Source organism: Pseudomonas sp. GW821-FHT11G12, assembly GCF_058808055.1.
Genome location: NZ_JBXARH010000001.1, coordinates 57,672 through 113,190, shown reverse-complemented (window position 1 = coordinate 113,190; position 55,519 = coordinate 57,672). Strand labels below are relative to the sequence as shown.

Below are 55,519 nucleotides of genomic sequence, written 5' to 3'. Positions count from 1 at the left end.
GCATCATTGGCATCATTGGCATCATTGGCATCATTGGCATCATTGGCATCATTGGCATCATTGGCATCATTGGCATCATTGGCATCAAAAACGATGGTTCAATCTAAAGAAAACTCAAGCCGCCGAGAGAAATAATTATCTAGAAATGCGGACTTGTTTATTTTTAGCGTCCCTTTATCAAGCTGCTGCATCCGCCGGCACGCCACCCAGACGCCCCCCAAGCCCCTCTTCCCCATTCCTGATAAACTCCCCCACCTCCCAGCCACACCGATTCCGTACCCCCAATCACCGCTACACCCGCCCCACTCTCCCGCCGTTTCTCCGTCGCGCCGATGATGGATTGGAACGACTAACGACAAGAGGCTTTAATACAAGGGCTCACAGCAACATCTCATTTGCCTCGTACCATTTCTGTACCACCGCGCCCTCTCGACTGATCACGCGCTGCCTTCGCATCCGACAGGAAACGGCCAAAAGCAGTCGCTCAGAAGAGACCGTTTTTGACCCAAAGCTGACGGTGGTAACAAACAGAAGTCAGCTAATGGATGTCATACGGCGACGTCTACGAGGTTAGGTGATGAGTGATCTGTCCACGGACGAGTGCTGACTGACACAAACTCCAAGAAGGTTGCCGCGGCTAGGAGAAACGAGTGCTGCGCCTGGACATAAACGGCTGAAACCATCCTTCGAGTCAGCCTACGCAAAGCTAGCTTTTTTGTGCCACTCTTGAGCACTACGCTGGTCTCTACATGCCAACAAAATAAGGAAAAGACTATGGAGTCCAGCATCATTTATGTAAAAAGCTACAAGGAAGGATCAGATGTCGTGGACTTTCTGAAAGAGGTGAATAAATATCCAGAGCTCTCACATTTTCTCGTCACGAGATTCGATGCGATCAACGCTCGCGATTATTTTCGCGAATATATTGTTGAGAATGGAATTTCCTCTTTGTTCAACTTTTCGCTGACTTGCGATGCTGTACTGCATGGAGGTATTCATGTGGATGAAATAACAGACATCGCTCTTCAATTCGTTGGAAAATTGAATGGTGTAAGGGATCTTTTCATTATTGATCCCTATTTTTATTCAGATAGTCCTGATTGCGTTGCCCTTTTCGAAAAAATGATGTCTGCACTATCCGGCCAGCTTAAATCCGTGACATTCTTCACGAACGGTCGTCGGGCTAGCAAGAGTTCGAGTATGCATTCGGCCCTGAAGGCAGTCGCGCCAAAGGTTTCGATCAAAGACGTTGTTACCGAAGAATTCCATGATCGTTTTTGGATAGATGCTGAAAATATGACAGGCATTGTTATGGGCACCTCCTTGAACGGAATCGGGAAAAAACTCGCGCTTATTGATCACCTATCGCAACCTGATGTTTGCGAGATCGCCAAACTGGCACACCAACTAATCTAACCCACAATATAGTGGGGTCTCAGTCACGGATAGCAATTAGGCACAATTACACCTATAGGCGGATACGTCTGTACGGCCGTTTTTGGTCGAGAGCTGCCTGCCGTGAAGGGATGCTTCCGGCCAGTGGCGGTCGATTGTGAGCGTCTGTTAATGGCCGGTAGCCGTCGGCTTCCCAATGTCCGCTTCTGGCCGAAAGCGGACATCGGAGTAGCGCAATTCAACGCACGCTCACAGACTACTCATCAATCCATAACGCAGTTAAGGCGGTTTTTTGATGCCCTCACCACTCGACACAACCATTTCCATTCCTCTTTCACCGGACGAAGCGGTAGTGCTGTTTGAGTTTGTCCGTCGTTTCAGTGATACCGATACATTGGCTATTGAAGACCGAGCAGAGCAAAGGGCCCTATGGAACCTATGCTGCGTATTTGAAAAGCACCTAAACCTTCCAATGGAAGGCAACTACGCAGAGATATTGCGGATGGCACAAGATAGGCTCAGGGATGAATGAATGGCAGCAGCGGGTCGATTGCTGCCTGTCACGAAGGGCTGCACTCGACCCATAGCTGCCGGTGATGACGGGCGGCTTTTTTGTTTGCAATGACCAAAATTGGCATTTGAATGGGGACTACAGGAGAAATGGTGGGGCCAGCCCTCCACTCTCTAGCGTTGAAGTGGCTGAAAAAACTGCCCAGGGTGCGCCTTTTTTTGTCAGGGCCAATTGGACTCATGCATCGATCAACACCGCCCGTAATATGGCGCTTGCGTTAGAGCTAATCCGCGTCATTTAGACATGAAGTTACGCATCTCAGCGTCATCGCTCCAAAAACGTAGCTTTCTGTAATGACGTGGTGCCATCCGCCAATACGGTGACCGCTACGTAGTTTGCAAGAATTTCGTCAAGGGGGGGGGAGTTCAAGTCAGGCATGGAAATCGAAGCGAACCAGTTCGTCCAGATGTCGTGTATGCTTTTGCAATAAATCGAACTTATTACTATTTCAAAATTATCTTACAACCCTTAAATTCATCCGCTAGTGTTGGTGATTACCGATTCTTTTATTTAAACAGCGTCTGTTGGTTTCTGTCGCAGACAAGTGAAACAAAAATGAAACTAAACGCATCTGCCTTGATAATCGCTATGCTAGTCGCTAGCGGTTCGTGTATTGCTAACCCTAAATACCCACGAAACCTGTTTGCTGTTTCGGCACTGCATTATGACTCTGTGCGCGAAGCTCATGGTTTAGATTGGTACTTACAAAGCAAAGAGGCTAAGGTAATACTTGGAGCATCAGCTGGGTTGATGGGTATTGATCCAACTTATATTCAGTTAGCAGCGTCGGCAGTACCAACTGCCACCCAAGTAGGAGAGGAAACTCACTATGTTCTTCCCGTCCCATCAGGGTATAGCTATTGCGCCACTCGTATCAGGGTGACCTCAGTAGTACCAGCAGATGGAAGTCAATCAGCAACAATCAATACTGCAATTAATCCAACAGAGTTTCAGATGACTACAGTGACGCCTGTTCTCGGCTTAGGTGGTGGAAGATCCTGGGCTGAAGGAGATGTCCAAGTCTTCGGTGTCTTACCGCAATACCTAGATGAGTTTGAACAGGCTGGGGTATGTAAAAAAATCACTCAGCAGGTCGGTCTTTGGAGCTGTAAAGGCCGTACGGCCTGCAGCACGGGCTTTGTACAAGGGGATCCGGAAAATGCAGGTCCTTCAAAACCCGATTTAACTCATGGCTGGCCATAGCGAGCTTTACTAACGGTATTACTTTTATTTTTGGCTAAAATTTACATAACAATGGCTGCAATGATGAAATCACTTATTTTATTATTTTTTATTGCACTTCCATTTCAAGCATTTTCTGAAAGCTATGAAGATTGCACATCTAGTTGCAATGATCTTGTGCAAGGATGTTACGAGAGCGCTTGTGGGAACGAACAAGGGATGGCGCTTCTCCAATGTCAAGCTTTCTGTGATAGAGAAAGAGTTAAATGCTTTCAAAAAAATTGTGCGGGTAAGACCTCCCTTGACAACCCAAAGCATTGGAAACTAAATCGGGAGGACCCCATATTTGGAAAAAATGGGGACGGAAAAAATGGGGACGGATTTATTTTCCACTTAAAAAATAAATCCGTCCCATTTTTATAGCTTTCATGGGACCGAAAACTACTCACCACTCATAGAAATTTCCGCCCGCAACTTATTTGCCGTCACAAACCCTGCCAACTGTACGCACATCACCACAAGAACGCTAATAAGACAGGCGCCACGAACCGACAATGCTGCCCACATCAAATAGTTCAAAGGCTCTACGCTCTGCATAAAAGGCATTTCACTTACTGCACCAACTACAAATGTAACCATCAAAAAAACAACAACCAAAACAACATTGGTGACAACTTCGTGCTTTAAATCTGTTAAAGCTTCAACAACCATTATAAAAGCCTTTGGCTTTTGCTGTTTCAGCTTTTTAGGTACATCCTTTAAAACACCTTCGACATAGTTAAAAAATGCCAACGAGAGAGCTCCAAATAGCGCACCCAAAACGAATAGCACTGGATTTACATTGCTAAATAATGGGCTCGCCTCCCCCTTCGTCCCCCACAACGACAGGTAACAGAGACTGAACGATGTAATAAAAACGAACAGTAGGCGAACCATGTTAACGCCTCAACAAATCACCTATAGCAGAATACACGTCAGCCACCATTCGAGCATCGTGAACAGAGCGACCCGGCGCAGGCTGTCCAGTCTCAAGTTCTAGTTGACCCTCTTGCATTACCACATCATCAGAAGGAACATTCAGATCAATTTTCACAATGGCAGATGTGCTCTTATGGATTTTCCTGCCATTATGATCACCCTCAGTTGTGACACTCCATTTACCTTCCCCCTCCTCAATATAGTCTATGTAGTCCTCTACAGGGGAAGCCGGAACCTTGAGATCTCCAAACTCGTTGCTCAGCGAGATCTTCACTTCATCCTGACCAAAAAGATCCTTCATCGCTTTGAGTGCATCACGGGCTTTTATATTAGTCTCTAATATATTTGGAGAAATGAGCTCAAGTTCAATTTCAAAAATCTTTCTATGAGATCCAATTACGTTCCAAAATTCACCCCGAACGGTTTTAGGCTCAATAAATATTGAATAATTAAATTCATTCAAAACGGGGTCTTTAAGCCCCGCTTGAATGGCGTTTGCAATTTGCTCATCCGTACCAAATCGCCAATCATGCTGGACAAAAATGTACTGATCCACAGTATCAACCACGGTAATAACTGGAACCCAATCATCAGCGTCGTGCGCGACTATATCACCAGGAACTTTATCGCCAACCTTAGTTAATTTATGCTTGGCCGTCTTTCCTACTAGAAATCTATTTTCAGGAAACTCGTCAGCGATGGGCTTAGCATATGCAAAACCCACAAAACTATAACGGACTTTGTTTTTTACGAACTCACGACCATCGTCCTGTAGGGCTGCCACCACAACAGCTCCCTTGGGTTTAGGTAAAGGCGACGGAACAAGAGCACCTTGCTTATTTTCGATCAGCGAGTATCTCAACACCAGAAATGGCTTAATTCCTTTCACAACACAATCCTTCAACGACGTTAAGAAATTTAAAAAAATGAGACGGATTTATTTATCTTCCACCTTCACAAAAATTAATCCGTTCTTTCTCATCACCTCAGCATATTTCGAAAAAATCAACAAAAAATTTAAAACGCCTCAACTGGCTTCTTAGCCTCAGCCAAAATCTTATTCGCCTCTAACCGCGGAAACGTAAACCGAATAATCATCCCCGAATCAGCACCCTGCCCCGCCATCACCAATTCAGCGGACCGAATATTTTCCGGCGCAGCAGCCAACGCACTCACAGCATTGGTTTGCCCTTTAGCGTTCAACCCTTCAAGAAACGTATAAGTCAAATTCCCCGACGCCAGACCAACCTGCTCAAAATTGGAAATTTTCGTCGTCAGCTCTTCAGTGCTTCTCGACTTTCTCGCGGTATCAAACATATCCAGGATGGATTTCTCATCGCTCATGGAAACCAGCGTGAAGGATTTGGAAAGCCCCGCGATGGCTTTGACATACAGGTTCTGATCAAACGGGCTGATCAACGAAACCATCATCAGCTTGTCACCCGAGAAGATCAGCGCGACGGTGAATTTCTCTTCCAAGAAATCCACATCGTCGATGCACCTCGCGGTCCCGCCGACGTCTTCGGAGCAGTCGTAGTAACCAGCGGCTTCGGTGAATTTTGCGAGTGGGGTTTGGTAGACGTAGTTTTTGAACAGCTTTTCTTCGGCGAAAGCCCCTTGGGCGGAGGCAAGCAGGGCGCCGGCGACGAGAATGGATGACGCGATTTTTTTCAGCATGGGATCCCTTCCTCACTCTTATTGATAGCCTGATGCTATCAGTCCATTTCATGGCTGTCTTGCTTAATCCCACACTTGATGAGGTTGTATTTCCGCCGGATATCACTGAGCCCAACCGGTCATTCCTGATAAACTCCCCCACCTCCCAGCCACACCGATTCCGTACCCCCAATGCCCCCAATCACCGCTACACCCGCCCCACTCTCCCGCCGTTTCTCCGTCGCGCCGATGATGGATTGGACTGACCGTCACTGCCGGTACTTCCTACGCCTGCTGTCGAAAAACGCCCTGCTCTACACCGAAATGGTCACCACCGGCGCGCTGCTGAACGGTGATCACGAGCGCTTCCTGCGTCACAACGAAGCCGAGCATCCGTTGGCTCTGCAACTGGGCGGCAGTGTCCCGCTGGACCTGGCCGCGTGCGCCCGTATGGCGCAGGAGCACGGTTACGACGAGGTGAATCTGAACGTTGGCTGCCCGAGTGATCGGGTGCAGAACAATATGATTGGTGCGTGCCTGATGGGGCATCCGCAGTTGGTGGCGGATAGTGTGAAGGCGATGCGTGATGCGGTGTCGATTCCGGTGACGGTGAAGCATCGGATCGGGATCAACGGGCGGGACAGTTATGAGGAGCTGTGTGATTTCGTCGGCACGGTGCGGGATGCCGGGTGCACCAGTTTTACGGTGCATGCGCGGATTGCGATTCTGGAGGGGCTGTCGCCGAAGGAGAACCGGGACATTCCACCGCTGCGTTATGACGTGGCGGCGCGGTTGAAGGCGGATTTTCCGGAGCTGGAGTTCATTTTGAACGGCGGGATCAAGACGATGGAGGCCTGCCATGAGCATTTGCAGACCTTTGACGGTGTGATGCTGGGCCGTGAGGCTTATCACAATCCGTATCTGCTGGCCGAGGTGGATCAGCAGTTGTTCGGCAGTTCAGCGCCGGTGATCACTCGCGCCGAGGCGTTGGCGCAGTTGCGGCCTTATATTGCCGAGCATTTGGCGACTGGTGGGGCGATGCATCACATCACGCGCCATGTGCTGGGCCTGGGCACCGGTTTCCCGGGGGCGCGCAAGTTTCGGCAGTTGTTGTCGGTGGATATTCACAAGGCCAAGGATCCGTTGGCGTTGCTGGATCAGGCGGCGGAGTTGCTGGCGGGTCGTTGATCGAGGCGTTGAATGTGCGGGCAACGAATGACCGTTGCCCGCGGCTGTAATTCTTTTGATGTACTGACAGGATGTCTTTTGTTTATGCCCACGTTGAATTTCCCTGGCTTCAAGCGCTGCACCCTCCTTGCCTTGTTTTGCGTCACGTCCAATGTTCAGGCCCACTGCGACGGGCTGTGTCTGGGTAACACCGATACGCCATGGGAGGTGACCAAGCTGTCTGGTTTCACGCTTGTCTCTTTGCTGCTCACGCCCTTTACGGCCTCGCAAGAAACCACCGAAAGCCATAAACGCGTTTACTCCGCCGAGGAGCTGGAAGACGCGCGACTCTACCTCGCCAGCGACGGCATGCTGAAGGCTGCGTATTTCACGTCAGCCTTGCAGCGTTTTCGTCAGGAATCGCCTGATACGGAGTTGAGCGACCTCGCCGTCGCGGCGCTGATCAGCAGTCAGTGATCAGGCCGCCGCTTCCGTCCAGTTCACCCAGCCAAACACCCACGTCGCCAGGATCAGCAAGCCGAAGGCGATCCGGTACCAGGCAAACGCGGCGTAGCTGTGGTTCGCAATGAACTTGAGCAAGCCGCGTACGGCGATCATCGCGAACACGAACGCGGTGACGAAGCCCAGGGCGAACACAGGCAAGTCGCCCGCCTGGAACAGTTCCCGGTACTTGTAGCCTGAGTACACCGCAGCACCGACCATGGTCGGCATCGCCAGGAAGAACGAGAACTCCGTGGCGGCCTTGCGCGACAGGCCGAACAGCAAGCCGCCAATGATGGTCGAGCCGGAGCGCGAAGTACCCGGAATCATCGCCAGGCACTGTACGAAACCGATCTTCAACGCGTCGGACCAGGCCATGTCGTCGACGTGCTCGACGCTCACCACATGATCCCGACGTTCGGCCCACAACATCACGATACCGCCCACCACCAGTGCGACAGCGACGGTGATCGGATTAAACAAGTAATGATGAATGGCATCGGCGAATAGCACGCCCAGGACGACCGCCGGGAAGAATGCGATCATCAAATTAAGCGTGAATCGTTGCGCATTGCGCTGGGTCGGCAGGCCTTTGACGATTTCGAAGATCTTCGGGCGAAACTCCCAGACCACGGCAAGAATGGCACCCAGTTGAATAATGATGTTGAACGCCATGGCGCGTTCGCCACCAAAATCGAGCAAGTCGGCAACGATAATCTGGTGGCCCGTACTGGAGATGGGCAAGAACTCGGTGAGACCTTCTACCGCACCTAAAATCAACACCTTGAACAAGGTCAGTAAATCCATTAAGCCTCCGTCAGAACGCTCGTAAAGAGCGCCCGATCAACTGTATTCAGGCATTGGGTATCTGAAGTTAAACAATTGGTAGATCCAGACCCATTGCCCGACTCGGTGACGGAGAATATGTCTTATCAAAAGACACACTCAAGCCATGTTAATAATCGTCCGTCTGTGAACTTGTTCTCTTAGTAGCAAAAAAAGCCCTCACACCCTAAAATGTGACCCACCTCACATTCTCCAGTTTCAAGCCACGACCAATAGTGGCCATAGGACATAAAACAGGTCGCCATAATTACAAAATAGTGGCACCATTGCACATCGCCACCATCTAACGGCCTTCGTTTCGTTAGTTCACAGCCCCGAGAAAATCAACTAAAAGCTTTAAATGCTTAATTATTGTTAGAAAACTCGGGAGCCACGTCTAAAAACCGCGTAAATGTTACCAATTGTCAGTCACAGATGAGAACCGGTGCTTTAACATCCCGATGTCAGCACTTTTTCGAGTCAACGCATCATGCTTACAGGGAACTTGGCGACTAGCAGCCCACACCGGACAAACAACGAGCCAGGCGTTCTCACTCTGGCCCGTACCCGTGCTGTGGCTGAACATTTTAGAGCGTTGATCGCGCAGCATGTGCAGACCGATCTGGCTCTAGAGGCCAACTCCTTCACTAGTTCATATCAGCAAAATGAATATCACGGCTCATATCGAGCCATCTTCATCATCATCGACACTCCCCAGGCACTCGAAGACAATCTGGCGCGGGTGGAAAACCTGCGTGCCGACAACTTGAAGCCGATCATTTGCGCGGTCATTACAGGGCGCGGCGCCTACAGCAAGATCAAATACCATCTTGCGGGGGCCGACTTCTGTATCAAGCTCAATACGCTTGCCGACGAAGGCGCCGAGTTGTTCGGTGAGTTCTTCAGCAGTGAAGAATGGCTCAGGGATATAGACCTGGTGCTGGACCCCACCCGTATTTGCCTGTCGGACACCAGCAAGAAACTGGACATTTCCTTTGCCGAAATGAAGATTCTGGAAGCGTTTGCGCAGACCAGTAATCACATACTCAGCCATGATGAAATCGCCAGCATCATGGGGCTCAACAGCAATTTCTACGATCCCCGGGCACTGGAAAAATCCATCAGCCGCTTGCGTGGGAAAATCAAGGACGTGTACGGTACGAACGCCATACAGAGCATTCGCGGGTATGGCTACCGCCTGATGAGGGGGTTGATCTCGACCGCCTGAGTCAGGAAATCATCATTTGCAGCATACGAGGGAACGTCTGATGCAACGCTATGAAAATCCAACGTCTCACCGCTTTATCCGCAATATCTATCCAATAAAAAGCTGTCAATTGAATGAGCGCTGCAACACTTAAACATAACAATAAATCATTACTCTAAAAGCAGACCAAGTGGAACTTATCGCGGCCATAATTGGGCCCAGACCCTGCCTGTCGATTATTTCCGAGCGCGTTATTACTCGTCTGCCGAATACCTTTTAGCCATATTTGGTGCGTTATTTCAGGAGAGAGACATGGAAACCAGTACAACCCTCCCAAGAAAATATTTTGTTGTCGTGACGAACAATTCCGCGTCGCAGCGCGAACTCGAGAGCATTCTCTCCAGTGAGCGTTTCAATTCGTTTGGTACGTCTCAGGCACAGATGTTTGTTGAAGGTGTTGCTTCGCCCTCTTCCACTCCCACGCTGATGGAGTTCACTTACCCACGCGGCACAAGGAAAAGCGTCGCTCGCAGTATTGAACATGATACCCAGCGAATATTGGCCACCCTCGAGTCCGAATGGCTGGCTGCACAATCTACTCATTCATTCCAGAACACCCAGGCCATAACGTCGGACGTCAACGACACTTCCCGGCCGGTCACAGAAGCCTGGCACCTCGACAATGATCAAGGCGTACTTGTCCGGGAGGATATCGAGATCAGTCTCACCGGCCTCGAAACCGCACTCGTCAGGAAAATGCTGCACCATGAGGAACGCGTTGTCAGTCGCGACGATCTGATCCTCAGCATCGGTCGGGAACCGGAACAATATCGCGGTCTGGAGATGTGCCTGAGCCGTCTTCAAGACAAATTCAAAAGTGCCAGTAACGGTGAGCGACTGTTTCGCGCTGTCCGTAATCGCGGTTATTGCCTGATCCAGGAAGTTGTTGCCTAAGCACAGCCTTCCCATCAATGAACAGAAGCAAGTGCAATTACAAAAATAAAAAAGCACTTTGCTTGGTTTAACCCTCCTTTGTCAGTAATGCCTCCCTCCTCACCCTTCCTACGATAGCAAACACAACAGGGATTATTAACCCTCCGCCCTTCGACCTTTTCTAACGTTTGATATTCTTCAATTCAAATGATTGGCACATTGCCATCTTGTTAGAACTCGTCAGACAGCTTCTTCCCCAATAACTTAGTCTATTGATTGACGACAGTTCGGCATACCGATGTTGTTACCTCAGAACATGGGCACCTAAAACAAAAACAAATCTGCTTAACAACTCGGATTTCAACTGTCGAAACCTGAATGGAAGTCTTTTGGGGATATCGCATATGGATCTCACTCTACGTATCAACCGAAACACGGGCCTCAAGGGACTTACCTTCTGGGGCCAATGGGCACTGGCACAGTGCTTTATTGTTTCACTGTTATTTATATTGGCTGAGCAGCACACGGGAACGGTCGAGTTCTATTACCGGATGTGCACCATGCTGGCCGTGTTGGCTTCGGTTCCGGCCTATACGTTCAGTGGCGCCTACCGAAAGCGAGACAACTACCTGACCGGTCTGGGACGGCTGTTCATGGGCTGGTCGATGACCATGGCCGGGCTGACGTTCATCGCGTTCATCTGCAAGGCCGATGAGCTGTTTTCGCGCCAGGTGATCCTTGACTGGGCGGTGTACGGCTTCCTCGGACAAGCGTTGCTGTATGCACCGCTGCATGCGTTCTCCAAGTACTACCAGCGCTCGCGCAAAAGCGAGCACAAGACCCTGATCGTCGGCACTGGCGAACTGGCCCTGGGCCTGGCGAAGAAGCTCAGCGAACACGAAAACCTGCCGTTGGTGGGTCTGGTCAGCAACGGCACCCTGCCCGCTCTGGACGCAAATGCACCACGCGTCGTCGGCGATCAGGAAAACCTGCTGGAACTGATCAAACGCCACGACATCCGTCGCCTGTACATCACGCTGTCGCTGTCCGAAGCGGCGAAGATCGAAGCGATGTATGTCGATCTGCTGGATGCCAACGTGGACGTGGTCTGGGTGCCGGATCTGAACAGCCTGACGCTGCTCAATCACTCGGTAAAAGTCGTGGACGGCCTGCCGGCGATCTACCTCAACGAAAGCCCGCTGACCAGCCGCCCCACCGCCGCCCTGAGCAAGAGCCTGATGGAGAAAAGCGTCGCGCTGCTGGCCATCGTGCTGTTGAGCCCGGTGCTGTTGCTCATCTCCCTGGCGGTTAAGCTCAGCTCCCCCGGCCCGGTGTTCTTCAAGCAGGATCGCCATGGCTGGAACGGCAAGGTGATTCAGGTCTGGAAGTTCCGCTCGATGCGCGTGCACGATGACCGCGACGTCAAACAGGCCAGCCGCAACGATTCGCGCATCACCGCCGTCGGACGCTTCATCCGCCGCACTTCGCTGGACGAACTGCCGCAACTGTTCAACGTGCTGCAAGGCCACATGGCACTGGTTGGCCCTCGCCCGCACGCCGTGGCGCACAACAACTACTACTCGGGGAAAATCCTCGCCTACATGGCGCGCCACCGAATCAAACCGGGCATCACTGGCCTGGCACAGATCAGCGGTTGCCGGGGTGAGACCGATACCCTCGACAAGATGGAGAAGCGTGTCGAGATCGACCTCAAGTACATCAACAACTGGTCGCTGTGGCTGGACGTGAAGATCCTGGTGAAGACGCCGTTTACCCTGTTGTCGAAGGATATTTACTGAGACGCAGAGCTGCAGAAAGCAACACCGCAAGGGGACGAAAGTCCCCTTTTTTGTGGGCGGGATTTGGGGGTTGGCAGGCAGCTTGCGAGCACGCAGGGTCAGTTGAATTGATACCGACCGGACTGACGCCAATCGCGAGCAGGCTCGCTCCCACGAGATTCCGGGCAATGCTGAAGATCAGGCATTACCCAATAACCTGTGGAAACGGTGGAAGGATCAACAAAGGCATCCACCACAAACAAAAACGGGAGCCGAAGGGCTCCCATTTTGGCTTCCCGGTCTCCCGGACTTACTCGGTAATCTTCCCGAAGTTGCGATAGAACATGTCGTCTTCGCGGCTATCGGTCATCGAGTGCAGCTGGAAGCTGCGATTAAGCCTCGCACCACCGTCACGGGTCAGCGGCGCCCAGACCAGGTTGGCCCGGCGCATGGTCGACATACTCATCATCTCGTCGAACGGAATGGACAGGTAAATGCCCTTGTCGAAACTACCTTCGCCGTATTCCGTACTGCCGGCGGTGGTGATGGTCGCCCACGCACCGAAGCGTACACCGTTGGAAAACTCTCGCGAGATATCCAGCGTGCCGCCAAAGTCGCCCGCCAGATAGCGCCCGACGCTGACCGCCGCGAGCGTTTCGTAAGGCAAGTCGGTGTAACCGGTGATATGGCCGGTCAGCACCGAATAATCACGCAGGTCGAAACCCTGGTCGAATTCGCGCTGACGCACGTAGTTCAGGTCCGCACCGATCGCCCAGCGCTCCCCGGTCGGACGGAACAGCACCTCGCCGCCTACACCCGCGAACATCGACTCCAGATAACCGCCGTAGACCATGCCATACAGATCTTTGTCCAGTTGCTCGGCGTGGCTGACCTGAAATAACGGCATGGTGGTTTCGGAGGTCGTCAGGTACTGGCGCAAGTCCGTACGCACACGCGGCAGACCGCTGGGCGCGTCGTATTTGAACTTGTCGAAGTTGTTCGCCAGGTTCTGGCTGAGCATGCCGCTCCACCAGGTGTTGCGGTTGAAGCGGAACTCGGCGTCGAGGTCGGCACTGAACTGATAGAGCAAGCCATCCGGGCCGCCGACGTTCTGCTTGAAGCCCAGACCGGCGCCATAACTGAAGTGCTGCGGCGCCTGGGTGTAGAGCGTCTTCTCGTTGTGCGGCATCGCCGGGTTGACCTCGGTGGTGCGGTGCAACGTTTGCAGCGGCTCCTCGTTGTTGATCACTTCGCGGAAGGTCTGGCGCGGCACACTGGTTTCTTCCAGCGGCAGGTCGTAGCGCTTGTTGACCACGGTGAACCAGTTGATGTCGTCGTTGACGCTGTTGTCCAGAATCCGGCTCGCACGGCCGACAGCCTTGGCCGAATGAAAATAACGCTGCTGCTCGCCGTACACGATCAACTCGGAATCACGCTGGGCGATGCGCTCGACCTGATAGCCCGCGTTCTGCTGCAAGCGTTGCGAGACGTTGGCCCAGTCGACCTGGTCCGGCGCCGTGGTCGGTGCCTTGGCCGGCAACGGTTCCGGCGGCGGATCGAAGGTCTTCGCCGGGGCTTTGCGGCTGACGAAATTGGTGTGGAACGTGACGCCGAACATGGCCGTATTACCGCGTTCCCACGCCGCGCTCACGTCGAGGGAGTCGGTCACCTTGAACACCGCGCCGAGGTTGATCGGCGAGTCCTGCTTGATCACGTTGTCCTTCGGTTCGTGCTTGTAGTCGTTGCCTTCGTATTCGAGTTTCAGGCTCAGGCGATCCCATGGCGTCTGGTAACTCACACCGCCGAAGAACGATGGCTGGCCGCGAAAATACGAGCCGGCATTGACGTCACCGGTGCCTTCCATCGCCGGCCGGGTCTTGAAGCGATCGTCGAGATAGCCCAACGGGTTGTCGACATCTCCGCGATTGCCGATGTAACCCCAGGCAATGCCGGCGCTGAAATCCAGGTTGTCGAAGCGCTTGTTGGCCACCAGGAATTCACTGGCGAACAAACCCGTACCGCCGACGTCTCGGAAGCCCAATGCGATATCGGGCGCCCAATGGGTTTCTTCCCAGAGCCGGACTTTGACGTCGACCGCCTTGTCCTTATAGCTCTGGTTGCCGCTCATCGACTCCGGGCCGTACGGACGGTTGGTGATGGCGGTGTAGCGAAACGAGCCTTCGAGCCAGTCCAGCGGCTGCAACGAAACGCTGTAGCGGCTGTAAGGCTCGGTGCGGTTGGCGTTGACGCTCAACTCGCCGGCCGGGGCCATGCGCGCGGTGGGCGTCTGCAACAGACCGGTGCCACCAAAATCGCCCTGGGTAATGCGCGGCTCGGCATGGGCCAGGCCGCACGGCAATAACAACACAGCTGCAAAACGCAAATTCAACGAACCACCTCAGCCAACTGCGTGGCAATAAATTCGGCCAACTGCTGATTCAGTTCAGGGATAGGCGGATCAAGATCATCATTTTTCAAGGGCACCAGAATCTTGCTGCCGGCTACGGGAAACTGCCCGCTCTCACGATTCCAATGGGCAATGCCGACGCGCCGCGAAACGCCGTTGGGCTGGATCAGCCACAGGTAATCGGCGTCGGCATCGTCCTCCAGCAGCACGCAACTGCTGAGATATTCACGGGCCTCGAGCAACGGTTGATAAGGCAGTCGGCAGGTCCCGGCAACGGCGCCGAGCACTTGCACTTCATCGACCCGCTGCGGGTAGATCAGGCGATCGCCATCGTCCAGACGGATGTTGCGGGCGAACCCGACTTCCAGCGCCACCGGGTCCAGATCCGCGATCTGACGCCCGGTGACCGGCATCTGCCGCACGTCCTCGGCCATGCGCACCGCCAGAGCTTTGCGGCTCGGTCGATCGAACAAATCGGCCATGCGTTGCAACACGTCCAGGTCGAACAGCACGCCGACCTTGAGCCGGGTCTGCTGCTCCAGCAGGGACTGGCGCAGCAACTCGCCCGCCAGCCAATAACCTTCGGCATTCGGTACGGCGACGCTGATCACATCGGTCAATCGCCCACCTGCCGGCAACTCGACCGGCCCCGGGTTGGCAACGTCGCCGGTGACGGTCACCGCTGCCTGGCCTGCGCCGGCGAGCAACATCAAACTCGCCGACAGAACCCTCAAGCGCTTCATGGCACGTGCCTGCGATCAGGGGTCAGCTGCACGATCTTCACTCGCAGTTGCGAGGTCAGTTGCTGCTCACTCTGCACAATGAAACCGTCAACCGGATCGACCCAGTAACGGTTGGTCGCCCGCAGGCCGATGGCCGGGACGTCGATACGCTCATCGACACGCAGCACAGCGTATTCCTTGTTGAGAATCTTCAGGGTTTCCGTGGATTTTCGGGTGAAGCGGCTGTTGACGATCAGCCCGACTTCCTGGCCCTTGTAAAGATCGATCCAGCGCTGACTGGTGTCGCCATCGGCAACGTTGTGCAGACCACGCTTGAACGGCGACGCATCGGACAGCCGCGTGCCGTCCAGATCGCCTTCCGCACCGAGGCCGATGGTGCGCACGGCGAGACCGTCGCGCAGCAGCAGAACCTGTTTGCCGGAGGCGACCCAGAACTGCAGATCCTCGCGCTCACGCACCAGCGCCAACACGCCGGAGCCGGACGGCGTGGTCAGTTTGAGTTGCGGATAGTTGACCTCGGCCACCTGGGCCGGCGTCACGTCGATATCATCCGGGCCGACTACCGCCGACTTGAGGTTGGTCACCGACGCGACCATCAACGGGTTGCAGCCACACAGCAACAAGGCCGCCATCAGGCAGACGCCAACTTTCAACGTATTCACAGTCGGCCGGCCTTATTTGCTGTTGTTGGTGAATTCGCTCCAGTTCTTCGCAGCGGAAGCACCCGTTCCGACAATCGATGCCGACGGCACCAACTGGCTGATCAGACGGTTCCAGCGAGTCACGTTGGCAGGCCCTACATAAACGACGTCCTGCGGGCGCACTTCGAAGTGCGTGGCGAGGACCATGGCGGTGGGAGATTCGGCTTCCAGTTGATAAATTTTTGCGGGTTCGACATCAAGGTTTTCCACGCCGCGAATGACGTACACGGCGTTGCCGTTGGCGGTGGTCTGGCTCAGGCCACCGACCGAGCCGAGCACGTCGGACAGGTTCATGGTCGCGGTCTTGAAGCTCAGGGCGCGCGGCTGGTTGACCTCACCCATCACGTAGATGCGCTTGTTGTCGTTGTACGGCAGATACAGTTTGTCGCCACCCTGGAGGTAGACGTTCTGCAACTCGGAATCCTGCTGGTTGAGGTTATCCAGATTCAGCGGATAGACCCGTCCGTTGCGCGTCAGCAACAGCCCGGACAAGTCGGCATTGTTGGTGTCGATACCCGCCGAACCGAGGGCTTCGACCACGCTCAGCGGGTTGGTGGAAATCGCTTGCGGGCCGGCCTTGGCGACGGCGCCGGTGACCACGACCTTCTGACTGGCGAAGCGCAGCACGGCAACATCCACTTGCGGCTCGGCGATGAAGGCCGACAGCCGTTGTTCGATGTCGTCGCGCAGTTGCTGGATGGTCCGGCCGGCGGCCTGGACTTCCTTGATATACGGGTAATACAGCGTACCGTCGGAGCGCACCAGGCGACCGTTGGCGTCGATCTGCTGCTGCGCGCCCGACGGCGCGGTCAGCTCGGGATGATCCCAGACCGTGATGTACAGCACGTCGTTGTTGCCGATGCGGTATTCGGCAGGCGTCGCCAGCAACTCCGTGGGCACTGACTCACGCTTCTGCGTGGCCCGGTTCATGGAGATCAGCTTGGGCGTGATCGGAATCAACTCGACCCGGCTGCTTTCACTGGCGCCCTGGCGGGTGATGCCAAAGGTGCTCAAGTGTTGACCGGGGGAAAACATGCAACCTTGCAGAGCGAGACTTGCCAGCATTAAAAGAGAAAAACTACGAGTCATAATGGCACTACGCTATTCAAGGGCGAATCCAAAACAAAGTCACCCGACTTTCGTCGGGCGACCTTGTACTGCACCAACAGTTACTTCAGTTAGTTGTGCGTGCCGGTTGTACCCGTGGTACCGGTGGTACCCGTTGTACCGCCGTTGGCACTTCCACCACTGTTGGACGCCGCTACGGCACTGGCGACCATTGCAGTACTGGCAGCAGGCGCTGTAGAAGCCGCGACACTGCCCGATACATTGGTCACCGCAGTAAGCGGCGCTTCAGCTGCGGATGCCCAGTTGCTCAACATCGTCAACAAGGCAATCGCCATCACTTTTTTCATATCAACTCCTTTCTAACATTGCACCGTTACATCGAGTGTTTCGTTAGAGGTGGTAGAGTTCAAGTCGCAAAAAGCGCGAACAAGATCCGCTGTTCTTTCACAGTCAGACTCAACTGATAAAGTCGAACGGCAGGTTATATCTACGGACTTGCAAAAGGCATTGCCAGTGTAATTTCCCGACGATATCTAACAACCTGACCGAAAATAACATTGGACTAAATGGCCATCATTCCAGGTAACCCCTGGGATGATTCGACTGCCAGCGCCAAGTATCGGTAACCATGTCCTGCAAGTTGCGCGTGGCTTTCCAGCCCAGTTCCTTTTCCGCTTTGGAAGCGTCGGCCCAACTCTCGGCAATATCGCCAGAACGCCGTGGCATCACCCGAAAGGGCACCGGTTTCCCGCACGCCTGTTCGAAGGCTCGCAGCACTTGCATCACGCTGTAACCATCGCCGGTGCCGAGGTTCCAGGTATGAATGCCGGTGCGCCCGTCGATGGCCTGCAAGGCCTTCAGGTGACCGTCCGCCAGATCGACGACATGGATGTAATCGCGCACGCCGGTGCCGTCTGCCGTGGGGTAATCGTCACCGAAGACCGACAACTCCTGGAGGCTGCCGACCGCGACCTGACTGATGTAAGGCAGCAGGTTATTGGGGATGCCGCTCGGGTCTTCGCCCATGTGGCCACTGTCGTGGGCGCCGATCGGGTTGAAGTAACGCAGCAGCGCGATACTCCAGCGCGGCTCGGCCAGGCTCAGGTCGCGCAGCACATTTTCGACAATCAGCTTGGATTGGCCGTAGGGATTGGTCGGGATGCCCGTAGGGAAATCCTCGCGGATCGGCATCTGCTCAGGCTCGCCGTACACCGTGGCCGAGGAGCTGAACACCAGCCGGAACACCCCCGCCGCTGCCATCGCCTGGCACAGCGTAATGCTGCCGCTGACGTTGGTTTCGTAATACTCGAGCGGCTTGCGCACGCTCTCGCCGACCGCCTTGAGGCCGGCGAAATGCAGGACGGCGTCGATCGAATGCTGCTGGAATATCCGGTCCAGCAACGCCCGGTCGCACACATCGCCGCGGACCATCACTGCACTTTTGCCGCAAATGCCTTCCACTGCATGCAGTGCCGCATCGCTGCTGTTGCAAAGATTATCCAGAACAACAACTTCATAACCTGCTTCAAGCAATGCAAGTGTGGTGTGCGAGCCGATATACCCGGCGCCACCCGTTACCAGAATCTTCATAGCGCGGTCCATAGTGGGGAAAGTGCCAACTAGCGTGTCAAGCCCCATTTGTTTAATGTGTGTCTTGCTTCACACAAACAAGGCGACAACAATCCAAAACAAAAACAGTTCCATCGCTGGCCAAAAATATTCTTAAAGGCCAAACTGTATTGCCCGGTACTTATTAGCACTCTCGCACTTTCACCACTATCGACAGATACCGACTAAAAATAACTGTTATTTATCAAGCCGACATCTAATAACATTATCCCGCTTTACACTAAGCTAACATTGCCACTTACAACCTGACTCAGGTATTAAAGTACAGCTTCATCAACTTGCAACTTTTCTTTATTGCAATGTAACCGATGGCTGTATGCCATGAATGTCCAGGAAACTTCTATGATTCGTAAATGTTTGTTCCCCGCTGCCGGCTATGGCACGCGTTTCTTGCCGGCCACCAAAGCCATGCCCAAAGAGATGCTGCCGATCGTCAACAAGCCGTTGATCGAATACGCCGTTGAAGAAGCACGGGACGCCGGCCTGCAGCACATGGCAATCGTCACCGGACGGGGCAAGCGCGCGCTGGAAGACCACTTCGACATCAGCTACGAACTCGAACACCAGATTCGCGGCACCGAGAAAGAGAAGTTTCTGGCCGGCACTCGCGAGTTGATCGACACCTGCACCTTCTCCTACACCCGCCAGGTGGAAATGAAAGGTCTGGGCCACGCGATTCTCAGCGGCCGCCCGCTGATCGGTGACGAACCCTTCGCCGTGGTCCTGGCCGACGACCTGTGCCTGAACCTCGAAGGTGACGGCGTGCTCACGCAGATGATCCAGCTCTACAAGAAGTTCCGCTGCTCGATCGTGGCCATCCAGGAAGTCCCGCGCGACCAGACTCACAAGTACGGCGTGATCGCCGGCGAGGCGATTTCCGACGGTATCTACCGGGTCAATCACATGGTGGAAAAACCCGCGCCACAGGACGCCCCCTCGAACCTGGCGATCATCGGCCGCTACATCCTGACGCCCGACATCTTCGACCTGATCGCCGACACCGAGCCGGGCAAGGGCGGCGAAATCCAGATCACCGACGCCCTGATGAAACAGGCGCAGAACGGTTGCGTGCTGGCCTACAAATTCAAGGGCCTGCGCTTTGACTGCGGCGACGCCGAGGGTTACCTGCAAGCGACCAATTTCTGCTACGAGAACGTCTACCTCAAGGGCCGTTAAACCGCCCCCGCGCACATCCGACGAGGCAACCATGAACATCGCACAACATTCGACAGACATTGAACGGGAGGTGGACAACCTCGGGGTGATGAGCTGGTTGTCTCGTCATCAGCCGTTGCCCAGCGCCAACGAATCCTGGCTCGGGACCATCCTGCTGGTGGAGCGGATCGGCATGTTTCCTTCATCCGGGGACATTCGCCGGCCGCTGCGCGATCCCTATCCCCTGCTCGCCCATCTGAAACGGATCTACGGTGAACAGGCGCTGGAGGTCGATGACCGCGACGGCCTGAAAGTGATTTTCAGCGACTGGCGATTCCGGGTGCGCATCTGCTGCAACGACCCGGCGATCATCATCACTGTGGAAACCCGCTGCGTGACGCAATTGATGCCGCAAAAGACCGCAGAGCTTCTGGGTCACGTGGACAACTTCGACAAGGGCTGAACCCTTATTCCGAGGCGGCGCCGCAGGAAGCCCCGTGGTTGCCGCCGACGATCATCCGATAGAAGTAATCGGCAATCACCTTCCCGCCCGTGGCCGGCACCGGATGTATCTTGTCCGGGCCGATCATCGCCGCAGCGTAACGTTTGACGTCCGTACCGAACGCGCATTGCAGATTGGCGTAGCCCAGATGCTGCTCACGAGCCCAGGGCTCCAACACCTGCGCATACGCCGACATCGGATAGGCACTGGAGCGCGTGGTGTCCTGGCGCATGATCAGGTTGACGCTCGCTGTTGGCTGAATCTCGCGGACCATCCCGACCAGGCCCTGAACGTTCTTCAGGTACTGCTCCGGTTTCACCCCGAAACCCTGATCGTTGCCACCGAGCATGATCAAGTAGATGTCAGCGGGGATCTTCGAGACCACCGCTTTCCACTGCGCCTGCCACTGACCGTCGCCATGATAAAAGTCGGCAGAGGCCGCACCCGACGCCGCCAGTTTCGACACCCGCAAACCGGCCTGATCGTTGCTCATCCACAGACCGAACAGCGTTGGCGCGCCCTTCACCACTTCCAGCCTGAACGCCCAGTCCGTCGCGGAGGATGTACCTGACAACGGGACCTCCTGGACACCGGCACCGCTCAGTTTCAACGGCTGCCAGGATTGCGAGGGCGCCCAACGATAGCGGATTTCATTGGGTTCGCCGTTGCCGAGATAGAGCAGTTTTGCCTGGGTGACGGCGGTGTTTGTCGTTTCGCTCGGATGAGCATCGACTTGCAGCCATGCACCGGGCCTTCCGGTTACGGTGCGGCTGTCGGGGCTGGCCTGGCCGAGGCTCGACACCTGCCAGTCGCCACCGAAGTATTTCTCGCTGCTGCGGGTGTACTTGAAATGGCTGCCGCCCAGCGCCGCGCCATGGTTGAAACCGACATAACCGGGGCCGGCAAAACCAACCTCACCGACCAACCGCTGCACCAGTTTGTTCAGATAGAAATCCTGCCCGGCGCTGTAGCTGTCACCGATCACCGAGACCGACAGAACCTTCCCGGCCTTGCCTTCGCGCCACTGGGCAAACCGCTGGCGAGCGTCGCCGACTTCGACCACCGATGCCGCGACCGGCGCGGCATCATCCACTGCAACCATCAAACACTTCCTTTAGCCGAGACTTGCGCCGGGGAGACGTTCCCCGCCGGTTTTTTCGCCGCCGCACGCTCGCCCAGAAACAGCACCGAAGTGAAGTTGAACCGACTGAAGATCGTCGACAGCAACACCGGCCCGAGCAAACCGCAAGCCACGCCGCAGAACACCAGAACGCTTTCGTCCTTGATGCCCAGGCGTCCGAGCACCGAACGCGATGTCGCGGCGAACAGCACATGAAACAGGAAAATCGCGTAAGAGTAACCACCGAGCCAGGACAGCGCCTTCGAGCGCATGTCACTCGACAGCAACGCGAAGCAGGACACGCAACCCACCGTCAGGCCGATCAGGCTGCGACGATCGATGATCAGCTCGCGATCCAGCGCCGCGATGTACAACAGCGTCAGGGAAATCAGCACGAACACCAACGGGCCGAGCACTTTGAATCGCTGCTTCAACGCGCTGACATTCTCCTGGCCAATCATCCCGGCCACAAAGAACGGCAACAGATAGGTCGCCCCATTGATGCCGAACGCATCGAACTTGAACGGCGGCAGCAGAAACACCGCGGCGGAGAATGCGAACAACAGGTACAAACGCGTCGCCGAACGCAGCCAACCACGCCATTCCAGCAGGCCGACAAACATGAAGATGATGAACACCGCCTGCAGGAACCAGAAGTGGTTGATCGGCACAAAGAACGACAACAACGCATCGATCACGCCGACGTCCTTGTTCACGCCAGGCCCCACCGCCTGCAATACCGAGAACGGCACACCCACGCAAAACAGCGGCACGATCAGCCGCCGCACCTTGCCGCTGAAGAACGCCGAAAAGTCATTGCCGCGAATCTTGTAGATGGAATAGATGTAACCCGAGATAAAGGTGAACAGCGGCATGCGCACGTACACCATCGAATCGGCGATCACCCGGAACGGCGAGCCGATGTCGATCTTCAAACCGCCGCCCAACGGGCCGATCACGTGGTAGAGCACCAGCAACAGGCACGCAAGGCCGCGCAGGGTTTCGATCTCCAGCGACTTTTTCTTGCTCGACATAAAACACCCGCCTCAATTCAGAATTCTTGACTCGACCTGCACCGGTTTGTTCGCCCGCAACATCAACCCCAGGCCCACGAACAGCACCGGCACCACCATCGAAAAGTGCCGGGCGAACGAGCCGAAGTCCGGTTCGAACAGACCTTGAACCAACAGAAACGCCAAGGGAATCGCGATCAGCTCCTTGGGTTTGGTCTGGATCGGCGCGCCTTTGTAATCGGTCGAGGTGATGACTTTGAACAGCAGCAACGCGGTCATGATCATCAACGCCACGAAGATCACCTGACCCGGCCCGGACAGCAGGATCAGCTCCACGGGGAACGACAACCGGAAGAAGATGATCATCGAATCCAGGGCCTGCGAAACGAAGTCGCTACCGCTGAGCCACGAAACGATCAGCGACTTGGAACCCTCCTCGCCCGCCGTGCGCAGTTCGTTGTTGCTGGCACGAATCGACGACACCGGAAAGCCCAGCGCCAACTGGATCGCCATCGCCACCGCCAGATAGAACAGGAACAGCATCAGGAAGAAGGTCATGCGCGACACGTACTTCTTCATCATGCAGACGCCGACCCAGGACAGCGAAAACAGAATCCAGTAAGGCCGGATCAGCACGCCGTAGATCACCGCCGACAGGAAAAATCCGCCGCGGTATTTGCGCGTCAGCGAGCTGAACAGAATGCTCAGCACCGCCACCGACACGATGATTTCCTTGGTCAGGTTTTCCAGGAAAAACGAACGGACGATGCCCCACAGACACAGCGTGCCGAAGATCGCCAGCGGCATGCGCCGGAACACCACCACGGGAATCGCCGTGAGGAAGAAATTGCAGAACATCCCGTAGGCCCAGGCATTGGTCAGGTTGATCCCGGTGGGCCGCAACAGGAACGCCGAACACTCGTAGGACGAGCGATCCGGCGAGAACGGGTTCCAGAAATTGCAGTTGTCGGCCCGGGCATAAGACGACCATAACGTCATCGCATCCGGGCCCGGATCGCGGGGGATCAGCAGCGGCATGGCCACCGACAGAAACAGGCCGGTGAACAGGATCAGGAACGACAGCGACGAGTCGAGTTTCCTGCCGCGAAACTCGATGCACGGCAGTTTCAGGCCCATGACACGACAGCCTTTTTCGCGCGCGTGGCACGGGTCAGCAGCGCAATCACGCCGAGCTGCACGATGATCCCGAAGACGTTGCCCCAGGCCGCGCCGTAGATCGAATAGTGCTTGATCAGCAGGTAGCTGACCGGCACCGAAATCAGCAGGCAAATGGCCGAACTGGCGAGGGATACCCGGCTGTTTTTCGACGCGATCAAGCCACCCCAGACGATGTCGCCAATGGCGCGCAGGGCGAAGGAAAAGATCAGTACGCCGAGGATCCCGTTGTCCGGACGCGGCACCGCCGTTGCGACGTAATCGAGCACGATGTTGAAGAACAGGTAAATCAGCACCGCGACACCGGCCGACACCACCAGCGAACGCATCACCCACTTGTTCACGAACAACTGGGTGACCGTGAACGGTTGTTGATCCGCCTGATAACGCTTGGCGAGCACCGGAATGCCAACCACCGCCACCACCGCGTAGGACAGCGCCTGCAAGGTGTTGGCCGCCGACCAGGCGTACACGTATTTACCGAGGCTGGCGTAGGGTTCCAGGTCGATGATCAGAAAGCGCTCGGCGTACTGACTCAACGCGATCAGACCGGTGCCCAGGTAAAACGGCAACCCGGCTTTCCAAACGGTCGCTGTCGCCAGCGTCCCCTCTTCGCGCCCGCGATGAACGTTCACCACAATCAGATAACCGGAGACGATCACCAGCACGTTGGCGATGACCCACAGCCACAACACGCTGGCGATCCCGGACACCCAGCCGAGCATCATCCCGCCCACGGCCAGCAGCGCCCAAAGACCAGTCTTGATGAAGAACAGCAACGCGCCCGCCGTGGCTTTCTGCGCGGAAAACACGAACGAGTTGATCTCGAACGACAGGTGCTCGGTCAGCAGCACCAGCGTCACACAGGCGATCAATGCCGTCGTCGCCTCAACCTGCTGGAACAGTGAATAAATCAGCACTGTCACCACCGACAACAGCAACCCCACGGCCAGGTACAGCAGCAGAACCTTGTCGACGACCCGCTTCGAACTGCCGCCGACGCTGATCAGCCGATTGATCTCGGAGCTGAAACCGACGCTGTAGAACTTCGACGCGATCAACGACGCCGCGACCACCACCCCGTAGAAACCCAGCGCCTCGTAACCGAGGTAATGGGTGATGGCGAGCACCAGCAAGAACTTCGCGCCCAGTGCTCCGCCGCGCAGCAACAAGCGGAATATCATCGAATGACGCCCTTGATGATGTCGTCCATGGCCACGGTTTTCGCCTCGATTTCACGGCAGGTGTCGGTCAGGCGTTTGCCGAAGTTCGACAGCGCGTTCGGCGCAAAAACCGTGTCGATGATGGTGTCGACATTGATGTCGCCGCCGTTGATCACCCAGTCCTCGACGCCCATGTCCTGATAGGCGCCGAAGCCTTTGCGCTCGTAGCTGATGTGGTACGCCGGCACCCCGGACAGCAGCGATTCGATCGCCCCGTGCAGACGCACGGAAATCACCAGGTCCGGTTGGTATTTGGCCAGCGTCGCCTTCAATGGCAGCAGGTCTTCGGTAATACCCAGTTCGCGATAGAACGCACCGTCGTCGTTGCCCCGCACAGCGCTCTGCACAGCGCAGACCACTTTGCTTTTGTTCTTCAAACGCTGCAGCAACACTTTCAGATTGGCCACGTAGGCGAGCTTCTTTTCCTTGCTCCACGCTGGCGGTTTGCGCAGCACCACGCACACCGTGGCTGGCGTCGAGGCGCAGCGGGTGAACTTGGGTTGCTGAAGGATTTTGCCGGCCAGGGCCTGCACCGCCAGGTCCGGTGCGCGGTAGACGTTTTCGCAGGCATCGAACAACGCCGAGGAGCGGTTATCGCGCACGAACACCGCATCGGCGCTGGCGTAGTGGCCGACGATCTTGTCGCTCTCACCGTGGAACGGCCCGATGCTTTGCGGCAGGTACACCGACGGCACTTTGCTGAGGATCGCCGTTTCCAGTTGCTTGGCGTGGCCCAGTTTCAGCTTGATGTGTTCGAAGGCGCTTTTGGAACGCATGTAGCCGCCACCGACGCCGACGATCAGATCGGTTTTCTTCAACAGATCCGCGAGCCCGGCATAGGACTGATTGAGGAAAACCGCTTGCTTGACCCGACCCAGGCCCTTGGCTGCCATGACCGGCGCGTCGAAACGCGGGTGCGGCAGGTACTTGAAAGAGTCCGGATCGGAGGCCACGACACTGATCGCGGTGTCCTCGCCAAAGTTGCGCTGCACCAGCGCGATGGCCAGATCGACCAGCAGACCATCGCCGGAATTGGAGGCACTGTAGCCATGCAAAATCGTTACGTTCATGAGCGGAGTTCTACTTAATAAGAGGGAGCGGAATACACGTCGTAGGTCTGGCGGATCATCAACGCGGCGCTGAAGCGCTCGCGGACGATGCGCCGACCTTCGAGGCCAAGGACCGACAACGCGGGTTTCTGGATCTGCTTCAGGCGATCGGCCAACGCGTGGTGATCACCGGTGGGGAACACGTAGCCGGATACCCCGTGAGTGACCAGTTCCGGCAGCGAGGTGCAGTCGCTGGCGATCACCGGCAGGCCCAGCGCCATGCCTTCCAGCGGCACCATGGCAAAGCCTTCCCAGCGACTAGGAACGATCAGCGCATCGGCCTGTTGGTACAGCGCGTTGACTTCGGCCGGCGTGACCCACGGCAGGTATTGAACGCCGTCCATTGGCGGGCACTCGACCGTTGCCTCGTTGACCGCACTGCCGACCACCGTCAGTTTCAGATCGTTGCGCCCGGCCTTGGCATAGGCCTTGAGCAGCACGTCGAAGCCTTTCTGATAATCGAGTCGACCGACGAAGAGCAGATGAATCGGCTTCGGATCATTGGCTTTACGTTCGTCATCCTTTGGATGAATGCCGTTGTAGATCAGCCGCATACGCTTGCGCTCGATGCCGAACGCTGCGGCTTTGTCCATCTCGTACTGGCTGACGCAGATGATCGTGTCCGTGACCTTCTGCAACACCCGCTCGATCCACGCATAGACTTTCTGCTTGATCGGCGAGCTTTCCATCAGGAACGAAAAGGCATGCGGGCAATAGACGATTTTCGGTTTGCGCCACGGCCGCAGAAGCACGCACACGCAACGGCCGATCACCCCGGAAAACGTGCTGTGCAGGTGCACGACATCGGGTTTTTCCTTGAGCATCAATTGCATCAGGCGCCAGGCAAAACGCAGCAGCGACGGCACATTGCGCCCGGTTCGATCGAAAGTACGGATCTGTTGCGGCGCGATGCCGTGCAGTTCCTTTTCCTGATCCTGCGGCACCAGATACACCAGCTCGTAGTTGGCGCGGTCATCTTCCGGGGACGCGGAAATCGTGCGGATCACCGTCGCGACGCCACCTTTTATCGTTTCAGCCACGTGCAGTATTTTTTTCACAACCCACCCACTTTCTTGCCGGTAAGGACAATCACTGATTTTCAGGACTTGTCGGACGCGTATTCGTAGTTGTAATAGCCGTAGCTGCCGTTGCCGTAGTAACTGGCCGCACGCTTCTCGACGCCGTTGAACACCGCGCCTTTCAACTCGATGCCGTTCTGGGCGAAGCGGCGAATCGTCAGTTCGATCTCTTTGGCCGGGTTCACCCCGAAGCGCGCGACGATCAGGCTGATGCCCGCTTCGCGACCGACAATCGCCGCATCCGTCACCGCCAGCAGCGGCGGTGTGTCGATGATCACCACGTCATAACGCTCGCTGAGTTGCGCCAGCAGTTCGCGGAAATTGGCGTGCATCAACAGCTCGGATGGATTGGGCGGCACCTGGCCACGGCTGATGAAGTGCAGATTGTCGACTTCGACCTTGTTGATCGCCTGTTCGAGGGTGCAGCGCTTGACCAGCAGGTCCGACAAGCCGTTGGTGATCGGTGTGTTCAGCGATTTGTGCAGATGCCCCTTGCGCATGTCGGCATCGATCAGCACCACGCGCTGCCCGCTCTGCGCCATGACCGCCGCGAGGTTGGACGACACGAAGGTCTTGCCGACCTGCGGGCTCGGGCCGGAAATCATGATGCGGTTGTTGGTCGAATCCAGCGCCGCGAAATGCAGGCAGGTGCGCAGGCTGCGGATCGACTCAATGGACAGGTCCGTCGGATTGCGCAGGGCCAGCAGATACGCGGGGGTGTCCACCGTGACTTTGGCGCGGACTTTCTTGGTGTCCTCTTCCTGTTGCAGGGCGCTGTAAGGGATCGACGCGTAGACCGGCAAGCCGAGCTGCTCGATGGCTTCCGGCCCTTCCAGGCCCTTGCTCAACGACTTGCGCAACAGCACCAGGGCCACGCCGACAAAGGCGCCGAGGAAAGTCGCGATCAGCACGATCAGGGCTTTCTTCGGTTTGACCGGGCTGGTCAGGTCGACATCCGCCGTATCCACCAGACGCACGTTGCCCACGGCGCCGGCGCGAATGATGTCCAGCTCCTGGGATTTGTTCAGCAACTGGGTGTAGATCTGCGAAGCGACTTCGACATCGCGGGTCAGGTTGAGCAGTTCCTGTTGCGTGGCCGGCAGGTCCTGGACCTTGCCTTCCAGCGACCGCTGTTGCTGGGTCAACTCACCAATCTGGGTCATCAACGCACGATAGGCCGGGTGCTGTTTGGTGAACTTGCGATCCATCTCCGCCTGTTGCAGTTTCAGCTCGGAAATCCGCGTTTCGAGGGCGACGGACTGGCCGAGCACCGATTGGGTTTCCAGGGAGATATTCACGGTCTTGCCGCGAGTCTGGTAGGCGTTAAGCGCATCGCTGGCCTTGGCCAGATCGCGTTTGACCTGCGGCAACTGGCTTTGCAGGAAGGCCAGGCTCTGCGCCGCTTCGGCCGAGGTGCGTCGTACGTTCTGATCGACGTACAGCGACGCGATCTTGTTGAGGATCTTCACCGCTTCAGCGGCGTCGCTGCTGGCCAGGGCCAGACGGATGATCCCCGACTCCTTGCCCTGCTCGGAAATATCCAGCGCGTCCTGATAACCCTGGATGGTCACGATTCGTGGGTAGCGCACCACTTCGAAACGGGTACCGGGGTTGGCCAACAGCTGGGTGATCTGCCCTTCTACGCCGTCCTGCGCGAAGGCTTCGCCGGCAACGCCTTCTGCCAGCAGGTTGTCGTTGTCATCGAATAGCTGGAAGCGATGCTGCTCGCCGGCGATCAGGCTGAGTTTCTTGCCCAGCAGCTCCTTGGGCAGATCGAGCCGGGAAAACTCCAGGCGCTCACCGCCCCAGGCGTAGCTGTTCAGGCCGAAACGCGGCGGTGCGACGCTGAATTCGGTTTCACCGCGATAGCGACGGGAGAGAAAGCCGCCGATCACCGGAAAAGTATTCGGGGTGACATCGATGTCCAGGCGCAGATCGTCGACCGTCTTGCCGATCACTGCACGGGATTTGATGATCCCGATCTCGGTCACGGACGGCGATTGCCCGCCCAGCATGCTGTTGAGATCGGAAAAACCGAGCATGTCGTTCTTCTTCGGTTCGACCTGTACCAGCGCGTTGGCCAGATATACCGGCGTGGCCAGAATCGCGTAGGCAACGCCGGTCATCATGAACGCGCCGGTGAAGGCGCCGATCAACCATTTCTGATCGATCAAACTGCCAAATATGCCGAGAAGATCAATACTGTCTTGATCGTTGTCACGGGTGCCGACTACTGACGGTAACTGCATAAGTCTTTCTTACCATTCACTGTTCTGAAGAATATTCATCAATGCCCGAGGCGTTGTGCCCATGAGCCAACAGCATCTTCAATCAATGCATGGGCATGAATAAAAGCGGCCTGCCCTTGACGATACGGATCCTGTATTTCTCGCTCGTTCTGCCACTTGCCGAGAAGAAACACTTTGCCTCTGGCGTGAGAGGCAATCTTCAGTACTTGTTTTACATGTTCTTTTTCCATGACCAGAATCAGGTCTGATTCATTGACGATGTCTGCTGTCAGTTGCCGCGCCTTGAACCCTTCGGCGCTCTGTCCACGGTCTTCCAGCACCTGGCGGGCCGTTCTCTCCATGGACTCGCCAACCCGTGCAGACAGGCCTGCGGAGGTGACCGTGATCGTCGAGGGCGCCAGCGCGTTACGCAGCAACAGTTCAGCTGTCGGACTTCGGCAAATATTGCCCACGCAGACGACAAGGATCTTTCTGAACAAGGTTTACATTCCCGTGTAATGTCAATCGGCCAACATGCCGTGTGGATTGAAATGAACCCACCGGACTTTCCTGCATTCGGAAATAGATTCGCCTGTTAGTACCGGTGCATTAAGTACCACGGGGTCTAAAAGTCACCCAACCAGAATTACCGGACTAAAAATAACTGTGATTTTCAGGGTATTTTCCCGACCGAAGTTTTCCGACAAAAAATAACATCGGTGCACTTTGTACCGTTGCGACGCTCTAAAAACGTGCGATGTGATAACCAATGGCCAGTGTCATTTCTAACAAGGAACACAGAAATGAAATCAACACACCTCAAACGGCTTGCCGCCCTGACCCTGTCGGTGCTCGGTGTCACCAGCCAGGTTCACGCCACTGAATTGTTCCCTGAACTGCCCGCCAACAAGACCATTGGTGTGCAGGTCAAGATCCAGACCTTTTCCCCCACCGACGCTGCAAAGATCAAAGCGGCCGGCCTGGGTTTCGTGCGTTTTGGTGTCTGGACGGACAGCCTGGGTGACCCCAGCTATCAAAAACAGGTCAACGATGCCTTTGCGACCGCCCGGGCAGCCGGCCTGCCGGTGCTGCTGACCGTACGTTCGACCCAGGCGCTGACCTCGGCACCCGGCAACAACCGCGATTTCACCTCGGCCGGTGAGACGTTCGCCCACGCGGTGACGACCCTGGAGAAAGCGTACGGCCCACAACTGGTCGCCATCGAGATATGGAATGAACCGGATCTGGACACCTACTGGCCGACCGGTAATTTCAGCACGACGTTCGCACCTTTCATGAGCGCCGTGTGTAAAACGCTGCAGGGTAATCCACCGTCGACACCCCTGATCGGCTTCGGCTTCGCCCGGCCACCGAGTGACAGCTCTGCATCAACGGCGGCACTGAACAGCATCGTCAGTGCCTACCCCAAATGCCTGAGTGCGATTTCCTATCACCCGTACGGCATGACCACGACGCAGATCAGCAACGCGCAGACGTTCATCCAGCAGAAATTCCACCTGCCAGGCGTCATCAGTGAATGGGGCGTGTCGTCACTCGCCTCCAATGGCGGGAATGCGGGACAGGCCAGCAAAATCGGCGCGTTCGTCACCGATATGAAAAAGCTCAATATCCCGCTGACGTCGATTTACGAATGGAAAGACACCACGTCGGGCAGTAATGACCGGGAAAGGAACTTCGGCATGCTGAACGCCGACGGCCAGCCGAAACCTGCGGAAGTCACGGTTAAAGCCGAGCTCAATCCTATGTAATCATCTGGCCCACAGAGTACTGACGGTCAGATGCCTTGAACCTGTGGCCGGTTTTGGCATCGTATTTATCGACATCGCGCCCCGATCATTCAAACAGCCGTTTTCAGGTTGTTGCCCGCGGGGCAATCGATACATCCACATGCCCTTGAGTGGCCGTCAGCGCTCGGGTAATGTCGTCAGACCCATAGGACAGAGCACGCTCATGACTTCCAAGCTGGAACAACTCAAACAATTCACCACCGTGGTTGCCGACACCGGCGACTTCGAAGCGATTGCCCGGGTCAAACCGGTCGACGCCACCACCAACCCTTCCCTGCTCCTCAAGGCGGCGGCCATTCCGGCCTATGCCGATCTGCTGAACGCCGCTGTTCGCGACTGCAAGGGCGATGTCGGTCTGGCCAGCGACCGCTTTGGCGTCGCGGTGGGGCAGGAAATCCTCAAAGTGATTCCGGGCCGCATTTCCACTGAAGTGGATGCACGCCTGTCCTTCGACAAGGACGCGATGCTCAAGCGTGCGCACCGTCTGATCGAGCTGTACGACAAGGCCGGCATCGGCCGTGACCGCGTGCTGATCAAGATCGCCTCGACCTGGGAAGGCATCCGCGCCGCCGAAGTGCTGGAGAAGGAAGGCATCCAGACCAACCTGACCCTGCTGTTCTCCTTCGCTCAGGCCGCTGCGTGCGCCGATGCCGGCGTGTTCCTGATTTCGCCGTTCGTGGGCCGTATCTACGACTGGTACAAGAAGGCCAACGGCAACGACTACACCGGCGCCGATGATCCGGGCGTGCAGTCCGTCACGCGCATCTACAACTACTACAAGGCCAATGACTACAAGACCGTGGTCATGGGTGCGAGCTTCCGCAACCTCAATCAGATCGAGCAACTGGCCGGCTGCGACCGCCTGACCATCAGCCCGGACCTGATCGACAAGCTGGCGGCAGACACTGGCAAACTGGAGCGCAAACTGGCTCCAGGTCACGCTGGCGAAGCACGCCTGAGCCTCAATGAATCGCAATTCCGCTGGTTGTCCAACGAAGACGCGATGGCCACCGAGAAACTGGCCGAAGGCATTCGTCAGTTTGCCCGCGACCAGGAAAAACTCGAGGCGCTGCTGCAAGCCAAGCTGTAATCGGCTGACGGCAAACGCAAAAAGGGCGAACCCTCACAGGTTCGCCCTTTTTTGTGCCTGATAGCGGGTGAATCAATGCCTTTCGAGGGCATTCACCAGATCATGGAAGGCTTCGCGATTGGAGTCGTTCAGGCCCATGAGGATCTTGTGCGCTTCCAGCACCTTGATCCGCACGACTTCCTCCGACTGATCCTGATCCGGCAGGTCATCGAGACATTCCGGGCAAGGCACGGGATGGTTGACGATATTGAACACCTGCTCGAAACCCATCGATTGCAGCAGACGGGTGATGTCGTCGTGGGTGGTGACCACGGTCGGCAGCAGGCCGACCTTCTGCCGCGACAGGATCGACAGCTTGGCCAGCAGGCCCAGCGTGGTGCTGTCGATGCTGCGGGTTTCGGTCAGATCGATCACGATCGCGTTGAAATTCAGCGCGGTGAAGATCTTCTCAATAGTCGCATCCAACGCCGAACACAGGGTCAGGCGAACTTCACCGACGAACTTCAGGACGAAGGTGCCGTCCTGTTCGGCGAACTGGATTCTACCGGTACTCATTAAAGATTCCTGCTCAACACCAACAAGGCGATATCATCCGGCATCTCCCCTAGCGTGGCCAATCCAAAAACCTGCCGCAGGCCATCCAGGCTGCCGCCCGCCGACTTGACCCGTTGGGGCAAGGCAGCTTCTTTCTCTTTGAGTGTGGGTTCTGGCAAAAGATCCAGAATGCCATCAGACATCAGCGTCAGGCTGAACGTCGGTGGCAGCTCGAGCACGTGATCTTCGTAGGTGGCTTCATTGAAAAGCCCCACGGGCAGACCGCGCCCCTCGAGGTAGCGAACACTGTCAGGCGTGTACAACACAGGCAACGGCAGATGGCCGCCGATGCTATAGGTCAACAAACCGGTCTCCTCGTCGATGACTCCACCGACCATTGTGACGTGTTTACCCAGCTTACAACTGATCAGCCCCCGGTTGATATGACCAAGGACTTCCGAAGGTTTGAATTCCGGCAAGGTGCCGTTGCGCTTGGACTCGAACAGCAGGCGCGTGGTCATGAACTTCAGCAGGACGGTGACGAAGGCCGAAGAGGCGCCATGGCCCGAGACGTCCGCCAGGTAGAACGCGACCCGACGCTCGTCCACCCGGAAATAGTCGACAAAATCACCCGACAGGTACAGCGACGGAATGATCTGGTGGGCGAACTTGAATTCGTCGATGGTCCACGGGCTGACCGGCAGCATGTTCATCTGCACCTGGCGACCGGCGTTCTGGTCTTCCTGGAGCAGGTTCAGGCTGGCTTCGAGCTCACGGTTGGCCTTTTCCAGCTTCTCGCGGTAGCGCTGGTTTTCCAGCAGCAGGCGCGCACGATCCAGGGCCCGGCGCACGGAGTGCTCGAGCACGGCCAGATCTTCGAGAGGTTTGATCAGGTAATCCGCCGCGCCCAGGCGCAGGGCCTCGACCGCATCGTTCATCACGCCGGCACCCGAAACCACGATCACAGGAGTCTGTGGTGACCGCTCGGTGACCTGACGGATGAGTTCGAGACCGCCCATCTGCGGCATGCGCAGATCGCAGATGACCAAGTCGGGCTTGTCTTGCTCGAATACCTGAAGACCCTGCTGACCATTACTGGCCTGCAAGACGCTGAAACCACTGTCTTCCAAATAGGCCGCGAGGCTCGCGCGCACTACTTCGTCATCATCGATTATCAGCAGCGTGGCACTGGTTTTTGGCATGTGGGCAAACGGCGCCAGAATTAGGTTGGCGTAGCAGGCGGGGCAACGGCCCGGCGCAGACTACTGGATTCGCTTTCTAGCCTCTCTGCTGCACCGTTTCAGAGCGCTTGCCCTGTACACGGTTGCACCAGAGGTGCCCTTCTAAGGCGCAGACGGTACTCCCATCCGAGAGGCGTTTCAAGCATGCGCCGATGGTCGCTTGGAGACTTTGTTTGTCAAATCACTCGCAGTTATAAGAACGGCTTCAACCGTAACCCAATCATTGGACGCGCCCACAAAAAAGGCGACCTTGCGGTCGCCCCTTCATGTCGATCAATCGAGATCAAAAATCGTCTTCGACGTGACCGTCCTTGACCTTGAACTCGCGGTTCTGCAGGTAGGCATTGCGGATGAAGGTGTACTTGTCGCCGCTGATCAGCTTCTCGCTGGACAGCAGACTGGCGCGGGTGTCGACGATGTTCAGGCCGTAGATGGTGTTACGCGCCGGGATGTCGTTCATGTAGCGGTACGGTGCGGTGTAGGTGTCGACGTACTTGGACGGCGCGTCACGCAGAGTGCTCGGGCCCAGCAACGGCAGCATCACGTACGGACCGCTGCTGACGCCCCAGTAGCCGAGAGTCTGGCCGAAGTCTTCGTCGCTGCGATGCAGGCCCATCTTGGTGCCGACGTCGAAGAAGCCGAGCAGGCCGAAGGTGGTGTTGAAGATCAGGCGCGCGGTGTCGACACCGGCAGCGGCTGGTTTGGCCTGCAGAATGTTGTTCGCCAGGTTGGTGATGTCACCCACGTTGCGGAACATGTTGTGGATGCCGTCTTCCAGGAATTGCGGCGTTACATATTCATAGCCCTGCGCCAGAGGTTTCAGCGCGTAGGTGTCGACGAAATCGTTGAACTGGAAGATCGGACGGTTGACGCTTTCCCAAGGGTCTTCTTCCGTTGCAGCGTTAGCGGCGAACGGCACCAGCATCACGCTGGCACATACACAAAGCTGAGCGAGAGGGTTGCTCCAGCGCATAGAAAACTCCTTGGATTGTACATACGCGGCAAGCGGGCCACGGTTATAAGAGGTGCAGTATAAGACGGAAACAAGGTTTTAGGCATTCCAGCATGAACACCTCTGTAGGACGGTGCGTCATGCGCTTGTCATCCAACTGTCACCGGCGATGCTTAGCCTGACTTCTATTTCAGGGACGTTTTCCATGCCTCAAGCCGAAGCCTTGCCCCTGTCCGCCCCCAACCTGACGGCCGTGCTGTTCGGGCTCAGCGGTTGCCTGGTGGACTTCGGCGCCCGCGCCCGTCATCACGCCAGCCCCGGCACAGAGCATGCCGACGCCACGCCAGGCGCGCTCGACAGCCTGCGCAGCCTGCAGCGCCAACTGATCCCCTGCGCCTGGCTCGATGACTTGCCCCCTGCCCTCACCCAGGTGCTGGCATCCGGATTGCCGGGCTGGATCAAACCCTCGCAACATCCCGCAACAAACAATCCATGGCCGGCGCCGAATGCCTGCTGGCAAGCCTTGATGGCGTTGAATGTCGATCGCCTGGACGGCTGCGTGCTGGTCAGCGGTGAACCGCGCTTGCTGCAATCGGGCTTGAATGCCGGGCTGTGGACCATTGGCCTGGCCTCCTGTGGCTCACTCTGCGGCCTGGCCCCGAGCGAATGGCAAGCCCTTAGTCAAAAAGAACGCGAACAACTGCGCGGCAAGGCCACTGTGCAACTGTTCGGTCTGGGCGTGCACTCGGTGATCGATCACCTGGGCGATCTCGATACCTGCCTGGCAGACATCAGCCTGCGCCGCCTCAAAGGCGAAAAGCCCTGACCGGGATCATGCAGGTTCATCGAGAGTGGATTAGTCTTAAGGAGAGCCATAGACCTTTGGCGCACGGCTGCGGTCTATGCCAGTGCCTCTCGATAAAAGGAAAACACCATGCCCGCCCGCGAACTGCAAGAACAGCTCAACACCCTGCGCGAGCAACTGGATCAGAATCCGCCGCTTACAGAAGAAGAGCGCGAACATCTTCGTGAGCTTATGGCGCAGATCGAATCCCAAATCAAACTGGAGAGCGCGACGCAGGACGCCAGCATCGCCGATGGCGTGAATCTGGCAGTTGATCGCTTCGAGCTCGAACACCCTGCTATTGCGGGCACCCTGCGCAATATCGTCAATGCGCTGGGCAGTATGGGCATCTGATCGCCCTCCCCTGAAATGCAAAAAGCCCTGCCAGCAATGGCAGGGCTTTTTCATGTCCGCGTTACGGGTTACTGGCGAACCAGACGATGGTTCGGCAACTGCACGCTTTCAGTGCTGCGGTACGGATTGATATCCAGCCCGCCCCGGCGCACATAGCGTGCAAACACCGTGAGCTTTTCCGGTTTCAGCAAACGCTGCAGGTCGAGGAAAATCCGCTCAACGCATTGCTCGTGGAAGTCCGAATGCTGGCGGAAGCTGACGATGTATTCCAGCAGGCTGGCGTGATCCAGCGCCGCCCCCCGGTACTCCACGACTACACTGCCCCAGTCCGGCTGGCTGGTCACCGGGCAATTGGACTTGAGCAGATGGCTGTGCACGCTCTCCTCCACCACCCGCGAATCATCGCAACGCAGCAGTTCAGGACGCGGATGTTCGTAGTTGCTGACACTGATATCCAGATCGTCGATGCACACGCCCGGCAGCGCGACGACGCCTTCGGCTTCAACGTCTTTCAGGCTGCGAACCCGCACGCCCACGGGCTTGCCGGCAGCGGCGGACAAGTCCTTGACCAGCGTCGCTTCCAGGCTCGCGACGTCGGCGAACGGCGTCTGGTTCAACGAGTTCAGGTACAGCTTGAACGACTTGGATTCGATGATGTTCGGCGAGTCCGCCGGAATGCTGAATTCGCCGATCGCCACCACCGGTTTGCCCGACGGCAGCAACCACGACAGTTCAAAGCAGTTCCAGAAATCCACGCCTTTATACGGCAGGGTCTCGGCGGTCAGGCCCAGCTCGGCCCACTTCGCGGTGCGCGGGATCGGGAACAGCAGGGACGGTGTGTAAGTGGCGATGTATTCGCTGGATTTGCCCAGCGGCGAATGTTCGGCTGCGGGATGCATGGCGGAAACCTGACTGAAGAATCAGCGGATTCTATCAGCCTTTGCTCCCGCCTTTGAGTGCTTACTGACTGACAGTCAGTTTGCCGACCATTCCGGCCTGGTAATGCCCGGGAATGTTGCAGGCAAACTCCAGGTTTACGGCTTTGCTGAAGGTCCAGGTCAGCTCGGCGGTCTTACCCGGTTCGACCAGTACGCTGTTAGGGTCGTCATGCTTCATGACGTGCCCCATCGAGGCATGATCCATGCCCGCCATGTCGTGGGACATTTCTTTCATGCCGGTCGGCGTCAGCATGCCGCTTTGCTGCATCTGCAGCATTTCCTGCTGGTGCTTGGCATGCATCGCCGCGTCGCCGAGGTTGAATTCATGCAGTAACTGGCCTTTATTCACCAAGACAAAGCGAATGGTCTCACCGGCCTTGATCTCGATGGCCTTCGGATCGAACGTCATGTCGCCCATCACCACTTCAATGCTGCGGCTGGCCTTGGCGGCCGGGGCGGGTTGGCCGAAGTCATAGGTGTGCGCAGGGTCGGCCCAGACGGATGAGCTCAACGCCAGCAGACAGGCGGCGACGGCCAGAGGGTTGCGCAAAAACATAGTCATACTCCAACTAGATAAGGTTCAGCCTGTGGGAAACTTTAGCCCGCCCGCGCTGGCAGTTACCTGACAGCCAGATTACAACTTTGTCAGGTTGGTCTGCATAACCACCGCCCACGGTATAACGCCCTTGTTCTGTCTATTTGAGCTCCACACCCCATGAAACTGCTGATCGTCGAAGACCAACCGAAAACCGGCCACTACCTGCGCCAGGGCCTGACCGAGGCCGGCTTCAACACCGAGTTGGTGGCCGACGGCACCACCGGACAGCAACTGGCCTTGAGCGGTGACTATGCCTTGTTGATCCTCGACGTGATGCTGCCCGGTCGCAACGGCTGGCAGATTCTGCAAGCAGTGCGCAGTGCCGGGCTCGAAACCCCGATCCTGTTTCTGACCGCCAAAGACACCGTGGAAGACCGGGTTCATGGCCTGGAACTCGGCGCCGACGATTATCTGGTCAAGCCGTTCGCCTTCTCCGAACTGCTGGCCCGGGTGCGCAGCCTGTTGCGACGCGGCAGCGCCACTCCGCAGGAAACCTGCCTGCAACTGGCCGACCTGCGTCTTGACCTGATTCGCCGCCGCGTCGAGCGCAGCGGTCAGCGCATCGATCTCACCGCAAAAGAGTTCGCGCTGCTGGAAATGCTTCTGCGCCGCCAGGGTGAAGTGCTGCCTAAATCCCTGATCGCCTCCCAGGTCTGGGACATGAATTTCGACAGCGACACCAACGTGATCGAAGTGGCGATTCGTCGGCTGCGCCTGAAGATCGATGACGACTTCCCCGACAAGCTGATTCACACCGTGCGTGGCATGGGTTATGTCCTTGAAGAGCGTGCCGACTGATGCGCCGCCTGTCACTCGGCAGTCGGCTGGCGTTGCTCTTCGCCGCCTGTACCGCGACGGTGTCGCTGGTGGCGGGCGTGGTTTTCAATCGGGCCAGTGAGGCGCATTTCATCGAGCTCGATCAGCAACTGCTCGAAGGCAAGCTGATCAATGTGCGTCAGACACTGCTGGGTGATGGTGACGCCGCGCATATCACCGCTGAATTGAGCCAACAGGGCGATGTTACCCTGCGCATCAGCAGCCCTGAGGGGCAACGCTGGTTCGGCCGCTCCCTGCAAATGCCGGCGAACCTGCCGCAGCAGCCCGGCCTGGCCACCATCAACGACAACGGCACGGATTATCGCCTGCTCAACGCTCCGCTCTACCCGGAACAAACCGACTCGCCACAGTTGACCCTGCTGCTGGACATCACCCACCACCAGCACTTCCTGCAACGCATGCAGCATCTGATCTGGCTGACCGTCGGTCTTTCGGCACTGGCGACCGCACTGCTCGGCGCCTGGGCAGCGCGCAGCGGATTGCGCCCGCTGCGACGCATGAGTGCCGTCGCGCGCGGGATTTCGGCGCAATCGCTCAATGCCCGACTGCCTGAAGCGCAGATGCCTGCGGAACTCACGGAATTGGCCCACAGCTTCAACGCCATGCTCGGACGCCTCGACGACTCCTTTCAGCGTCTCTCGGCGTTCTCCGCCGACATCGCCCATGAACTGCGCACCCCATTGTCGAACCTGCTGACCCACACGCAGGTCACCCTCACCCGCCCTCGCCCACTCGAGGATTATCGCGAGGCCCTGCACAGCAACCTCGAAGAGCTGCAATGGATGGCGCAACTGGTCAACGACATGCTTTATCTGGCCAAGGCTGACCACGGATTGCTGGTTCCCAAGCGCGAACCGCTGGAACTGGCGGAAGAAGCCGATGCGTTACTGGAGTTTTTTGCACCGTTGGCCGAGGACGCTCAGGTCAACCTGAGTCGTGACGGTCAGGGGCGGTTCGAGGGTGATCGCGCGATGTTGCGCCGAGCGCTATCGAATCTGCTGGATAACGCGTTGCGCTTCACACCGGCGGCCGGCGAAGTACGCGTGCGGGTGGCCGAGCAGGCGAAGTCCTTGAGGGTGACTGTGGAAAACAGTGGCGAAGGCATTTCTTCGGATTTGTTGCCGCGCTTGTTTGACCGTTTCTACCGGGCGGACCCGGCGCGCCAGGAAGGCAGCTCGGAGCATGCGGGGCTGGGGCTGGCGATTACTCAGTCGATCATCCGGGCCCATGGCGGGCAGATTCATTGCGAATCAGCTCTGGGGTGGACGCTGTTTGTGATTGAGTTGCCGAAAAACGATTGAGGCCGGCAATGCCGGCCTCAACGGGGGAACTTACGAATAGCGCAACGCGTGCGCCGGCTCGATCTTCGCCGCTCGCCAGGCCGGGTAAACCGTGGCCAGGAAGCTGAGGATGAAGCCCGCCGAGCAGATCAGCAGCACGTCGCCACCCTGCAATTCCGATGGCAGGTTGCTGACGAAGTACACATCGGAACTGAAGATGTGCTGACCGGAGACTCGCTCGATCCAGCCCACCAATTCAGAGACGTTCAGCGCCGCAATCACGCCGAGCACACCACCAATGATGGTGCCGACAATCCCGATCACCGTGCCCTGCACCATGAAGATCGCCATGATCTGCCGTGGCGTGGCGCCGATGGTGCGCAGGATCGCGATGTCCGCGCCCTTGTCGTTCACCACCATGATCAGGGTCGCGATGATATTGAACGCCGCCACCGCGACGATCATCAGCAGCAACAGGCCGATCATGGTTTTTTCCATCTTCATCGCACTGAACAGGCTGCCCTGGGTGTGGGTCCAGTCGTCAGCCTTGAAGTCAGTGCCGAGACCGGTGGCGATGTCCGACGAGACCTTCGGCGCGGCGTACAGGTCTTTCACCGCCAGGCGCACGCTCTGCACCTGATTCGGTTCCCAGTGCTGCATCTGCGCGGCATCGGCGACGTGGATCAGGCCCATGGAACCGTCCAGCTCGGCGCCAACCTTGAACACACCGACCACGTTCAAACGCTGCATGCGCGGGGTAATGCCGCCCGGCGCGGTACTGACTTCCGGCACGATCAGGGTGATCTTGTCGCCGACGTTCAGGCGGAAGCGGCGGGCGGTGATCTCACCCAGCACTACGCCGAATTCGCCCGGTTTCAAGGCGTCGAGACGGCCCTGCACGATGTGCTGCGCAACGATCGACACCTTGCCTTCCTGGGCCGGGTCGACACCGCTGATCTGGATCGGCTGCATCATGCCCTTGTAGGACAGCATGCCTTCCATCTCGGTGAACGGCACGGCGGCGGTCACTTCGGGATTTTTCAGGGCAGCGGCAGCCACCGGTTGCCAGTCATCGATCGGCTTGACGCCAACGATGGTCGCGTGGGGCACCATGCCGAGGATGCGCGAGCTCATTTCGCGCTGGAAGCCGTTCATCACCGACAACACCACGATCATCGCCAGCACGCCGAGGGCGAGGCCGATCATCGAGGTCATCGAAATGAACGAAACAAAGCGATTGCGGCGCTTGGCGCGGGTATAGCGCGTGCCGATAAAGATCGATAACGGTCTGAACATTCGCTGGGGCACCGTATAAAAATAAAAGACCCGAGGCCTTTTCAGGCATCGGGTTTCAAGCCGTCAGATAGGGGTCAGGCAACCTTCCTGCAGATGCAGGACGCGGTCCATCTGGCGAGCCAGGTTCATGTCGTGAGTCACCACCAGGAACGCCGTGCGCATCGACGTGCTGAGTTCCAGCATCAAGTCCTGAATGCCCTGAGCGGTGTGGGAGTCGAGGTTGCCGGTTGGCTCGTCGAGCATCACCAGGCCAGGCTTGTTGACCAGTGCACGCGCAATCGCCACACGCTGACGCTCACCGCCGGACAGTTCGGCCGGTTTGTGCTCCAGACGATGGCCCAGACCGACTCGCTCCAGCAACGCGGTGGCGCGCTGACGCGCTTCCGGGATCGGCGTCTTGCCGATCAGCAGCGGCATGCAGACGTTTTCCAGTGCGGTGAATTCCGGCAGCAAGTGGTGAAACTGATAAACGAAGCCCAGCGAGCGGTTACGCAGCAGGCCGCGCTTCTTCTCGCTGAGGGCGGAGAGTTCTTCGCCGTCGAGCCAGACGCTGCCCTTGGTCGGCGTGTCGAGGCCACCCAGCAGGTTGAGCAAGGTACTTTTGCCCGAACCCGAGGTACCGACAATCGCTACACGCTCGCCCGGATGCAACTCCAGTTGCAGACCGGCCAGTACTTCTACCGATTCCGGGCCTTCCTCGTAGGATTTGCCCAGGTTGCGGCAGCTCAAGATTGCTTTTTCACTCATGCCCGACTCACTCATAACGTAGCGCCTCCGCCGGCTGGGTGCGCGCGGCACGCCAGGCTGGATACAGGGTGGCGAGGAAACTCAGGACCAACGCAGCCGCGCAGACCATGATCACATCCTGGCTCTGCACCTGCGACGGCAGGTAATCGATGAAATACACGTCGGCGTTGAGGAATTTATGCCCGATCACGCCTTCGAGGGCCGAAATCGCTGCGCTGACGTTGAGCGCGGCAAAGATCCCGACCACGGCGCCGATGGCCGTACCGACCACACCGATCACCGTGCCTTGCACCATGAACGTGCGCATGATCGTGCCCGGCGTGGCGCCCAGTGTGCGCAGAATGGCGATGTCGCCCTTCTTGTCGTTCACCACCATCACCAGCGTGGAAATGATGTTGAACGCGGCAACCGCGACGATCAGCAGCAACAGCAGGCCGATCATGGCCTTTTCCATGCGGATCGCCTGATACAGATTGCCGTGGGTGCGGGTCCAGTCGCGGGCGTAGTAATGGTCTTCGCCGAGGCGTTGGGCGATGTTCCACGCTTCACGCGGTGCCTGGAACAGGTCGTCGAACTTCAGACGCAGGCCCTGCACCTGATCAGGCTTCCAGCGGTGCATCTTCGCCAGATCCTGCAGGTTGGTCACGCCCAGGTAACCGTCCAGTTCACCGGCGCCGACATGGAAGATGCCGACCACGGTGAAGCGCTTCATGCGCGGGAACATCCCGGCCGGCGTCACGCTGACCTCCGGTGCGACGAAGGTGATCTTGTCACCGATGCCCACGCCGAGCTTGGTCGCGGCCTTGTCGCCGATCACGATGCCGAAGCTGCCCGGCGTCAGGTCGTCGAGTTTGCCCTGCTTCATGAAGTTGTCGATGATCGAGACGTTGCGCTCCAGCGCCGGATCGATGGCATTGAGCAACACCTTGGACACCTGGCCGTTGTTGGTCAGCAGCCCCTGCATCTGGGTGAACGGCGCGACGGCCGCCACCTGCGGGTTCTGCTTGACCTTGGCGGCCAGGCTCGGCCAGTCGCTGATGGCTTCACCGGACTCGATGGTCGCGTGGGGCACCATGCCCAGAACGCGGGTGCGCATCTCATGATCGAAGCCGTTCATCACCGACAACACCACGATCATCACGACCACGCCAAGGGCGAGCCCGATCATCGAAGTCAGGGAAATGAATGACACAAAATGATTGCGACGCTTTGCACGGGTATAACGCGTGCCGATAAATACGAAGAGAGGTCTGAACATGTCGGGGCTTGTTCGGAGGGAAAAGGAACGTCCTTGTGGCGGGGGTCGATAACCAGCTTTACACTCAGACCACCGCCGCTACCATGGGTTCGCCATGTCGACATTAGATGAAGAAGATCGCCGCGAATACTACCGTATCGAGGACACGATCGCACTGGAAATTAGGCCCCTGTCCGCTCCCGAAGCCGCAGGCCAGGAAGTGTTGCAGGATGCTTCCCCGCTGTTCAATCTGCTCAGCGAACTGCACCTGAGCGAATTCGAGTCGCAGCACCTGCTGCGCCAGATCAGTGAACGTGACCGCGCCATCGCCGCGTTCCTGAAATCCCAGAACAAACGCATTGACCTGCTCAGCCAGGTGGTCGCCCTGACCGTGCTCGGCCACATCGGCGAGCCGCAGCCAGTGATCATCTCCGAGGGCGGCATCGACTTTCAGTACCCGACCCCGATCGCCACCGGCGCCCACCTGTCGGTCAAACTGGTGCTGATGCCCCAGGCGCTAGGCCTGTTGCTGCGCGCCCGGGTGACCCATTGCGACCGCAAGGGCGACGGCTACGACATCGGCACCGAGTTCGAACACTTGACCGATGCCCAGCGCCAGTTGCTCGCCCGCTATATCTTGCAAAAGCAGGCACAGGAACGACGTCTGGCCCGCGAACAGAACGAATCAGGCATTTAATTAAGGAAGAACCGTGACCCTTATCTACGGCCACCGCGGCGCCAAGGGCGAAGCACCGGAAAACACCCTGACCAGTTTTCAGGAATGTCTCAAGCACGGCGTACGCCGTTGCGAACTGGACCTGCACCTGTCCAAGGACGGTGAGCTGATGGTCATCCACGACCCGACCCTCAAGCGCACCACCGAGCGCCGTGGCAAGGTGGTCGAGCACTCCGCCGCCGACCTGGTGACCTACGACGCCCGCAAGGGTGGCCCGGGCTGGATCAAGCCGTGTCCGATTCCGACGCTGGAAGAACTGTTCGAAAAATGTGATTTCGATCACTGGCAGCTCGAAGTCAAAAGCGCTTCGCGCACCCGCGCCGCGACCACCGTGCTGGCCATCCGCGAAATGGCGGTCAGGCACGGGCTGCTCGACAAGGTGACGATCACCTCGAGTTCAAGGGAAGTATTGAAGGCTGCGCTGGATCTGGTGCCCGACGTATCGCGCGGCCTGGTGGCCGAATACGCCTGGCTCGACCCGTTGAAGGTCGCTCAGAGTTATGGCTGCGAGATTCTCGCGTTGAACTGGACGCTGTGTACGCCGGAACGCCTTCAGAAGGCGCAGCGCCAGGGTCTGCACGTGTCGGTGTGGACCGTCAACGAGCCTGCGCTGATGCGCAGACTCGCCGACTTCGGCGTTGACAGCCTGATTACAGACTTTCCCGGTTTGGCCACTGCCACCCTTGGGAATAGCTGAAATCGGTCTCCCCGGCCGGCTCAGGCCACCGGCCGGAGCCCGTCAAAAAAGCCGGTTGAGGCCGTCGTACGCCGCTACCCGATAGGCTTCGGCCATGGTCGGGTAGTTGAACGTGGTGTTGACGAAGTACTTCAGGGTATTCAGCTCACCCGGCTGGTTCATGATCGCCTGACCGATGTGCACGATCTCCGATGCCTGATAACCGAAGCAGTGAACGCCCAGCACTTCCAGGGTTTCACGGTGGAACAGGATCTTCAGCATGCCTTGCGGCTCGCCGGCGATCTGCGCACGCGCCATGCTCTTGAAGAACGCCTTGCCCACTTCATACGGCACTTTGGCCTGGGTCAGTTCCTGCTCGTTCTTGCCGATCGAGCTGATCTCCGGAATGGTGTAGATGCCGGTCGGCACGTCATTCACGAAGCGCCAGCTGCCATTGTCGACGATGCTGCCGGCCGCCGAGCGACCCTGGTCGTGGGCGGCACTGGCCAGGCTCGGCCAGCCGATCACGTCACCGGCACCGTAGATGTTCGGCACGCAGGTGCGGTAGGCCTCATCGACTTCGATCTGGCCACGGCTGTTGACCTTGACGCCGATGTTTTCCAGACCCAACTGATCGGTGTTGCCGGTCCGGCCGTTGCACCAGAGCAAGGCGTCGGCCTTGATCTTCTTGCCGGACTTCAGGTGCAGGATCACGCCGTTGTCCACGCCTTCGACGCGGTCGTAGTCTTCGTTGTGGCGCACGGTGATGTTGTTGTTGCTGAAGTGGTAGCTCAACGCCTGGGAAATTTCCGAGTCGAGGAAGCTCAGCAACTGACCGCGGTTGTCCACCAGCTCGACCAGTACACCCAGACCGCTGAAGATCGACGCGTATTCGCAACCGATCACGCCGGCGCCGTAAACGATCAGTTTGCGCGGGGTGTGGCCGAGGCTGAGGATGGTGTCGCTATCGTAGATACGCGGGTGGTGGAAATCGATGTCCGCCGGGCGATAAGGGCGCGAACCGGTGGCGATGATGATGTGCTTGGCCACCAGTTTCTCGACCACGCCGTTGGCGCAGACCACTTCGATGGTCTGCTCATCGGCGAAGCTGCCGGTGCCGAAGAACACGTCGACGCGGTTACGGGCATAGTAGCCGGTACGCGAAGCGACTTGTTTGGAGATGACTTTCTCGGCGCTTTTCAACACGTCCGGGAAGGAGAACCAACGCGGCTCACCGATCGCGCGGAACATCGGGTTGGTGTTGAACTGCATGATCTGCCGCACCGAGTGACGCAAGGCCTTGGACGGGATGGTGCCCAGGTGGGTGCAGTTACCGCCGACCTGACGACGGCTGTCGACCATCGCCACCTTGCGCCCTGCTTTGGCGGCGTTCATTGCCGCGCCTTCTCCCGCCGGGCCGGAACCCAATACCACCACGTCGTAGTTGTAGACAGCCATGCGTACTCCTCAGAACAGGCCGCGGTGCCAGCAGCACCGGCGGCTAAATCACGCCGAACGGCGGCGCGAAGGAACAATTGGGGGCCAGTAGAAAACCCGGACACAGTCTATAGAAGCGTCAACGCCGCGCACATTAACCCTTGGTCGCGTCGTAGGCTACTTTTGCCTGCACTACAACGCCAGTTTTCGTACTGTCTTCAGTCAACTTTTGCGCCACTGAGCCGCTCGAAAGCCTGACTGGTGCGGGTGACGAAACCTGTATCGGCACGAATCACAAAGAATGCACCAATGTCGTGTTTTTCGGCATAGTCCCAGGCCCTTTCCGGCCCGAGAATCAACAACAGCGTCGATAGTCCATCGGCCATCAACGCTGAAGGATGAATTACCGTGACCGACGCCAGACCGTGTAGGACCGGCGCCCCGGTGCGGGCATCGAAGGTGTGGGAATAGCGCTGGCCATCCTGCTGAAAATAGTTGCGGTAGTCGCCGGACGTGGAAAGGCCATAGCCATCGACGCTGAGAACCCGCTCCGCCACCTGCTGATCGTCACGGGGTTCTTCCAGCGCGATGCGCCATGGCGAGCCATCGAGTTTCTTGCCGGACGCCTTGAGCTCGCCCGTGGCCTCGGCGAGGTAATCATGAATGCCCATGGCGTCGAGTCGCGCGGCAATGGTGTCGACCGCATACCCAGCAGCGATGCTGTTGAAATCGACTTCGACCGCTGCGTCTTTGCACAACTGGTCGCCATCGACACGCAGATGCCGGTAGCCCACCCGTTTCTGCACCTCAGCCAGCGCCGCCGCGCTGGGCACCTTTTCTTCACGCCCCTGCGGACCGAACCCCCAGAGATTGAGCAGTGGCTCCACGGTCAGGTCGTAGGAACCTTCGCTTTGTTGCGACAGCTGCTCGCCAACCCGGACCAATTCGAGGATCGGCGCCGGCATGGTCTGACAGCGATCGGCGGGTAACGCGTTGAAGCGCGAAATATCGGAGTCCGCACGGTAGGTGGACATCTGCTGGTCGACGTCGGCGAGGATCTTCTCGACTTCGACGCGGACATCCTGAGGGGCAGGCAGATTGGCGCGGCGCACGTACTTGATCGAATAAGTGCTGCCCATGGTCGGGCCGCCGAAGCTCTCCATCGAGTCGCCGGAGCCGCAGCCAGACAAAACACCGAGAAGAATCACGAAAACTACCCATCGTCCAGTTAACAATTCTTCATCTCCGAGCAAAACCGAGCCCGCCATTATGACCACAGAGCCCGCTAGCTCCCAAACGGATGCAACGCTTTCATACAAAATCAAAAAAGTGAGTACCTGAACATGTCCTCCACCACGGGCAAAGGCAAAGCGATTTTTCGCGTTGTCAGCGGCAATTTTCTCGAAATGTTCGACTTCATGGTCTATGGCTTCTACGCCGTAGCCATCTCCAAGACCTTCTTCCCCACCGACAGCGCCTTCGCCTCCCTGATGCTCGCACTGGCGACGTTCGGCGCAGGCTTCCTGATGCGTCCATTGGGGGCGATTTTCCTCGGTGCCTACATTGACCGTCACGGCCGTCGCAAAGGCCTGATCATCACCCTCGCACTGATGGCGGCCGGTACGGTGCTGATCGCCTGCGTGCCGGGGTACGCCACCCTTGGTGTTGCCGCGCCGCTGATCGTGCTGTTCGGCCGATTGCTCCAGGGCTTCTCGGCCGGCGTGGAACTGGGCGGCGTGTCGGTGTACCTGTCAGAGATCGCCACGCCTGGCCGCAAGGGTTTCTTCGTCAGTTGGCAGTCCGCCAGCCAGCAAGCGGCGGTGGTATTCGCCGGTCTGCTCGGCGTCGGCCTCAACCACTGGCTGAGCCCGGAACAGATGGGCGACTGGGGCTGGCGTGTGCCGTTCCTGATCGGCTGCATGATTGTTCCGGTGATCTTCGTCATTCGTCGTTCCCTGGAGGAAACGCCGGAATTCCAGGCACGTAAACATCGCCCTACCCTGCAGGAAATCGTTCGTTCGATCGGTCAGAACTTCGGCATTGTCATCGCCGGCATGGCGCTGGTGGTGATGACCACCGTGTCGTTCTACCTGATCACCGCCTACACCCCGACCTTCGGCAAGGCGGAACTGCACCTGTCGGACTTCGATGCGTTACTGGTGACGGTATGCATCGGACTGTCGAACTTCTTCTGGCTGCCGGTGATGGGCGCGCTTTCTGACAAGATCGGTCGCAAACCCCTGCTGCTGGCGGCGACGATTCTGGCAATCCTGACCGCTTACCCGGCGCTGTCGTGGCTGGTGGCGAACCCGAGCTTCAGCCATCTGCTGATCGTCGAGCTGTGGTTGTCGTTCCTGTATGGCTCGTACAACGGCGCGATGGTGGTGGCGCTGACCGAAATCATGCCGGTAGAAGTTCGTACGACCGGCTTCTCACTGGCCTACAGCCTGGCGACCGCGACCTTCGGTGGATTCACGCCAGCCGCCTGCACTTACCTGATTCATGTGCTGGACAACAAGGCGGCGCCGGGGATCTGGCTGAGCGGCGCAGCGGTGCTGGGGTTGATCGCGACATTGGTGCTGTTCCATGGCAACAAGCACGAACTGCGCACGGCACAAGCGGCTATCCCCAACTGACCTGAATCGCGCACAAACAAAAACGCCCCGACCAAAGTCGGGGCGTTTTCATTTGCAGCTAAGGCTTAGCGCGGGAAGGCTGGCGGGTTTACACCGGCCATGTCTTCCATCACGCGGATCACCTGGCAGCTGTAACCGAACTCGTTGTCGTACCAGACGTACAGAACAACGCGGTTATCCTGGGTGATGGTCGCTTCAGCGTCGACAACACCGGCGTGGCGCGAACCAACGAAGTCGGTCGAAACCACTTCCTGGGAATTGACGAAGTCGATTTGCTTGTGCAGATCGGAGTGCAGCGCCATGTAGCGCAGGTACTCGTTCATCTCTTCACGGGTAGCGGCTTTCTCAAGGTTCAGGTTGAGAATGGCCATCGACACGTTCGGCGTTGGAACACGGATCGCGTTGCCGGTCAGCTTGCCGGCCAGCTCAGGCAGAGCCTTGGCAGCAGCGGTGGCAGCACCGGTCTCGGTGATTACCATGTTCAGCGCGGCGCTACGACCACGGCGATCGCCCTTGTGGAAGTTGTCGATCAGGTTCTGGTCGTTGGTGTACGAGTGAACGGTTTCGACGTGGCCGTTGACGATGCCGAACTTGTCATTCACGGCTTTCAGCACCGGCACGATGGCGTTGGTGGTGCAGGAAGCAGCGGACACGATCTTGTCGTCAGCAGTGATTTCGCTGTGATTGATACCGTGAACGATGTTCTTCAGCTTGCCTTTGCCAGGCGCGGTCAGAACAACGCGGTCGATACCCGGGCACTGCAAGTGCTGACCCAGGCCATCGGCATCACGCCATACACCGGTGTTGTCCACCAGCAGCGCATCTTTGATGCCGTACTGGGTGTAGTCCACTTCGGTAGGGTTTTTCGCGTAGATAACCTGGATCAGGTTGCCGTTGGCGGTGATGGTGTTGTTTTCTTCGTCGATGGTGATGGTGCCGTTGAACGAACCGTGTACCGAATCGCGACGCAGCAGGCTGGCGCGTTTGGTCAGGTCGTTTTCGGCGCCTTTGCGCACCACGATGGCACGCAGACGCAGGCCGTCGCCGCCACCGGTTTTTTCGATCAGGATGCGCGCCAGCAGACGGCCGATACGACCGAAGCCGTAAAGCACAACGTCAGTGCCTTTGCGGGCCGAAGCGTTCTGCTGGCCAACCACGTCAGCCATTTCTTCACGAACGAATTGCTCGGCGGTACGGCCGTTGCCTTCGTTGCGGAATTTGAACGCCAACTTGCCCAGGTCTACCGAAGCCGCGCCGAGCTTGAGCTCGCTCATGGCCTTCAGCAGAGGGAATGTTTCGTGGACGGAGAGTTCGCTATCGTCGGAAGAACGATGGCGAGCAAAGCGGTGAGCTTTGAGAATCGCGATGACAGACTGGTTGATCAGGCTGCGGCCATAGATCGAGCTCACCACGTTGTTATTGCGGTAGAGCTGACCGATAAGCGGAATCATCGCTTCTGCGAGTGCTTCACGGTCGATCCATTCACCAAGACACTGGTCGGGCTTCTGAGTCACGGGAACCTTCCACATGTAGGGGCAGAAAAAAGGGGCTACATTATGCCGCCGAGAAGCTCTCGTAGCAATGCGCGCTTGTCGCGCAAACGGTAACAAAATTCCGTCCAAAAAAATAACGCTCTCCGCCAGCCCAGTAAAACCGGGCCTTTCAGCGCAGTCAGTTTTTCGACGACTGTTAGACGATGTCTGTAACCCTCCGTAACACCGCCCACTTTCGGCACTACATAATCGTCAAAAAAGTGCTCGTTTTTATGGTTACCACTACATTTCGCTGAAACAGCGCAGATAGACGCAGTCTGCAACTGACAGGCGGCACCGGACGCCGCTACAATTACCGACTTTGTCGCAACGCCTGGAGCTCAACCTTCCGTGCCTGTTCTGCGTCTACCGCTTCTCCCTGCCGCGGCAGGTAAACAGCACTGGGGCAACCTCCCCGGTGCCGCCCTGAGCCTGGCCATTGCCGAGGCTGCCAGCGCTGCCAAGCGCTTCACGTTGCTACTGACCGCCGACAGCCAGAGTGCCGAACGGCTGGAGCAGGAGCTGAGCTTCTTCGCCCCGGATTTGCCCGTTCTGCATTTTCCCGACTGGGAAACCCTGCCCTACGACCTGTTCTCGCCGCACCAGGACATCATCTCCCAGCGCATCGCCAGCCTTTATAGACTGCCGGAACTGGAACATGGCGTGCTGGTGGTGCCGATCACCACCGCCCTGCATCGTCTGGCACCGACCAAGTTCCTGCTTGGCAGCAGCCTGGTGCTGGATGTCGGACAGAAGCTCGACGTCGAGCAAATGCGCTCGCGGCTCGAAGCCAGCGGCTATCGCTACGTCGACACGGTTTACGAACACGGCGAATTCACCGTACGCGGTGCACTGATCGACCTGTTCCCGATGGGCAGCAAACTGCCGTATCGCATCGATCTGTTCGACGACGAAATCGAAACCCTGCGCACCTTCGACCCGGAAAACCAGCGCTCCATCGACAAGGTCGATTCGGTCAAGCTGCTGCCGGCCAAGGAATTCCCGCTGCAGAAGGACGCGGTCACCCGCTTCAAGGCGCGCTTTCGCGAGCGTTTCGACGTCGACTTCCGACGCTGCCCGATCTTCCAGGATCTGAGCAGCGGTATCACGCCGGCCGGTATCGAGTACTACCTGCCGTTGTTCTTCGAAGAGACCTCGACCCTGTTCGACTACCTGCCCCAGGACACCCAGGTGTTCTCGCTGCCGGGCATCGAGCAAGCGGCGGAAAACTTCTGGAACGACGTGCGCAATCGGTATGAAGAACGCCGCGTCGATCCATCGCGTCCTTTATTGCCGCCAGCCGAACTGTTCCTGCCGGTAGAAGACTGTTTCGCCCGCCTGAAGAACTGGCCGCGAGTGGTCGCCAGTCAGCAGGACGTGGAAACCGGTGCCGGCCGTGAGCGCTTCCCGGCGCAGGCCTTGCCGAATCTGGCGATCGAAGCCAAGGCTACGCAACCATTGGCCGCGCTTTCCGCCTTCCTCGACGAATTCCCGGGGCGCGTGCTGTTCACCGCCGAATCCGCCGGCCGTCGCGAAGTGCTGCTGGAATTGCTGGACCGTCTGAAGCTGCGACCGAAAACCGTCGACAGCTGGCCGGACTTTGTCGCGAGCAAGGATCGCCTGGCGATCACCATTGCCCCGCTCGACGAAGGCCTGATGCTGGACGACCCGGCGCTGGCACTGGTCGCGGAAAGTCCGCTGTTCGGCCAACGCGTGATGCAGCGTCGCCGCCGCGAAAAACGCGCCGACGCCAACAACGACGCGGTGATCAAGAACCTCACCGAGCTGCGCGAAGGTGCGCCGGTGGTGCACATCGACCACGGTGTCGGTCGCTATCTCGGCCTGACGATTCTGGAAATCGACAATCAGGCCGCAGAATTCCTGACCCTCGAATACGCCGAGAACGCCAAGCTCTACGTGCCGGTGGCCAACCTGCACCTGATCGCCCGCTACACCGGCAGCGATGATGCACTGGCCCCGCTGCACCGCCTCGGCTCCGAGACCTGGCAGAAAGCCAAGCGCAAGGCTGCCGAACAGGTGCGCGACGTGGCTGCCGAGCTGCTCGACATCTATGCCCGTCGCGCCGCCCGCGAGGGTTACGCGTTTGCCGATCCGAAAGCCGACTACGCAACCTTCAGCGCCGGTTTCCCGTTCGAGGAAACCCCGGACCAGCAGTCCACCATCGAAGCCGTGCGCGAAGACATGCTCGCGCCGAAACCGATGGATCGACTGGTCTGCGGCGACGTCGGTTTCGGCAAGACCGAAGTGGCCATGCGCGCCGCGTTCATCGCCGTGCATGGCGGCAAGCAAGTGGCGATCCTGGTGCCGACCACCCTGCTCGCCCAGCAGCACTACAACAGCTTCCGCGACCGCTTCGCCGACTGGCCGGTAACCGTGGAAGTGATGAGCCGCTTCAAGTCGACCAAGGAAGTGAACGCTGCGGTGGCCGAGCTGGCCGAAGGCAACATCGACATCGTCATCGGCACCCACAAGCTGCTGCAGGATGACGTCAAGATCAAAAACCTCGGGCTGGTGATCATCGACGAAGAACACCGTTTCGGTGTCCGTCAAAAAGAACAGCTCAAGGCCCTGCGCAGCGAAGTCGACATCCTAACGCTGACCGCCACGCCGATTCCGCGCACGCTGAACATGGCGGTGTCGGGCATGCGCGACCTGTCGATCATCGCCACGCCGCCGGCGCGACGCCTGTCGGTGCGCACTTTCGTCATGGAGCAGAACAAGAGCACGGTCAAAGAGGCCTTGCTGCGTGAGCTGCTGCGCGGTGGTCAGGTCTATTACCTGCACAACGACGTGAAGACCATCGAGAAATGCGCCGCCGAACTGGCCGAACTGGTGCCGGAAGCGCGAATCGGCATCGGCCACGGACAGATGCGTGAACGCGAACTCGAACAGGTGATGAGCGACTTCTATCACAAGCGCTTCAACGTGCTGATCGCCTCGACCATCATCGAGACCGGCATCGACGTGCCCAGCGCCAACACCATCATCATCGAGCGCGCCGACAAGTTCGGCCTGGCGCAGCTGCACCAGTTGCGCGGGCGTGTCGGCCGCAGTCACCACCAGGCTTACGCCTACCTGCTGACTCCGCCACGCCAGCAGATCACCGGTGATGCGGAAAAACGTCTGGAGGCGATTGCCAATACTCAGGATCTGGGCGCGGGCTTCGTACTGGCCACCAACGACCTGGAAATCCGTGGCGCCGGCGAACTGCTGGGCGACGGACAGAGTGGGCAGATTCAGGCGGTCGGCTTCACGCTGTACATGGAAATGCTCGAGCGCGCGGTGAAGTCGATCCGCAAGGGCGAACAGCCGAACCTCGATCAACCGCTCGGCGGCGGCCCGGAAGTCAACCTGCGGGTGCCGGCGCTGATTCCGGAAGATTACCTGCCGGACGTGCATGTACGCCTGATCCTCTACAAACGCATCGCTTCGGCCACCGACGAGGAAGGCCTGAAGGATCTGCAAGTGGAGATGATCGACCGCTTCGGCCTGCTGCCGGAACCGACCAAGAACCTGGTGCGCATCACGGCGCTGAAATTGCAGGCCGAACAGCTGGGCATCAAGAAAGTCGATGGCGGCCCGCAAGGCGGACGCATCGAGTTCGCGGCGCAGACGCCGGTCGATCCGATGACCCTGATCAAACTGATCCAGAGTCAGCCAAAACGCTACAAATTCGAAGGCGCCACGATGTTCAAGTTCCAGGTGCCGATGGAGCGCCCGGAAGAGCGCTTTAATACTGTGGAGGCGCTGTTCGAGCGCCTCATCCCGAAAACTGCTTGAAGGACGCCGCATGCGCCTGTTTCGCTCTCTGACTTTGCTACTGACTCTGGTAGCACCCTCGGTGTTTGCCGACGACCTGTATCAGGTCGAAATGATTCTGGTGCGCCAGAACGCCGTGCCGGCCATCGTCAGCCGTGCCGCACCCGAAGACTGGGCCGCAGGCGCCCAACGCCTGGGCGATGACAGCAAGCGCACCACAGCGCTGAACGACGTCGCCACCAAACTCACCGCCAGCGGCGAGTACAGCGTGCTGATGCACAAAGCCTGGCAGCAGACACTGGGCGAGACGCCGGCGAAGGTCGCGGTCAGCGAAGGTCAGGAGCAGTTCGGCCAGTTCCCCATCGAGGGCACGATCGAAATGAAGCTCGGGCGCTTCACCGACGTGAACGCCGACTTCTGGGTCAACCAGATCGATGCCAACGGCATGGTCACCGCCAGCGAACGCCTGAAACAGGAAAGCCACACCAAAAACGGCCAGCTCAACTACCTGGACAACGGCCACCTGGCCCTGCTGATCAAGATCACTTCACTGACGGCGCCTGCGCCTCGGGAAGCGCCTGAAGTCGTACCGGACTGATTGAAGTCCTTATGTCCCCGCCTCTGAGTAAACCGCTGGCCTCCTCCTGGGTCAGCCGATTCAAGGAACAAAGCCTGGAGCGTGGCCGCCGCTACGCGCTGGAAAACCGGGTGCGGATCGTGCAGGTCGGCGATGCGACCATTACCGCCAGTTGCGAAGGCTCTGGCGGCAACATTTATCGTCAGACGATTCATCTGCGTGAGTCAGCCAAAGGCACACTGCTGATGGTCGACGCCACGTGCACCTGCCCGGTTCACAGCAACTGCAAACACTGTGCGGCGGTCTTGCTACAAGTGCAGGAAACCCTCGAATACCCCGCCGCCGCCAAAGACGCCGAACTGCTGGAAAAACTCCAGGCCGTCCTCGAAAACCGTAGCCCCAAGGCGCCGCCGCAAGTACTGGTGGACAACGTGCAACCGGTGCCGCGCCTGTGGCTGGCCAGTGTCGAGTTCAGCGCATTCGAGCCGCGCAACGGCAAGATGCAGCGCTACATCCAGCATCGTGCCGCGCTGTCTTTCAGCTACCTCGACGAATACGTCAGCGGCCAGAAAAACAGCGACATCCTGATTCGCCAGGAAGCACAGACCCTGCGGGTCAAACGCCATCCTGACGTCGAGCAAAGCTACCGCGAGCAACTGCGAATTCTCGGCTTTCGCATCGCCACCCGGCAGAGCAAAGCCCTGCCGGAAAGCGCGGGCGAACTCTATGAAATGGTCAATGACAGCGCCTGGCTGACGTTTACCCTGAACGACCTGCCGAAGCTGCGCACCCAAGGCTGGGAATTGCTGGTCGATGATGAATTCGGCTTCGACCTGACAGCCGTCGATGACTGGTATGCCACGGTCGAGCAGACCCCGGAACGGGACTGGTTCGATCTTGAGCTGGGCATCATCGTCAATGGCGAACGCCTGAGCCTGCTACCTATCCTGCTCAACCTGATGCGCTCGCACACGGAAATCCTCAACCCCGAACGCCTTGCCCGGCGACGGGACGACGAGTTGATTTTGGTGAACATCCCGCAA

51 protein-coding genes (1 of these 51 running past the window's edge) are annotated in these 55,519 nt (G+C 57.9%); 22 read left to right on the top strand and 29 right to left on the bottom strand.

Annotated elements, in window-relative coordinates; genetic code table 11:
- Positions 1 to 774 precede the first annotated feature (774 nt).
- The 3 genes from AC1RR7_RS00485 to AC1RR7_RS00475 all read left to right on the top strand — a co-directional run bounded on the left by AC1RR7_RS00485 (position 775) and on the right by AC1RR7_RS00475 (position 3,169).
- Entirely contained in the window at positions 775 to 1,416 is a 642-nt protein-coding gene (locus AC1RR7_RS00485) for a hypothetical protein (RefSeq protein WP_493155666.1), read from the top strand.
- Between the two features lie 274 nt (positions 1,417 to 1,690).
- Positions 1,691 to 1,927: a hypothetical protein gene (locus AC1RR7_RS00480; RefSeq protein ID WP_493155664.1), complete on the top strand. Its 237-nt coding sequence runs from the start codon at positions 1,691 to 1,693 to the stop codon at positions 1,925 to 1,927.
- 450 nt (positions 1,928 to 2,377) lie between these two features.
- Positions 2,378 to 3,169 carry a hypothetical protein gene (locus AC1RR7_RS00475; protein ID WP_493155662.1) on the top strand — a complete coding sequence of 264 codons (792 nt, stop codon included), beginning with the start codon at positions 2,378 to 2,380 and terminating at the stop codon, positions 3,167 to 3,169.
- A gap of 420 nt (positions 3,170 to 3,589) precedes the next feature.
- Here AC1RR7_RS00475 and AC1RR7_RS00470 read toward each other — a convergent pair whose 3' ends face one another.
- From AC1RR7_RS00470 to AC1RR7_RS00460, 3 genes are all read right to left on the bottom strand, one after another.
- Positions 3,590 to 4,084: a hypothetical protein gene (locus tag AC1RR7_RS00470; protein WP_493155660.1), complete on the bottom strand. Its 495-nt coding sequence runs from the start codon at positions 4,082 to 4,084 to the stop codon at positions 3,590 to 3,592.
- A gap of 1 nt (position 4,085) precedes the next feature.
- Complete coding sequence (locus AC1RR7_RS00465; protein ID WP_493155659.1) at positions 4,086 to 5,015, bottom strand: hypothetical protein; 930 nt, start codon at positions 5,013 to 5,015, stop codon at positions 4,086 to 4,088.
- 128 nt (positions 5,016 to 5,143) lie between these two features.
- On the bottom strand, positions 5,144 to 5,803 hold the full coding sequence (locus AC1RR7_RS00460) for a gluzincin family metallopeptidase (protein ID WP_493155657.1): 660 nt from the start codon (positions 5,801 to 5,803) through the stop codon (positions 5,144 to 5,146).
- A 171-nt stretch (positions 5,804 to 5,974) separates the two neighbouring features.
- On the opposite strand from AC1RR7_RS00460, the gene dusA reads away from it, so the two are divergent.
- Together dusA and AC1RR7_RS00450 are read left to right on the top strand one after the other, a co-directional pair.
- Complete coding sequence (gene dusA, locus AC1RR7_RS00455) at positions 5,975 to 6,970, top strand: tRNA dihydrouridine(20/20a) synthase DusA (protein ID WP_493155655.1); 996 nt, start codon at positions 5,975 to 5,977, stop codon at positions 6,968 to 6,970.
- 84 nt (positions 6,971 to 7,054) lie between these two features.
- A complete protein-coding gene (locus AC1RR7_RS00450) occupies positions 7,055 to 7,426 on the top strand; it encodes a DUF2388 domain-containing protein (protein WP_102621819.1) in 372 nt (123 codons plus the stop codon).
- Here AC1RR7_RS00450 and AC1RR7_RS00445 read toward each other — a convergent pair whose 3' ends face one another.
- Positions 7,427 to 8,257, bottom strand: coding sequence for an undecaprenyl-diphosphate phosphatase (locus tag AC1RR7_RS00445; RefSeq protein WP_102621820.1), 831 nt, complete (start codon positions 8,255 to 8,257; stop codon positions 7,427 to 7,429). It lies immediately after the preceding gene.
- 505 nt (positions 8,258 to 8,762) lie between these two features.
- Here AC1RR7_RS00445 and AC1RR7_RS00440 point away from each other — a divergent pair.
- From AC1RR7_RS00440 to AC1RR7_RS00430, 3 genes are all read left to right on the top strand, one after another.
- Positions 8,763 to 9,503, top strand: coding sequence for a winged helix-turn-helix domain-containing protein (locus tag AC1RR7_RS00440; RefSeq protein WP_102621821.1), 741 nt, complete (start codon positions 8,763 to 8,765; stop codon positions 9,501 to 9,503).
- A gap of 291 nt (positions 9,504 to 9,794) precedes the next feature.
- Positions 9,795 to 10,436: a winged helix-turn-helix domain-containing protein gene (locus AC1RR7_RS00435; protein WP_102621822.1), complete on the top strand. Its 642-nt coding sequence runs from the start codon at positions 9,795 to 9,797 to the stop codon at positions 10,434 to 10,436.
- Positions 10,437 to 10,819: 383 nt separating this feature from the next.
- The gene (locus AC1RR7_RS00430; protein WP_102621823.1) at positions 10,820 to 12,214 is read left to right on the top strand and encodes an undecaprenyl-phosphate glucose phosphotransferase; all 1,395 of its coding nucleotides are present in this window, start codon (positions 10,820 to 10,822) and stop codon (positions 12,212 to 12,214) included.
- Between the two features lie 289 nt (positions 12,215 to 12,503).
- Here AC1RR7_RS00430 and AC1RR7_RS00425 read toward each other — a convergent pair whose 3' ends face one another.
- From AC1RR7_RS00425 to galE, 6 genes are all read right to left on the bottom strand, one after another.
- A complete protein-coding gene (locus AC1RR7_RS00425; RefSeq protein WP_273537108.1) occupies positions 12,504 to 14,582 on the bottom strand; it encodes a YjbH domain-containing protein in 2,079 nt (692 codons plus the stop codon).
- Positions 14,579 to 15,343 (bottom strand): capsule biosynthesis GfcC family protein, encoded by a 765-nt coding sequence (locus AC1RR7_RS00420; protein ID WP_102621825.1) that lies wholly within the window; start codon positions 15,341 to 15,343, stop codon positions 14,579 to 14,581. The genes AC1RR7_RS00425 and AC1RR7_RS00420 overlap by 4 nt, the downstream gene beginning before the upstream one ends.
- Entirely contained in the window at positions 15,340 to 16,005 is a 666-nt protein-coding gene (locus tag AC1RR7_RS00415) for a YjbF family lipoprotein (RefSeq protein WP_493155652.1), read from the bottom strand. Before AC1RR7_RS00415 ends, AC1RR7_RS00420 begins: the two co-directional genes overlap by 4 nt.
- Positions 16,006 to 16,017: 12 nt before the next feature.
- A complete protein-coding gene (locus tag AC1RR7_RS00410) occupies positions 16,018 to 17,133 on the bottom strand; it encodes a polysaccharide export protein (protein ID WP_141401799.1) in 1,116 nt (371 codons plus the stop codon).
- 89 nt (positions 17,134 to 17,222) lie between these two features.
- Complete coding sequence (locus tag AC1RR7_RS00405) at positions 17,223 to 17,459, bottom strand: hypothetical protein (RefSeq protein WP_003226528.1); 237 nt, start codon at positions 17,457 to 17,459, stop codon at positions 17,223 to 17,225.
- Between the two features lie 226 nt (positions 17,460 to 17,685).
- Positions 17,686 to 18,702: a UDP-glucose 4-epimerase GalE gene (galE, locus tag AC1RR7_RS00400; protein WP_493155651.1), complete on the bottom strand. Its 1,017-nt coding sequence runs from the start codon at positions 18,700 to 18,702 to the stop codon at positions 17,686 to 17,688.
- A 381-nt stretch (positions 18,703 to 19,083) separates the two neighbouring features.
- Here galE and galU point away from each other — a divergent pair, with 381 nt between their 5' ends.
- Together galU and AC1RR7_RS00390 are read left to right on the top strand one after the other, a co-directional pair.
- On the top strand, positions 19,084 to 19,917 hold the full coding sequence (gene galU / locus AC1RR7_RS00395; RefSeq protein ID WP_085733509.1) for a UTP--glucose-1-phosphate uridylyltransferase GalU: 834 nt from the start codon (positions 19,084 to 19,086) through the stop codon (positions 19,915 to 19,917).
- Positions 19,918 to 19,948: 31 nt separating this feature from the next.
- A complete protein-coding gene (locus AC1RR7_RS00390) occupies positions 19,949 to 20,359 on the top strand; it encodes a phosphohexomutase domain-containing protein (RefSeq protein WP_273539485.1) in 411 nt (136 codons plus the stop codon).
- 4 nt (positions 20,360 to 20,363) lie between these two features.
- Here the strand turns inward: AC1RR7_RS00390 and AC1RR7_RS00385 are convergent, their stop codons facing one another.
- Genes AC1RR7_RS00385 through AC1RR7_RS00350 form a run of 8 tightly spaced genes read right to left on the bottom strand, consistent with a single transcriptional unit; the run spans position 20,364 to position 29,846 of the window.
- Positions 20,364 to 21,500, bottom strand: a complete 1,137-nt coding sequence (locus tag AC1RR7_RS00385) for an SGNH/GDSL hydrolase family protein (RefSeq protein ID WP_493155649.1) — start codon at positions 21,498 to 21,500, stop codon at positions 20,364 to 20,366.
- A complete protein-coding gene (locus tag AC1RR7_RS00380; protein ID WP_493155647.1) occupies positions 21,500 to 22,552 on the bottom strand; it encodes an acyltransferase family protein in 1,053 nt (350 codons plus the stop codon). Before AC1RR7_RS00380 ends, AC1RR7_RS00385 begins: the two co-directional genes overlap by 1 nt.
- Positions 22,553 to 22,564: 12 nt before the next feature.
- On the bottom strand, positions 22,565 to 23,668 hold the full coding sequence (locus tag AC1RR7_RS00375) for a hypothetical protein (RefSeq protein WP_096822062.1): 1,104 nt from the start codon (positions 23,666 to 23,668) through the stop codon (positions 22,565 to 22,567).
- Entirely contained in the window at positions 23,659 to 24,891 is a 1,233-nt protein-coding gene (locus AC1RR7_RS00370; RefSeq protein WP_493155645.1) for an MATE family efflux transporter, read from the bottom strand. Before AC1RR7_RS00370 ends, AC1RR7_RS00375 begins: the two co-directional genes overlap by 10 nt.
- Positions 24,888 to 26,000: a polysaccharide pyruvyl transferase family protein gene (locus AC1RR7_RS00365; RefSeq protein ID WP_096822064.1), complete on the bottom strand. Its 1,113-nt coding sequence runs from the start codon at positions 25,998 to 26,000 to the stop codon at positions 24,888 to 24,890. Before AC1RR7_RS00365 ends, AC1RR7_RS00370 begins: the two co-directional genes overlap by 4 nt.
- A gap of 14 nt (positions 26,001 to 26,014) precedes the next feature.
- Complete coding sequence (locus tag AC1RR7_RS00360) at positions 26,015 to 27,097, bottom strand: glycosyltransferase (RefSeq protein ID WP_493155643.1); 1,083 nt, start codon at positions 27,095 to 27,097, stop codon at positions 26,015 to 26,017.
- 41 nt (positions 27,098 to 27,138) lie between these two features.
- Positions 27,139 to 29,367 (bottom strand): polysaccharide biosynthesis tyrosine autokinase, encoded by a 2,229-nt coding sequence (locus tag AC1RR7_RS00355; protein WP_493091882.1) that lies wholly within the window; start codon positions 29,365 to 29,367, stop codon positions 27,139 to 27,141.
- Between the two features lie 38 nt (positions 29,368 to 29,405).
- Complete coding sequence (locus tag AC1RR7_RS00350) at positions 29,406 to 29,846, bottom strand: low molecular weight protein-tyrosine-phosphatase (protein ID WP_096822067.1); 441 nt, start codon at positions 29,844 to 29,846, stop codon at positions 29,406 to 29,408.
- Positions 29,847 to 30,149: 303 nt separating this feature from the next.
- Between AC1RR7_RS00350 and AC1RR7_RS00345 the strand changes: the two genes are divergently transcribed.
- Together AC1RR7_RS00345 and tal are read left to right on the top strand one after the other, a co-directional pair.
- Positions 30,150 to 31,115, top strand: coding sequence for a cellulase family glycosylhydrolase (locus tag AC1RR7_RS00345; protein WP_493155641.1), 966 nt, complete (start codon positions 30,150 to 30,152; stop codon positions 31,113 to 31,115).
- Between the two features lie 202 nt (positions 31,116 to 31,317).
- Complete coding sequence (gene tal, locus AC1RR7_RS00340) at positions 31,318 to 32,244, top strand: transaldolase (protein WP_493155640.1); 927 nt, start codon at positions 31,318 to 31,320, stop codon at positions 32,242 to 32,244.
- A 72-nt stretch (positions 32,245 to 32,316) separates the two neighbouring features.
- Here tal and rssC read toward each other — a convergent pair whose 3' ends face one another.
- The 3 genes from rssC to AC1RR7_RS00325 all read right to left on the bottom strand — a co-directional run bounded on the left by rssC (position 32,317) and on the right by AC1RR7_RS00325 (position 34,992).
- The gene (gene rssC / locus AC1RR7_RS00335; protein WP_042560140.1) at positions 32,317 to 32,799 is read right to left on the bottom strand and encodes an anti-sigma factor antagonist RssC; all 483 of its coding nucleotides are present in this window, start codon (positions 32,797 to 32,799) and stop codon (positions 32,317 to 32,319) included.
- Complete coding sequence (gene rssB / locus AC1RR7_RS00330; protein WP_096822070.1) at positions 32,799 to 33,980, bottom strand: two-component system response regulator RssB; 1,182 nt, start codon at positions 33,978 to 33,980, stop codon at positions 32,799 to 32,801. Before rssB ends, rssC begins: the two co-directional genes overlap by 1 nt.
- Positions 33,981 to 34,302: 322 nt before the next feature.
- Entirely contained in the window at positions 34,303 to 34,992 is a 690-nt protein-coding gene (locus AC1RR7_RS00325) for an MlaA family lipoprotein (RefSeq protein ID WP_096822071.1), read from the bottom strand.
- 184 nt (positions 34,993 to 35,176) lie between these two features.
- On the opposite strand from AC1RR7_RS00325, the gene pcrP reads away from it, so the two are divergent.
- Together pcrP and AC1RR7_RS00315 are read left to right on the top strand one after the other, a co-directional pair.
- Positions 35,177 to 35,797, top strand: a complete 621-nt coding sequence (gene pcrP, locus AC1RR7_RS00320) for an HAD superfamily inactivated hydrolase PcrP (protein ID WP_096822072.1) — start codon at positions 35,177 to 35,179, stop codon at positions 35,795 to 35,797.
- 108 nt (positions 35,798 to 35,905) lie between these two features.
- Positions 35,906 to 36,169 carry a DUF4404 family protein gene (locus AC1RR7_RS00315; protein WP_096822073.1) on the top strand — a complete coding sequence of 88 codons (264 nt, stop codon included), beginning with the start codon at positions 35,906 to 35,908 and terminating at the stop codon, positions 36,167 to 36,169.
- 68 nt (positions 36,170 to 36,237) lie between these two features.
- Here the strand turns inward: AC1RR7_RS00315 and queF are convergent, their stop codons facing one another.
- Positions 36,238 to 37,068: an NADPH-dependent 7-cyano-7-deazaguanine reductase QueF gene (queF, locus tag AC1RR7_RS00310; RefSeq protein ID WP_096822074.1), complete on the bottom strand. Its 831-nt coding sequence runs from the start codon at positions 37,066 to 37,068 to the stop codon at positions 36,238 to 36,240.
- A gap of 61 nt (positions 37,069 to 37,129) precedes the next feature.
- Complete coding sequence (gene copI, locus AC1RR7_RS00305; protein ID WP_096822075.1) at positions 37,130 to 37,663, bottom strand: copper-resistant cuproprotein CopI; 534 nt, start codon at positions 37,661 to 37,663, stop codon at positions 37,130 to 37,132.
- Between the two features lie 159 nt (positions 37,664 to 37,822).
- Between copI and AC1RR7_RS00300 the strand changes: the two genes are divergently transcribed.
- Both AC1RR7_RS00300 and AC1RR7_RS00295 read left to right on the top strand, forming a co-directional pair.
- Positions 37,823 to 38,503: a heavy metal response regulator transcription factor gene (locus tag AC1RR7_RS00300; protein WP_493155638.1), complete on the top strand. Its 681-nt coding sequence runs from the start codon at positions 37,823 to 37,825 to the stop codon at positions 38,501 to 38,503.
- Positions 38,503 to 39,843: a heavy metal sensor histidine kinase gene (locus AC1RR7_RS00295; RefSeq protein WP_493155636.1), complete on the top strand. Its 1,341-nt coding sequence runs from the start codon at positions 38,503 to 38,505 to the stop codon at positions 39,841 to 39,843. The genes AC1RR7_RS00300 and AC1RR7_RS00295 overlap by 1 nt, the downstream gene beginning before the upstream one ends.
- Before the next feature lie 30 nt (positions 39,844 to 39,873).
- On the opposite strand, the gene AC1RR7_RS00290 is transcribed toward AC1RR7_RS00295, so the two are convergent.
- The 3 genes from AC1RR7_RS00290 to AC1RR7_RS00280 form a co-directional block, all read right to left on the bottom strand.
- Complete coding sequence (locus AC1RR7_RS00290; RefSeq protein ID WP_096822078.1) at positions 39,874 to 41,118, bottom strand: lipoprotein-releasing ABC transporter permease subunit; 1,245 nt, start codon at positions 41,116 to 41,118, stop codon at positions 39,874 to 39,876.
- A gap of 63 nt (positions 41,119 to 41,181) precedes the next feature.
- On the bottom strand, positions 41,182 to 41,865 hold the full coding sequence (gene lolD, locus AC1RR7_RS00285) for a lipoprotein-releasing ABC transporter ATP-binding protein LolD (RefSeq protein ID WP_169844077.1): 684 nt from the start codon (positions 41,863 to 41,865) through the stop codon (positions 41,182 to 41,184).
- Between the two features lie 7 nt (positions 41,866 to 41,872).
- The gene (locus tag AC1RR7_RS00280) at positions 41,873 to 43,123 is read right to left on the bottom strand and encodes a lipoprotein-releasing ABC transporter permease subunit (RefSeq protein ID WP_096822079.1); all 1,251 of its coding nucleotides are present in this window, start codon (positions 43,121 to 43,123) and stop codon (positions 41,873 to 41,875) included.
- Between the two features lie 94 nt (positions 43,124 to 43,217).
- Between AC1RR7_RS00280 and AC1RR7_RS00275 the strand changes: the two genes are divergently transcribed.
- Positions 43,218 to 43,799, top strand: coding sequence for a PilZ domain-containing protein (locus AC1RR7_RS00275; RefSeq protein WP_096822080.1), 582 nt, complete (start codon positions 43,218 to 43,220; stop codon positions 43,797 to 43,799).
- A 13-nt stretch (positions 43,800 to 43,812) separates the two neighbouring features.
- Positions 43,813 to 44,535 (top strand): glycerophosphodiester phosphodiesterase, encoded by a 723-nt coding sequence (locus tag AC1RR7_RS00270; protein ID WP_249490102.1) that lies wholly within the window; start codon positions 43,813 to 43,815, stop codon positions 44,533 to 44,535.
- A gap of 42 nt (positions 44,536 to 44,577) precedes the next feature.
- Here AC1RR7_RS00270 and sthA read toward each other — a convergent pair whose 3' ends face one another.
- Both sthA and AC1RR7_RS00260 read right to left on the bottom strand, forming a co-directional pair.
- A complete protein-coding gene (sthA, locus tag AC1RR7_RS00265) occupies positions 44,578 to 45,972 on the bottom strand; it encodes a Si-specific NAD(P)(+) transhydrogenase (RefSeq protein ID WP_007984277.1) in 1,395 nt (464 codons plus the stop codon).
- Positions 45,973 to 46,169: 197 nt separating this feature from the next.
- Complete coding sequence (locus AC1RR7_RS00260; RefSeq protein WP_493156951.1) at positions 46,170 to 47,219, bottom strand: FAD:protein FMN transferase; 1,050 nt, start codon at positions 47,217 to 47,219, stop codon at positions 46,170 to 46,172.
- Positions 47,220 to 47,294: 75 nt separating this feature from the next.
- Between AC1RR7_RS00260 and AC1RR7_RS00255 the strand changes: the two genes are divergently transcribed.
- Positions 47,295 to 48,587, top strand: coding sequence for an MFS transporter (locus AC1RR7_RS00255; RefSeq protein ID WP_096822083.1), 1,293 nt, complete (start codon positions 47,295 to 47,297; stop codon positions 48,585 to 48,587).
- A gap of 65 nt (positions 48,588 to 48,652) precedes the next feature.
- Here the strand turns inward: AC1RR7_RS00255 and AC1RR7_RS00250 are convergent, their stop codons facing one another.
- Positions 48,653 to 50,116, bottom strand: a complete 1,464-nt coding sequence (locus AC1RR7_RS00250; protein ID WP_096822084.1) for a glyceraldehyde-3-phosphate dehydrogenase — start codon at positions 50,114 to 50,116, stop codon at positions 48,653 to 48,655.
- Between the two features lie 354 nt (positions 50,117 to 50,470).
- Between AC1RR7_RS00250 and mfd the strand changes: the two genes are divergently transcribed.
- The 3 genes in view from mfd to AC1RR7_RS00235 are tightly spaced (at most 11 nt apart) and all read left to right on the top strand, a layout consistent with a single transcriptional unit that may run on beyond the window.
- On the top strand, positions 50,471 to 53,920 hold the full coding sequence (gene mfd, locus AC1RR7_RS00245; RefSeq protein ID WP_493155633.1) for a transcription-repair coupling factor: 3,450 nt from the start codon (positions 50,471 to 50,473) through the stop codon (positions 53,918 to 53,920).
- A 10-nt stretch (positions 53,921 to 53,930) separates the two neighbouring features.
- Positions 53,931 to 54,497, top strand: coding sequence for a CsiV family protein (locus AC1RR7_RS00240; protein WP_096822086.1), 567 nt, complete (start codon positions 53,931 to 53,933; stop codon positions 54,495 to 54,497).
- A gap of 11 nt (positions 54,498 to 54,508) precedes the next feature.
- Positions 54,509 to 55,519, top strand: partial view of a DEAD/DEAH box helicase gene (locus tag AC1RR7_RS00235; protein WP_102621843.1) — the start only. 1,680 nt of this gene lie beyond the right edge of the window; only the first 1,011 of its 2,691 coding nucleotides appear in the window; the start codon lies at positions 54,509 to 54,511; its stop codon lies beyond the right edge, outside the window.

Bases quoted from the DNA above. Each gene is read 5' to 3' on its own strand.
- AC1RR7_RS00260 (WP_493156951.1), bottom strand. From the start codon at position 47,219: ATGGCGGGCTCGGTTTTGCTCGGAGATGAAGAATTGTTAACTGGACGA.
- copI (WP_096822075.1), bottom strand. From the start codon at position 37,663: ATGTTTTTGCGCAACCCTCTGGCCGTCGCCGCCTGTCTGCTGGCGTTG.
- AC1RR7_RS00370 (WP_493155645.1), bottom strand. From the start codon at position 24,891: ATGATATTCCGCTTGTTGCTGCGCGGCGGAGCACTGGGCGCGAAGTTC.
- AC1RR7_RS00405 (WP_003226528.1), bottom strand. From the start codon at position 17,459: ATGAAAAAAGTGATGGCGATTGCCTTGTTGACGATGTTGAGCAACTGG.
- AC1RR7_RS00300 (WP_493155638.1), top strand. From the start codon at position 37,823: ATGAAACTGCTGATCGTCGAAGACCAACCGAAAACCGGCCACTACCTG.
- AC1RR7_RS00445 (WP_102621820.1), bottom strand. From the start codon at position 8,257: ATGGATTTACTGACCTTGTTCAAGGTGTTGATTTTAGGTGCGGTAGAA.
- AC1RR7_RS00380 (WP_493155647.1), bottom strand. From the start codon at position 22,552: ATGTCGAGCAAGAAAAAGTCGCTGGAGATCGAAACCCTGCGCGGCCTT.
- rssC (WP_042560140.1), bottom strand. From the start codon at position 32,799: ATGAGTACCGGTAGAATCCAGTTCGCCGAACAGGACGGCACCTTCGTC.
- AC1RR7_RS00375 (WP_096822062.1), bottom strand. From the start codon at position 23,668: ATGGGCCTGAAACTGCCGTGCATCGAGTTTCGCGGCAGGAAACTCGAC.
- sthA (WP_007984277.1), bottom strand. From the start codon at position 45,972: ATGGCTGTCTACAACTACGACGTGGTGGTATTGGGTTCCGGCCCGGCG.
- rssB (WP_096822070.1), bottom strand. From the start codon at position 33,980: ATGCCAAAAACCAGTGCCACGCTGCTGATAATCGATGATGACGAAGTA.
- AC1RR7_RS00345 (WP_493155641.1), top strand. From the start codon at position 30,150: ATGAAATCAACACACCTCAAACGGCTTGCCGCCCTGACCCTGTCGGTG.
- queF (WP_096822074.1), bottom strand. From the start codon at position 37,068: ATGCATCCCGCAGCCGAACATTCGCCGCTGGGCAAATCCAGCGAATAC.
- AC1RR7_RS00450 (WP_102621819.1), top strand. From the start codon at position 7,055: ATGCCCACGTTGAATTTCCCTGGCTTCAAGCGCTGCACCCTCCTTGCC.
- AC1RR7_RS00435 (WP_102621822.1), top strand. From the start codon at position 9,795: ATGGAAACCAGTACAACCCTCCCAAGAAAATATTTTGTTGTCGTGACG.
- AC1RR7_RS00280 (WP_096822079.1), bottom strand. From the start codon at position 43,123: ATGTTCAGACCTCTCTTCGTATTTATCGGCACGCGTTATACCCGTGCA.
- AC1RR7_RS00470 (WP_493155660.1), bottom strand. From the start codon at position 4,084: ATGGTTCGCCTACTGTTCGTTTTTATTACATCGTTCAGTCTCTGTTAC.
- AC1RR7_RS00485 (WP_493155666.1), top strand. From the start codon at position 775: ATGGAGTCCAGCATCATTTATGTAAAAAGCTACAAGGAAGGATCAGAT.
- lolD (WP_169844077.1), bottom strand. From the start codon at position 41,865: ATGAGTGAAAAAGCAATCTTGAGCTGCCGCAACCTGGGCAAATCCTAC.
- AC1RR7_RS00250 (WP_096822084.1), bottom strand. From the start codon at position 50,116: ATGTGGAAGGTTCCCGTGACTCAGAAGCCCGACCAGTGTCTTGGTGAA.
- AC1RR7_RS00255 (WP_096822083.1), top strand. From the start codon at position 47,295: ATGTCCTCCACCACGGGCAAAGGCAAAGCGATTTTTCGCGTTGTCAGC.
- AC1RR7_RS00275 (WP_096822080.1), top strand. From the start codon at position 43,218: ATGTCGACATTAGATGAAGAAGATCGCCGCGAATACTACCGTATCGAG.
- AC1RR7_RS00325 (WP_096822071.1), bottom strand. From the start codon at position 34,992: ATGCGCTGGAGCAACCCTCTCGCTCAGCTTTGTGTATGTGCCAGCGTG.
- AC1RR7_RS00295 (WP_493155636.1), top strand. From the start codon at position 38,503: ATGCGCCGCCTGTCACTCGGCAGTCGGCTGGCGTTGCTCTTCGCCGCC.
- AC1RR7_RS00410 (WP_141401799.1), bottom strand. From the start codon at position 17,133: ATGACTCGTAGTTTTTCTCTTTTAATGCTGGCAAGTCTCGCTCTGCAA.
- tal (WP_493155640.1), top strand. From the start codon at position 31,318: ATGACTTCCAAGCTGGAACAACTCAAACAATTCACCACCGTGGTTGCC.
- AC1RR7_RS00315 (WP_096822073.1), top strand. From the start codon at position 35,906: ATGCCCGCCCGCGAACTGCAAGAACAGCTCAACACCCTGCGCGAGCAA.
- AC1RR7_RS00365 (WP_096822064.1), bottom strand. From the start codon at position 26,000: ATGAACGTAACGATTTTGCATGGCTACAGTGCCTCCAATTCCGGCGAT.
- AC1RR7_RS00480 (WP_493155664.1), top strand. From the start codon at position 1,691: ATGCCCTCACCACTCGACACAACCATTTCCATTCCTCTTTCACCGGAC.
- galU (WP_085733509.1), top strand. From the start codon at position 19,084: ATGATTCGTAAATGTTTGTTCCCCGCTGCCGGCTATGGCACGCGTTTC.
- dusA (WP_493155655.1), top strand. From the start codon at position 5,975: ATGCCCCCAATCACCGCTACACCCGCCCCACTCTCCCGCCGTTTCTCC.
- pcrP (WP_096822072.1), top strand. From the start codon at position 35,177: ATGCCTCAAGCCGAAGCCTTGCCCCTGTCCGCCCCCAACCTGACGGCC.
- galE (WP_493155651.1), bottom strand. From the start codon at position 18,702: ATGAAGATTCTGGTAACGGGTGGCGCCGGGTATATCGGCTCGCACACC.
- AC1RR7_RS00390 (WP_273539485.1), top strand. From the start codon at position 19,949: ATGAACATCGCACAACATTCGACAGACATTGAACGGGAGGTGGACAAC.
- AC1RR7_RS00290 (WP_096822078.1), bottom strand. From the start codon at position 41,118: ATGTTCAGACCGTTATCGATCTTTATCGGCACGCGCTATACCCGCGCC.
- AC1RR7_RS00430 (WP_102621823.1), top strand. From the start codon at position 10,820: ATGGATCTCACTCTACGTATCAACCGAAACACGGGCCTCAAGGGACTT.
- AC1RR7_RS00385 (WP_493155649.1), bottom strand. From the start codon at position 21,500: ATGGTTGCAGTGGATGATGCCGCGCCGGTCGCGGCATCGGTGGTCGAA.
- AC1RR7_RS00355 (WP_493091882.1), bottom strand. From the start codon at position 29,367: ATGCAGTTACCGTCAGTAGTCGGCACCCGTGACAACGATCAAGACAGT.
- AC1RR7_RS00240 (WP_096822086.1), top strand. From the start codon at position 53,931: ATGCGCCTGTTTCGCTCTCTGACTTTGCTACTGACTCTGGTAGCACCC.
- AC1RR7_RS00460 (WP_493155657.1), bottom strand. From the start codon at position 5,803: ATGCTGAAAAAAATCGCGTCATCCATTCTCGTCGCCGGCGCCCTGCTT.
- AC1RR7_RS00420 (WP_102621825.1), bottom strand. From the start codon at position 15,343: ATGAAGCGCTTGAGGGTTCTGTCGGCGAGTTTGATGTTGCTCGCCGGC.